General features: G+C 73.3%; 50 protein-coding genes (2 of these 50 running past the window's edge). 16 read left to right on the plus strand and 34 right to left on the minus strand.

The annotated features are described in order from the left end of the window. The 3 genes in view from GRQ65_RS22920 to GRQ65_RS17000 are tightly spaced (each overlapping or abutting the next) and all read right to left on the minus strand, a layout consistent with a single transcriptional unit that may run on beyond the window. Positions 1–749, minus strand: the beginning of a protein-coding gene (locus tag GRQ65_RS22920; RefSeq protein ID WP_160879188.1) for an FtsX-like permease family protein. The gene continues 1,888 nt to the left of window position 1, outside the view; 749 of the gene's 2,637 nt are visible here — the first part of the coding sequence; it begins with the start codon at positions 747–749; the stop codon falls past the left edge of the window. Further along, a complete protein-coding gene (locus tag GRQ65_RS16995) occupies positions 746–1,483 on the minus strand; it encodes an ABC transporter ATP-binding protein (RefSeq protein WP_160879189.1) in 738 nt (245 codons plus the stop codon). Before GRQ65_RS16995 ends, GRQ65_RS22920 begins: the two co-directional genes overlap by 4 nt. Further along, positions 1,480–2,076: a helix-turn-helix transcriptional regulator gene (locus GRQ65_RS17000; RefSeq protein ID WP_160879190.1), complete on the minus strand. Its 597-nt coding sequence runs from the start codon at positions 2,074–2,076 to the stop codon at positions 1,480–1,482. Before GRQ65_RS17000 ends, GRQ65_RS16995 begins: the two co-directional genes overlap by 4 nt. A 75-nt stretch (positions 2,077–2,151) precedes the next feature. Here GRQ65_RS17000 and GRQ65_RS17005 point away from each other — a divergent pair, with 75 nt between their 5' ends. Continuing rightward, positions 2,152–2,898 carry an SDR family oxidoreductase gene (locus GRQ65_RS17005; RefSeq protein ID WP_337191813.1) on the plus strand — a complete coding sequence of 249 codons (747 nt, stop codon included), beginning with the start codon at positions 2,152–2,154 and terminating at the stop codon, positions 2,896–2,898. Here the strand turns inward: GRQ65_RS17005 and GRQ65_RS17010 are convergent. The 6 genes from GRQ65_RS17010 to GRQ65_RS17035 form a co-directional block, all read right to left on the minus strand. After that, on the minus strand, positions 2,855–3,931 hold the full coding sequence (locus GRQ65_RS17010) for a VanZ family protein (protein ID WP_160879192.1): 1,077 nt from the start codon (positions 3,929–3,931) through the stop codon (positions 2,855–2,857). The genes GRQ65_RS17005 and GRQ65_RS17010 overlap by 44 nt on opposite strands. Before the next feature lie 11 nt (positions 3,932–3,942). Beyond that, the gene (locus tag GRQ65_RS17015) at positions 3,943–4,569 is read right to left on the minus strand and encodes a histidine phosphatase family protein (protein ID WP_160879193.1); all 627 of its coding nucleotides are present in this window, start codon (positions 4,567–4,569) and stop codon (positions 3,943–3,945) included. 13 nt (positions 4,570–4,582) lie between these two features. Then, positions 4,583–6,109, minus strand: a complete 1,527-nt coding sequence (locus GRQ65_RS17020; protein ID WP_160879194.1) for a hypothetical protein — start codon at positions 6,107–6,109, stop codon at positions 4,583–4,585. Continuing rightward, on the minus strand, positions 6,084–6,794 hold the full coding sequence (locus GRQ65_RS17025) for an ATP-binding cassette domain-containing protein (protein WP_160879195.1): 711 nt from the start codon (positions 6,792–6,794) through the stop codon (positions 6,084–6,086). Before GRQ65_RS17025 ends, GRQ65_RS17020 begins: the two co-directional genes overlap by 26 nt. Before the next feature lie 196 nt (positions 6,795–6,990). Next, a complete protein-coding gene (locus tag GRQ65_RS17030; protein ID WP_160879196.1) occupies positions 6,991–9,204 on the minus strand; it encodes a 3-hydroxyacyl-CoA dehydrogenase NAD-binding domain-containing protein in 2,214 nt (737 codons plus the stop codon). Between the two features lie 141 nt (positions 9,205–9,345). Continuing rightward, entirely contained in the window at positions 9,346–10,572 is a 1,227-nt protein-coding gene (locus tag GRQ65_RS17035) for an acetyl-CoA C-acetyltransferase (RefSeq protein WP_160879197.1), read from the minus strand. 26 nt (positions 10,573–10,598) lie between these two features. On the opposite strand from GRQ65_RS17035, the gene GRQ65_RS17040 reads away from it, so the two are divergent. Together GRQ65_RS17040 and GRQ65_RS17045 are read left to right on the plus strand one after the other, a co-directional pair. After that, positions 10,599–11,339 (plus strand): MerR family transcriptional regulator, encoded by a 741-nt coding sequence (locus tag GRQ65_RS17040; protein WP_160879198.1) that lies wholly within the window; start codon positions 10,599–10,601, stop codon positions 11,337–11,339. A gap of 60 nt (positions 11,340–11,399) precedes the next feature. Then, a complete protein-coding gene (locus GRQ65_RS17045) occupies positions 11,400–12,320 on the plus strand; it encodes an NAD(P)H-binding protein (protein WP_160879199.1) in 921 nt (306 codons plus the stop codon). Positions 12,321–12,332: 12 nt separating this feature from the next. Here the strand turns inward: GRQ65_RS17045 and GRQ65_RS17050 are convergent, their stop codons facing one another. The 5 genes from GRQ65_RS17050 to GRQ65_RS17070 all read right to left on the minus strand — a co-directional run bounded on the left by GRQ65_RS17050 (position 12,333) and on the right by GRQ65_RS17070 (position 16,862). After that, positions 12,333–13,121 carry a CPBP family intramembrane glutamic endopeptidase gene (locus GRQ65_RS17050; protein ID WP_337191814.1) on the minus strand — a complete coding sequence of 263 codons (789 nt, stop codon included), beginning with the start codon at positions 13,119–13,121 and terminating at the stop codon, positions 12,333–12,335. Between the two features lie 15 nt (positions 13,122–13,136). Next, positions 13,137–14,558, minus strand: coding sequence for a DEAD/DEAH box helicase (locus tag GRQ65_RS17055; protein WP_160879200.1), 1,422 nt, complete (start codon positions 14,556–14,558; stop codon positions 13,137–13,139). Positions 14,559–14,717: 159 nt separating this feature from the next. Next, positions 14,718–14,912 carry a CsbD family protein gene (locus tag GRQ65_RS17060; RefSeq protein WP_160879201.1) on the minus strand — a complete coding sequence of 65 codons (195 nt, stop codon included), beginning with the start codon at positions 14,910–14,912 and terminating at the stop codon, positions 14,718–14,720. A 61-nt stretch (positions 14,913–14,973) separates the two neighbouring features. Then, positions 14,974–15,708, minus strand: coding sequence for a glutamine amidotransferase (locus GRQ65_RS17065; RefSeq protein ID WP_160879202.1), 735 nt, complete (start codon positions 15,706–15,708; stop codon positions 14,974–14,976). Beyond that, positions 15,705–16,862, minus strand: coding sequence for a CaiB/BaiF CoA transferase family protein (locus GRQ65_RS17070; RefSeq protein WP_160879203.1), 1,158 nt, complete (start codon positions 16,860–16,862; stop codon positions 15,705–15,707). Before GRQ65_RS17070 ends, GRQ65_RS17065 begins: the two co-directional genes overlap by 4 nt. A gap of 224 nt (positions 16,863–17,086) precedes the next feature. On the opposite strand from GRQ65_RS17070, the gene GRQ65_RS17075 reads away from it, so the two are divergent. Continuing rightward, positions 17,087–18,247, plus strand: coding sequence for an aminotransferase class I/II-fold pyridoxal phosphate-dependent enzyme (locus tag GRQ65_RS17075; RefSeq protein ID WP_160879204.1), 1,161 nt, complete (start codon positions 17,087–17,089; stop codon positions 18,245–18,247). Positions 18,248–18,310: 63 nt separating this feature from the next. On the opposite strand, the gene GRQ65_RS17080 is transcribed toward GRQ65_RS17075, so the two are convergent. Together GRQ65_RS17080 and GRQ65_RS17085 are read right to left on the minus strand one after the other, a co-directional pair. Beyond that, positions 18,311–22,834 (minus strand): 3-keto-alpha-glucoside-1,2-lyase-like domain-containing protein, encoded by a 4,524-nt coding sequence (locus GRQ65_RS17080; RefSeq protein WP_160879205.1) that lies wholly within the window; start codon positions 22,832–22,834, stop codon positions 18,311–18,313. A 94-nt stretch (positions 22,835–22,928) separates the two neighbouring features. Beyond that, the gene (locus tag GRQ65_RS17085) at positions 22,929–25,088 is read right to left on the minus strand and encodes an MMPL family transporter (RefSeq protein ID WP_160879206.1); all 2,160 of its coding nucleotides are present in this window, start codon (positions 25,086–25,088) and stop codon (positions 22,929–22,931) included. A gap of 151 nt (positions 25,089–25,239) precedes the next feature. Here GRQ65_RS17085 and GRQ65_RS17090 point away from each other — a divergent pair, with 151 nt between their 5' ends. Continuing rightward, positions 25,240–26,508 (plus strand): ROK family protein, encoded by a 1,269-nt coding sequence (locus GRQ65_RS17090; RefSeq protein ID WP_337191815.1) that lies wholly within the window; start codon positions 25,240–25,242, stop codon positions 26,506–26,508. Here the strand turns inward: GRQ65_RS17090 and GRQ65_RS17095 are convergent. The 7 genes from GRQ65_RS17095 to GRQ65_RS17125 all read right to left on the minus strand — a co-directional run bounded on the left by GRQ65_RS17095 (position 26,480) and on the right by GRQ65_RS17125 (position 34,194). Next, positions 26,480–27,238, minus strand: a complete 759-nt coding sequence (locus GRQ65_RS17095; RefSeq protein ID WP_160879207.1) for an amino acid ABC transporter ATP-binding protein — start codon at positions 27,236–27,238, stop codon at positions 26,480–26,482. The two genes, GRQ65_RS17090 and GRQ65_RS17095, sit on opposite strands and share 29 nt — an antisense overlap. After that, positions 27,238–28,110 carry an ABC transporter permease subunit gene (locus tag GRQ65_RS17100; RefSeq protein ID WP_160879208.1) on the minus strand — a complete coding sequence of 291 codons (873 nt, stop codon included), beginning with the start codon at positions 28,108–28,110 and terminating at the stop codon, positions 27,238–27,240. Before GRQ65_RS17100 ends, GRQ65_RS17095 begins: the two co-directional genes overlap by 1 nt. Further along, entirely contained in the window at positions 28,107–29,036 is a 930-nt protein-coding gene (locus GRQ65_RS17105) for an ABC transporter substrate-binding protein (RefSeq protein WP_160879209.1), read from the minus strand. Before GRQ65_RS17105 ends, GRQ65_RS17100 begins: the two co-directional genes overlap by 4 nt. A gap of 77 nt (positions 29,037–29,113) precedes the next feature. Further along, entirely contained in the window at positions 29,114–30,688 is a 1,575-nt protein-coding gene (locus GRQ65_RS17110) for a glycosyltransferase (protein ID WP_160879210.1), read from the minus strand. Beyond that, positions 30,688–31,599: a hypothetical protein gene (locus GRQ65_RS17115; RefSeq protein ID WP_160879211.1), complete on the minus strand. Its 912-nt coding sequence runs from the start codon at positions 31,597–31,599 to the stop codon at positions 30,688–30,690. The genes GRQ65_RS17110 and GRQ65_RS17115 overlap by 1 nt, the downstream gene beginning before the upstream one ends. Next, positions 31,596–32,633 carry a sulfotransferase family protein gene (locus GRQ65_RS17120; RefSeq protein WP_337191816.1) on the minus strand — a complete coding sequence of 346 codons (1,038 nt, stop codon included), beginning with the start codon at positions 32,631–32,633 and terminating at the stop codon, positions 31,596–31,598. The genes GRQ65_RS17115 and GRQ65_RS17120 overlap by 4 nt, the downstream gene beginning before the upstream one ends. A gap of 193 nt (positions 32,634–32,826) precedes the next feature. After that, positions 32,827–34,194, minus strand: coding sequence for a GH1 family beta-glucosidase (locus GRQ65_RS17125; protein WP_337191817.1), 1,368 nt, complete (start codon positions 34,192–34,194; stop codon positions 32,827–32,829). A gap of 16 nt (positions 34,195–34,210) precedes the next feature. Between GRQ65_RS17125 and GRQ65_RS17130 the strand changes: the two genes are divergently transcribed. Then, positions 34,211–34,861, plus strand: coding sequence for a pirin family protein (locus tag GRQ65_RS17130; protein ID WP_160879212.1), 651 nt, complete (start codon positions 34,211–34,213; stop codon positions 34,859–34,861). Between the two features lie 15 nt (positions 34,862–34,876). Here GRQ65_RS17130 and GRQ65_RS17135 read toward each other — a convergent pair whose 3' ends face one another. After that, positions 34,877–36,457: an FAD-binding oxidoreductase gene (locus tag GRQ65_RS17135; RefSeq protein WP_337191818.1), complete on the minus strand. Its 1,581-nt coding sequence runs from the start codon at positions 36,455–36,457 to the stop codon at positions 34,877–34,879. A gap of 17 nt (positions 36,458–36,474) precedes the next feature. Here GRQ65_RS17135 and GRQ65_RS17140 point away from each other — a divergent pair, with 17 nt between their 5' ends. From GRQ65_RS17140 to GRQ65_RS17160, 5 genes are read left to right on the plus strand one after another with little or no spacing between them, the layout of a single operon-like run. Next, positions 36,475–37,071, plus strand: a complete 597-nt coding sequence (locus GRQ65_RS17140) for a TetR/AcrR family transcriptional regulator (RefSeq protein ID WP_160879213.1) — start codon at positions 36,475–36,477, stop codon at positions 37,069–37,071. Beyond that, on the plus strand, positions 37,068–38,630 hold the full coding sequence (locus GRQ65_RS17145) for an FAD-dependent oxidoreductase (protein ID WP_160879214.1): 1,563 nt from the start codon (positions 37,068–37,070) through the stop codon (positions 38,628–38,630). Before GRQ65_RS17140 ends, GRQ65_RS17145 begins: the two co-directional genes overlap by 4 nt. A gap of 19 nt (positions 38,631–38,649) precedes the next feature. After that, positions 38,650–39,684 (plus strand): sigma-70 family RNA polymerase sigma factor, encoded by a 1,035-nt coding sequence (locus GRQ65_RS17150; RefSeq protein WP_337191819.1) that lies wholly within the window; start codon positions 38,650–38,652, stop codon positions 39,682–39,684. After that, a complete protein-coding gene (locus GRQ65_RS17155) occupies positions 39,681–40,304 on the plus strand; it encodes a TIGR03086 family metal-binding protein (RefSeq protein WP_160879215.1) in 624 nt (207 codons plus the stop codon). The genes GRQ65_RS17150 and GRQ65_RS17155 overlap by 4 nt, the downstream gene beginning before the upstream one ends. Before the next feature lie 10 nt (positions 40,305–40,314). Then, positions 40,315–41,286 (plus strand): LuxR C-terminal-related transcriptional regulator, encoded by a 972-nt coding sequence (locus GRQ65_RS17160; RefSeq protein WP_160879216.1) that lies wholly within the window; start codon positions 40,315–40,317, stop codon positions 41,284–41,286. Here the strand turns inward: GRQ65_RS17160 and GRQ65_RS17165 are convergent. Together GRQ65_RS17165 and GRQ65_RS17170 are read right to left on the minus strand one after the other, a co-directional pair. Then, positions 41,283–42,617 (minus strand): MFS transporter, encoded by a 1,335-nt coding sequence (locus tag GRQ65_RS17165; protein WP_160879217.1) that lies wholly within the window; start codon positions 42,615–42,617, stop codon positions 41,283–41,285. The genes GRQ65_RS17160 and GRQ65_RS17165 overlap by 4 nt on opposite strands. A 76-nt stretch (positions 42,618–42,693) precedes the next feature. Continuing rightward, entirely contained in the window at positions 42,694–43,668 is a 975-nt protein-coding gene (locus tag GRQ65_RS17170) for a DUF2332 family protein (protein WP_160879218.1), read from the minus strand. Positions 43,669–43,728: 60 nt separating this feature from the next. Here GRQ65_RS17170 and GRQ65_RS17175 point away from each other — a divergent pair, with 60 nt between their 5' ends. Both GRQ65_RS17175 and GRQ65_RS17180 read left to right on the plus strand, forming a co-directional pair. Then, entirely contained in the window at positions 43,729–44,256 is a 528-nt protein-coding gene (locus GRQ65_RS17175) for an NfeD family protein (protein ID WP_160879219.1), read from the plus strand. Between the two features lie 21 nt (positions 44,257–44,277). Beyond that, positions 44,278–45,813, plus strand: a complete 1,536-nt coding sequence (locus tag GRQ65_RS17180) for a flotillin family protein (protein WP_160879220.1) — start codon at positions 44,278–44,280, stop codon at positions 45,811–45,813. Here GRQ65_RS17180 and GRQ65_RS17185 read toward each other — a convergent pair. The 3 genes from GRQ65_RS17185 to GRQ65_RS17195 all read right to left on the minus strand — a co-directional run bounded on the left by GRQ65_RS17185 (position 45,786) and on the right by GRQ65_RS17195 (position 49,911). Then, positions 45,786–47,246: an NAD-dependent succinate-semialdehyde dehydrogenase gene (locus GRQ65_RS17185; RefSeq protein ID WP_160879221.1), complete on the minus strand. Its 1,461-nt coding sequence runs from the start codon at positions 47,244–47,246 to the stop codon at positions 45,786–45,788. The genes GRQ65_RS17180 and GRQ65_RS17185 overlap by 28 nt on opposite strands. Before the next feature lie 142 nt (positions 47,247–47,388). Then, entirely contained in the window at positions 47,389–49,296 is a 1,908-nt protein-coding gene (locus tag GRQ65_RS17190; protein WP_160879222.1) for a penicillin-binding transpeptidase domain-containing protein, read from the minus strand. 171 nt (positions 49,297–49,467) lie between these two features. Then, the gene (locus GRQ65_RS17195; RefSeq protein WP_160879223.1) at positions 49,468–49,911 is read right to left on the minus strand and encodes a MerR family transcriptional regulator; all 444 of its coding nucleotides are present in this window, start codon (positions 49,909–49,911) and stop codon (positions 49,468–49,470) included. A gap of 59 nt (positions 49,912–49,970) precedes the next feature. Between GRQ65_RS17195 and GRQ65_RS17200 the strand changes: the two genes are divergently transcribed. Next, entirely contained in the window at positions 49,971–50,906 is a 936-nt protein-coding gene (locus GRQ65_RS17200) for an FAD-dependent oxidoreductase (protein ID WP_160879224.1), read from the plus strand. Between the two features lie 10 nt (positions 50,907–50,916). Here GRQ65_RS17200 and GRQ65_RS17205 read toward each other — a convergent pair whose 3' ends face one another. Both GRQ65_RS17205 and GRQ65_RS17210 read right to left on the minus strand, forming a co-directional pair. Then, positions 50,917–52,614, minus strand: coding sequence for a DEAD/DEAH box helicase (locus GRQ65_RS17205; RefSeq protein WP_160879225.1), 1,698 nt, complete (start codon positions 52,612–52,614; stop codon positions 50,917–50,919). 26 nt (positions 52,615–52,640) lie between these two features. Beyond that, on the minus strand, positions 52,641–54,143 hold the full coding sequence (locus tag GRQ65_RS17210; RefSeq protein WP_160879226.1) for an amino acid permease: 1,503 nt from the start codon (positions 54,141–54,143) through the stop codon (positions 52,641–52,643). Positions 54,144–54,264: 121 nt separating this feature from the next. Between GRQ65_RS17210 and GRQ65_RS17215 the strand changes: the two genes are divergently transcribed. Together GRQ65_RS17215 and GRQ65_RS17220 are read left to right on the plus strand one after the other, a co-directional pair. Then, positions 54,265–54,405 carry a hypothetical protein gene (locus GRQ65_RS17215; protein ID WP_160879227.1) on the plus strand — a complete coding sequence of 47 codons (141 nt, stop codon included), beginning with the start codon at positions 54,265–54,267 and terminating at the stop codon, positions 54,403–54,405. Positions 54,406–54,605: 200 nt separating this feature from the next. Continuing rightward, positions 54,606–55,172: a YceI family protein gene (locus tag GRQ65_RS17220; RefSeq protein WP_160879228.1), complete on the plus strand. Its 567-nt coding sequence runs from the start codon at positions 54,606–54,608 to the stop codon at positions 55,170–55,172. A 127-nt stretch (positions 55,173–55,299) separates the two neighbouring features. Here GRQ65_RS17220 and GRQ65_RS17225 read toward each other — a convergent pair whose 3' ends face one another. The 3 genes in view from GRQ65_RS17225 to GRQ65_RS17235 are tightly spaced (at most 20 nt apart) and all read right to left on the minus strand, a layout consistent with a single transcriptional unit that may run on beyond the window. Next, positions 55,300–55,920: a hypothetical protein gene (locus GRQ65_RS17225; protein ID WP_160879229.1), complete on the minus strand. Its 621-nt coding sequence runs from the start codon at positions 55,918–55,920 to the stop codon at positions 55,300–55,302. Further along, complete coding sequence (locus tag GRQ65_RS22925; protein ID WP_202388274.1) at positions 55,917–56,399, minus strand: MarR family transcriptional regulator; 483 nt, start codon at positions 56,397–56,399, stop codon at positions 55,917–55,919. The genes GRQ65_RS17225 and GRQ65_RS22925 overlap by 4 nt, the downstream gene beginning before the upstream one ends. A gap of 20 nt (positions 56,400–56,419) precedes the next feature. Further along, positions 56,420–57,061 carry the 3' portion of an acyl-CoA dehydrogenase family protein gene (locus GRQ65_RS17235; protein ID WP_337191821.1) on the minus strand. It continues 600 nt past the right edge of the window, so the window shows 642 of its 1,242 coding nt (coding positions 601–1,242); its start codon lies beyond the right edge, outside the window — the gene reads right to left on this strand; its stop codon occupies positions 56,420–56,422.

Consider the following 57,061-nt stretch of genomic DNA (forward strand, 5'->3'; position numbering starts at 1 on the left):
AGGGCGCCGAGCTCGTTGAGCCGCTGCACGCTCGGCCAGGTCACCGGACCGCCGTCGACGAGCCACTGCGTCTGCTCGTCCGAGTCGAGGCCGAGCGAACCGAGAGGTCCCGCCACGAACGGCAGGTCGCGGTACGTCGTGGACTCGGCGGTCCCGACGACGACCGGTTCGGTGGCGCCACCGGCCACCTCGGAGCCCACCTCGAAGCCCAACCGGTCGCCGACGCGGAACCCGTCGGCGACGAGAGCATCGTTGACCACGACCTCACCGTCGGAGCGCGGCAGACGACCCGAGGTGAGGCGGACGAGCCCGTCCGCCACCGGGTCCGCGAGGTCCACCTCGAGGGCCTGGGCCCCCACCCGCCCGGCCTCGGTCACGACCTGGCCCACGGTGCGGCGCAGCTCGACCAGCCGCGCCCCGTCGAGCAGCGACGAGACCTGCTCGGCGGAGGGCGCGGTCAGGGTCGTGTCACCGCTGAAGACCGGGTAGCCGACGTCGGGGTCCGGGGCCTGCTGCAGCGGGTTGGTCTCGGCGCTGACGCTGACGAGCGCCTGGCTCGCCCCCATCCGCCGGTCGACCGACTCGGGGCCGGACACCGTGGCGGTCTGGATGAGCACGTCGGCCGTCGTGACCGCCAGCACCGGCAGCGCGATCATCGCGACGACGAGCAGCGCCCGGGCGCGGTGGCGCATCGCGTCGCGCCGCGCCAGGCGCAGCGGGAGCCGCCACGCCGTCAGGAGCCTGCTCACCGCTGGGCCGTGGCGTCGGCGAGCGACTCCACGTGGTCGGCGCCGGTCTCGTCGACGACCACGCCGTCGCGCAGGAAGACGACCCGGTCGGCCCAGGCGGCGTGGCGCGCCTCGTGGGTCACCATCACCCCCGCCGCACCCGCGTCGCAGCGGGCCCGCAGCAACCGCAGGACGTCCTCGCCGGTCTCGGTGTCGAGCGCGCCGGTCGGCTCGTCGGCGAGCACCAGCCGTCGCTCGCCGACCACCGCACGGGCGATCGCGACCCGCTGCTGCTGCCCGCCGGACATGTGGTCGGGGAAGCGGTCGGCCAGCTCGGTGATGCCGACCTCGGCCAGCGCCTCGCGCGCCAGCGCACGCGCCTCGCGGCCGCTGCGCCCGTCGAGCTCGAGCGGGAGGGCGACGTTCTCGGCCGCGGTGAGGGCCGGGATGAGGTTGAAGTCCTGGAAGACGTAGCCGAGCGAGGTGCGCCGCATCCGCGCCCGGCCGACGGCGCCGGCCCCGGCGAGGTCGACGCCCTCGACGCTGACCACGCCCGAGGTCGGGGTGTCTAGCCCGCCGGCGAGGGTGAGCAGCGTCGACTTGCCGGAGCCCGACGGGCCCATGACCGCGACCAGCTCGCCGGCGTACGCCGCGAACGAGACCCCGCGCAGCGCCTGCACCGCCGCCTCCCCCTCGCCGTGGACCCGGGTCACGTCGCGCAGCTCCAGGACGGGACTGCTCGCCGGGCCGCTCATCGGACGGTCTCCTCGCTGGCCGTGGCGGGGGACGCGGCCGGGGACGGGGCGGGGCGCTCGAGCTGGGCGCGCCGCAGCCGGGTCTCGCAGTGGTCGAGCCAGCGCACCTCGGCCTCGGCGGCGAAGACCAGGGAGTCGAGCACCAGGCTCCAGGCCAGGTCGTGGGGCTCCTGCGTCGACGCCGGGTCCGGGCCGCGGCGCTTGAGGCGGGTGTAGTCCTGCAGGGCGGCCATCGTGGCGCTGCGCTGCTGCTGGATGACGCTGCCGACGTCGACGCCGGGCACGGTGACCGCCAGCGCCAGCTTGATCGCGAGCTCGTCGCGGGGCGGCTGGGTGCGCGCGACCGGCGTGGTGAACCACGCGGCGACCTCGTCGCGACCGGCGTCGGTGACGCGGTAGACGACGTGCCCCTCGGTGTCGGCGCCGTCCTCCGCGACGAGGCCGTCGCGCTCCAGACGGGTCAGCGTCGTGTAGACCTGCCCGACGTTGAGCGGCCAGGTCGCCCCGGTGCGTCGTTCGAACTCCGTGCGCAGCTGGTAGCCGTACATCGGACCCTGCTCGAGCAGCGCCAGCAGCGCGTTCTTGACCGTCACGGGCAGATGTATACCAGGTATGCATACCGGGTATCCACCCGCGCTGCTCGATTACCGCTGGGTAGGGTCGGGCGGGTGACCACCACCCTCATCACCGGTGCGAGCGGCGGCCTGGGCGCCGAGATGGCCCGCCAGTTCGCCGCCCTCGGCCACGACCTCGCGCTCTGCGCGCGCCGCGTCGAGCGGCTCGAGGAGCTGCGCGACGAGATCGGCACCGCCCACCCCGGGGTGCGCGTCGAGGTGCGGGCGCTGGACGTGACCGACGACGACCAGGTCTTCGAGGTGGTCCGCGGGTTCCGCGACGACCTCGGCGGCCTCGACCGCGTCGTGGTCAACGCCGGGCTCGGCAAGGGGGCGCCGATCGGCACCGGGCGCTACGACGCCAACCGCGAGACCGCGATGACCAACGTCGTGGCCGCGCTCTGCCAGACCGAGGCGGCGATGGAGGTCTTCCGCGACCAGGGCGCGGGCCACCTCGTGCTCGTCTCGTCGATGTCGGCGCTGCGCGGGATGCCGAAGTCGATGACCGTCTACGCCGCCTCCAAGGCCGCGCTCTCCCACCTCGGCGAGGGGCTGCGCAGCGAGCTGCTGCACTCCCCCATCGACGTGACCGTCCTGCACTGCGGCTACATCGCCTCGGAGATGAACGAGCAGGTGGCTCAGCAGGTGCGGTTCATGGCGTCCACCGAGGACGGCGTGCGGGCGATGGTCGAGGCGATCGAGAAGCGCAGGCCCGAGGCGTGCGTGCCGGCCCTGCCGTGGTCGGTGCTGGCGCCGGTCATGCGTCACGCCCCGCTGGGGATCCTGCGGCGCCTCGTCTGACGCCCCGCTCGACGTCCACCTCGAGGTCGAGCCCACCGAGGGCGTTGGCCAGCCCGCGGTGCCCGCGGCTGCGCCAGGCCACCAGCACGCTCACCACGGCCCACGCGGCCAGCACCGCCACGCCGTACGGCGGCACGGCGAGCAGGCCCAGCGACCCGACCCCGGTCACGAGCTTGACCACGCGGCCGGGCAGCACGAGCGCCGGACGACGGGCGACGGTGCGCAGGTCGGCGGTGAGCTCGCCGACGGTGACCCCGCGGGTCAGCACCAGGAGCGCCTCGAGCCCGAGCGGCACGCCCCACTGCAGCGCGGCCTGAACGCCGCGGTCGACGGGCACCTCGCGGACGTAGAGCTCGTAACCGCGCCAGGCCAGTACGGCCGCCGCGCCCGCGAGCGCGACGAACACCACGTCGCAGACCATCGCCACGAGCCGGCGTCCCAGCGTCACCGCGGTCGGCAGGACGACCGCACCGCGGCGGCGGCGTACGACGAGGAGCGAGAGCAGCGACCCGATCGTCGCGCCGAGCGTGTTGACGAGCAGGTCGTCGACGTCGAAGAGGCGGTAGGCGCAGTCGTAGAGCCCCCAGACGCCGGTGCGCTGGGTCAGCTCGACCAGCAGCGAGACCGCCGCTCCGCCGACGGTCGCGACGACGACCCCGCGCCGGGCGACCACCCGCACGAACCACCCGAGCGGCACGAAGAGCAGCACGTTGAGCACGACCTGCAGCAGCGCCGGGTCACGCAGCAGCGCCAGCGGGCCGCCGCCCGGCGGCAGCCGGATCTCGCCGATCGTGCCGAACAGCCGCGTCTGCGCCCCGAGGCAGGTGTAGCTGTCCTCGGCGGGCAGGGGCAGCAGCGTGTAGGTCCAGATCGCGAAGGCGTAGACCGCCGCGCCGACCAGCACCGCCAGGTCGCGAGGGCCGAGGCGCCCGTCGAGGCGGTACTGCACCGCCGCCGTCGGGATCAGCAGCAGCACCGCCAGCACCAGGCCGAGCGCGGTCGCGACCAGTGCGTTGGTCGCCTGGTCGCTCACAGCCTCGCAACCTAGCGGTAGGTGACCTGGGCCCGGGCGAGGTGCTCGTGCTCGTTGAAGGTGAGGAGCCGGGTGCCGGTGGAGCCGACGATGACGCGGGTGACGGAGGTGTTGACGACGACCGCGTTGAGCCGCTGCCAGACGGCGGGCACGGCCTCGGGCGGGGTGCCGAGCAGGGCGGCGCCGACCGCGCCGACGACGCCACCGGAGGTGACGACGACCTGGGTGCCGCCGCGGGCGGCGACGGCCTCGAGCGCGGTGCGGGTGCGCTCCAGGAACGCCGGCCAGTCGGGCGAGCTCTGCTGCCAGTGGGCGGTGGCGCGCTCGAAGAGCTCCTGGAACGCGCGGCGGTCGAGTCCCGCCGGGTCCTCGCCGTACGCCGCGAGCACGGCGAGGTGGTCGAACTCGTCCCAGCCGGGCTCGAGCTCGGGTGTCAGGTCCCAGCCGGCGGCCCCCGCCATCGAGGCGGCGGTCGCGACCTGGCGGCGCAGGCTCCCGTGGGTGAGGCCGTCGGGGGCGAGCCCGGCGAGCGCGGCGCCGAGGGTGCGCGCCTGCTCGTGGCCGAGGTCGGAGAGCCGGTCGTAGTCGGCGGCGCCGAACGACGCCTGCCCGTGCCGGACCAGCAGGAGGATGCCCACGGGGTCAGTCTGGCTATCCGGCGACGGTCGTGACGACGCGGGCCCGGACCACGGGGTCGACCCACCGGTCACGCGCGTGCAGCAGCCGCACCAGCGACCAGACCACGAAAGGCGCGGCGACCAGCAGCGACACCTCGGCGTGCGGCACCCGCGCGAGGCCGGAGAAGACCAGGCCGGTCAGCGTGGTGACGACGGCGAGCTCGACCGAGCAGGCGACCATCACGACCGGTGGGGCGGGGGTCGCGCGCGCCGAGCGCAGGTCGACGGCGAACGGCCGCTTCCAGCTCCACCGCATCGCCGCCGAGACGACCTGCAGCACCACGACGAGCCAGGTGCACAGCAGGGCGGTCAGCTCGGCGGGTCCCGGGGCGCCGGCGCGCAGGGCGGCGAGCGCGAGGGTGATCGCCGAGGCGATCAGCAGGAACTCCGCCAGCACCCAGGCGCGCGCCGCGAACACCGTGCCCGCACCCACCGGCAGGCTCTCGCGCCACAGCCCGCCGCGCTCGTCGAGGCACCACGCGTTGACGCCGAAGAGCAGAGCCCCGCCCGAGGCGACCAACCCCGGCAGGATCGTCAGCTGCGCCCAGTCGAGGTCGCCGGCCAGGGCGACCAGGCCGGGCCCGACCGCGAGCACCGCAATGCCCCGCCGCATGGGCACGGCCCGCCAGACCGAGCCGCGGTCGGTGCGCACGAGGACGCCGAGGGCGGTGCGCGGGAGCCGCCGCGCCGGGTGCCGGCCGCTCTCGACGCGCAGCTCGTCGCGCGCCGCGCGCCGGGCCGCGAGGTGCGCCGGCAGCGCTCCGAGGGCCACCGCGGCGACCAGGAGCGTCAGCTCGAGCGCCATCGCGCCGAGCCACCGCAGACCGAACCCGTCGACGTACGACACCACGAGCCAGCGGGTCGCCCCGAGCTCGTCGAGCAGCGTGCCGATCCGCCCGCTGACCTGCAGCACGACCGCGGCGAGCGCGACCACGGCACCGGCGAGCCGGACGACGGCGACGCCGTGGCGCGTGCGCCGCACCGCCTCGACGCTCCAGGCCACGAGCTGACCGACGGCGGTCGCGACCGCCACCCAGACCAGCAGCCCGAGCTGGGCGGGGGCGAGCTGACCGCGCGGGACGCCGTACGCCGCGGCGGCGAGCAGCACCCAGGTCTGCAGCACCCAGGCGATGTTGAGCGGTGCGAGCAGGAGCGCGCCGAGGTGGTCGGTGGTCGGGCTGACCGGGAAGGCGACGGCGTGCTCGCGGGCCAGCAGCTCGCGTCCGCCTCCGGAGGCGACCGCCGAGGCGACGGCGAGCACGAGCAGCCCCAGCATCGCGGTGGGCAGCAGCAGCAGCGCGTCGAGCGCGTAGCCGCTGCCGGAGCCCGCGCCCGGCAGCAGCGCCGGCAGGGTCGCGGCCGCGGCGGTGAGCACCACGAACGCGAGCGCCGCGAGGCGGAACGCCGACGGCCGGCGTACGGCGGAGGCACGGAAGGCCAGCAGCGCGCCGACGTCGTCGACCGAGCGGCGCAGCTCAGTCCAGGAGGCTGCGGTAGGCACGCGCGCCCTCCTCGCCGGCCATCTCACGGGCCGTGGCACTGGCGACCTGAGCGCCGCCGCGCAGCACCAGCACCGAGGTGCACACCTCGACGGCGAGCTCGCGCAGGTGGGTCGAGACCAGCACGCAGGCGCCCCGCGACCGGGCGTCGCTGATGACCTCGAACGTCGCCTCGACCCCGATCGGGTCGACGCCGTCGAACGGCTCGTCGAGCAGCAGCACCTCCGGCTCGTGCAGCGCAGCGAGCACCACCGAGAGCCGGCGGCCCATGCCGTGGCTGAAGCCGGTGGTGACCCGGTGGGCGACGTCGCCGAGCTCGAAGCGCTCGAGCAGGTCGCGCGCCCGCGGCTCCCAGCCGCGCAGGCGGCGCAACCGCGCGGCGAGCTGCAGGTGCTCCCAGGGGGTGGCCCGCGGCACGAGGCCGCCGACGTCGGGGCAGTAGCCGACCGCCCGCTTCACCTCGAGCGCGCGCGTGCGCACGTCGTGGCCCGCCACCACCACCGTGCCGGCCGTCGGCGGCACGACACCGGCCAGCACGCGCATGGTCGTCGACTTGCCGGCGCCGTTGCGGCCCAGCAGCCCCGTCGCCTGCCCGGCGTAGGCCGCGAGGTCGACCCCCGCGACCGCCTCGACCTCGCCGAAGCGCACGTGCAGGCTGCGGACGTCGACGACGGGCCCGGCACTCACGCCCCCGATCCTCCCCGCAGCCCCCCTCGTCGCGCTGGGGAACGGGTCAACCCGGGGGTGGGCGGGGGGTGGGTGGGGGGCGAGCGGTAGTCACCGACGTTCCGGGGCCTGAGAGGTGTCTCAGTGCCCCGAAACGTCGGTGACTACCGACCGAACGTCGGTGACTACCGCCCGGGTCAAGGAAGACCCGACAGCCTCAGGCCGGGAACGACCCGCCCTCGGCGGCGAGCTGGCGCAGCCAGGGGGTGGGGGTGAAGCGGTCGCCGTAGGCCGCGGCGAGCTCGTCGGCGCGGTCGACGAAGGCCTGGAGGCCGATCGGTGCGGAGGCGTCGGTCGGGTCCTGGTAGCCGGTCATGAACTGCGCGGCACCGCCGGTGTTGGGCGGGAAGCCGATGCCCATGATCGAGCCGATGTTGGCCGCGGCGGCCGATGTGATGACGCCCTCCTCGAAGCACTTGGCGGTCTCGAGGGCCTCGGCGAAGAGCATCCGGTCCTTGATGTCGCGCAGCGGGATCTGCTCCTCGGCGACCGGGAACAGCTCGCCGAGCCCCGACCACAGCGAGCCGCGCTTGCCCGACTCGTCGTAGTCGTAGAAGCCGGCGCCGCGCAGGCGACCGGCACGACCGGCCTCGAGCATCCGGTCGACGACGGCGGAGCCCGGGTGCTCGACGTACGACGGGCCCGCGGCTTCTCGGGTGGCCTTGGCGATCTTGGCCATCAGCTCGAGGTTGAGCTCGTCGGAGAGCTGCAGCACCGGGGCGGGGTAGCCCGCCTGGGAGGTGGCGCGCTCGATCGACCACGGGTGGACGCCCTCGGCGAGCATCGCCATGCCCTCGTTGACCATGAAGCCGATGACGCGCGAGGTGTAGAAGCCGCGGCTGTCGTTGACGACGATCGGGGTCTTCTTGATCTGCTGCACGACGTCGTAGGCCTTGGCGAGCGCCTCGTCGGAGGTCCTCTCGCCCTTGATGATCTCGACGAGCGGCATCTTGTCGACGGGGCTGAAGAAGTGCAGCCCGATGAAGTCGGCGGGGCGGTCGACGCCCTCGGCGAGCTCGGTGATCGGCAGGGTGCTGGTGTTGGAGCAGAGCAGCGCGTCGGGGTTCACGTGCTCGGCGATCTCGGCGAACACCTTGTGCTTGAGCGATGGGTCCTCGAAGACCGCCTCGATCACGAGGTCGCACCCGGCCAGGTCGGCCGCGTCGGCGGTCGCGGTGATGCGGCCGAGCAGCTCGGCCTTCTTCTCCTCGGTGGAGCGACCCCGCGAGATCGCCTTGTCGGGCAGCTTCTCGGAGTACGACTTGCCGCGCTCGGCGGCGTCGGCGGCGACGTCCTTGAGCACGACCTCCATGCCGGCGCGGGCGCAGACGTAGGCGATGCCGGCGCCCATCATCCCGGCGCCGAGCACGCCGACCTTGGTGGCCTTGAACGGCTCGATGCCCTGCGGGCGCAGCGAGCCGGAGTTGATGGCCTGCAGGTCGAAGAAGAACGCCTGGATCATGTTCTTCGAGCCCTGGTTGACGATCAGGTGCGTGAGGTAGCGCGACTCGATGCGCGAGGCCGTGTCGAAGTCGACCTGCGCGCCCTCGACGGCCGCGGACAGGATCGCCTCCTGGGCGGGGTACTTCGCGCCCTTGAGCTGCTTGCGCAGCAGCGCGGGGAACGCCGGGAGGAACGCCGCGAGCGCGGGCGAGGTCGGCTTGCCGCCGGGCATCTTGTAGCCGGGCGCGTCCCACGGGTTGAGGGCGGCCTCGGGGTTGGCCTGGATCCACGCCTTGGCGGCGGGGACCAGCTCGTCGAGGGAGCCGACGAGCTCGTCGACCAGACCCTTGTCCTTGGCCTGCGCGGGCTTGAAGCGCGGGCCCTGCAGCAGCACGTCCATCAGCGCGGACTGCAGCCCGAGCATCCGCACGGTGCGGGTCACGCCGCCGCCCCCGGGCAGCAGCCCGAGGGAGGCCTCCGGCAGGCCGATCTGCACCGCGGCGTGGTCCCACGCGATGCGGTGGTTGCAGGCCAGCGCGATCTCGAGACCACCGCCGAGCGCAGCACCGTTGATCGCGGCGACGACCGGGCGGGGGAACTTCTCCAGACGACGCAGCGAGGCCTTCATCCGCTCGACCATCGCGAACGTCGCGCCCGCGTCGGCCGGGGTCGCGGTGACCATGCCCTTGAGGTTGCCGCCGGCGAAGAAGGTCTTCTTCGCGCTGGCCACGACGACGCCCGTGATGCTGTCGCCGTCGGCCTCGAGCTCGGAGTGGAGCCGGTCGACGACGGCCGCCATCGACTCGACGTACAGGTCGTTCATGGTGTTGGCGCTGGCCGTCGGGTCGTCGAGGGTCAGCGTGACGATGCCGTCGGCGTCCTTGTCGTAGCGGACGGCGGTCTGGGTCTCGGTGGTGCTGGAGGTCATGCGAGGTTCCTGTCTGAGTCGAGGGGCAGGCTCGGCGCGCGGCGTCGTCTGGACTGACGAGCGGAGGGAGCGCCAGCGAGCGAGCGAGGAGGGAAGACGACGCCTAGCAGCGCGCCGAGCACGCCGAGCGGAGCGAGGCCATCAGCACAGCTCGACGATCGTCGCGATGCCCATCCCGCCGCCGACGCAGAGCGTGGCGAGGCCGCGGCGCAGCTCGCGGCGCTCGAGCTCGTCCACGAGGGTGCCGAGGATGATCGCGCCGGTGGCGCCGAGCGGGTGGCCCATGGCGATGGCGCCGCCGTTGACGTTGGTGATCTCGGGGGTGATGTCCATGTCGCGCATGAACCGCATGGCGACGGCGGCGAAGGCCTCGTTGATCTCGAACAGGTCGATGTCACCGACCTCGAGCCCGGCCTTGGCCAGCGCCTTGCGCGCCGCCGGCGCGGGGCCGGTGAGCATGATCGTCGGGTCGGCACCGGAGACGGCGGCGGAGATGATCCGCGCCCGCGGGGTGAGGCCGAGGTCCTGGCCGACCTGCTCGTTGCCGATCAGCACCAGCGCGGAGCCGTCGACGATGCCCGAGGAGTTGCCGGCGTGGTGGACGTGGTCGATGCGCTCGACCCAGTGGTACTTCTCCAGGGCGACGTCGTCGAAGCCGGCGTCCTGACCCATCTGCGCGAACGACGGCTTGAGGCCCGCGAGGCCCTCGGGGGTCGTGTCGGGGCGGATCAGCTCGTCGTGGTCGAGCACGGTGAGGCCGTTGAGGTCGGTGACCGGCACGACCGAGCGGTCGAAGTAGCCGTTGGCCCAGGCCTTGGCCGCGCGGTGGTTGGACTCGGCGGCGAACGTGTCGACGTCGTGGCGGGTCCAGCCGCCGAGGGTGGCGATCAGGTCGGCACCGATGCCCTGGGGCACGAAGCCGGTGGTGAGCGCCGTACGCGGGTCCATCGCCCAGGCGCCGCCGTCGGAGCCCATCGGCACGCGGCTCATCGACTCGACGCCACCGGCGATGATGAGGTCCTCGAAGCCGCCGCGCACGCGGGAGGCGGCCTGGTTGACCGCCTCGAGACCGGAGGCGCAGAAGCGGTTGAGCTGGACGCCGGCGGTGGTGTCCGGGAGACCGGCGGCGAGGGCCGCGGTCTTGGCGATGTCGCCGCCCTGGTCGCCGATCGGGGAGACGACGCCGAGCACGACGTCGTCGATGCGCTGGGTGTCGAGGGTCGGGTTGCGCTTCTCGAGCTCCTCGATCAGCCCGACGACCAGGTCGACGGGCTTGACCTCGTGCAGCGAGCCGACGGCCTTGCCCTTGCCACGGGGGGTGCGGAGGTGGTCGTAGATGAACGCCTCGGGCCCGGAAGAAGATGACATGACCTGATTGTGACACCATCACTGTCATGGTCAACCCACCTCGTGACGATGTGGAACTCCTCACGTTGGACGAGCTCTGCGAGCGGGTCGGCATGAGCGTGCGCAATGTCCGCTTCTACACCTCGCGCAACCTCGTCCCCCCGCCGATCCGCCGCGGTCGGTCCGGCTACTACTCCCCCGACCACGTCGCCCGCCTCGAGCTCGTGCAGGAGCTGCAGTCGCACGGGTTCACGCTGTCGGCGATCGAGAAGTACGTCGCCGGGCTGCCCGACGACGCGACACCCGAGGACATCGCGCTCGCCCGCACCCTCCTCGCCCCGTGGGACGTCGAGCGGCCGATCGAGATGACGCGCGCCGAGCTGTCGACCCGCGCGGGGCGCGACCTGTCCGACGAGGACCTGCGCACGCTCGCCGCGCTGGGCGTCGTCTTCCCGCTCAAGCGCAGCGCCCGCGGGGTCGAGCGCTACCAGGTCGCGGTCTCCCAGCTCACCGTCGGCCTCGGGATGCTGGACCTCGGCTTCCCGACCGAGGCCGCGCTCGCCGCGGCCGACATGTACGCCCGCCACGGCCGCGAGATCGCCTCCGAGCTCTACGAGCTGTTCCGCACGATGGTCTGGCCCGTCTACCGCGACCAGGGCGCCACGCCCGAGACGGTCCGCCAGGTCGTCGAGAAGATCAAGCCGCTCTCGATCGCCAGCCTCGTGTCGGCGTACGAGGCGGCGATGGACGAGACCAAGCGCGAGGGCATCGCCCGCCGCTCCCGCTGAGCCCCAGGTGCGAGGCCGGGACGGAGGGGTACCGAGAGGTGTGTCCCTAGGATCAGGCCGATGAACGACGACCGCGCGAGCGAGAGCCTCTGCGTGCTGGTGACCGGCGCGACCGGGTTCATCGGCAGCCGGCTGGTGCCGGCGCTGATCGAGCAGGGCCACCGGGTGAAGGCGATGACCCGCAACCCCGACGGCTACGACGGCCCGGGCGAGCCCGTGGGCGCCGACGTGTTCGACCCGGAGACCCTCGGCGAGCCGATGCAGGGCGTCGACGTCGCGGTCTACCTCGTGCACTCCCTCGACGACGACGACTTCGAGCGCAAGGACGCGGAGGCGGCCGAGGCCTTCGGTCGCGCGGCGGCCGACGCCGGTGTCCGGCAGATCGTCTACATGGGCGGCCTCGGCAAGGACGGCGAGGACCTCTCGCCTCACCTGCGCTCGCGCCGCGAGGTCGAGCAGCTGCTCGGCACCGGAGGGGTGCCGGTCACCGTGCTCCGGGCGGCGATCGTGGTCGGCGCGGGCGGCATCTCGTGGGAGATGACGCGCCAGCTCATCAAGAACCTGCCCGCCATGGTGGTGCCCAAGTGGGCCGACACCCGCACGCAGCCGATCGCGCTCGACGACGTCATCCGCTACCTCGTCGGCGTGACCGGCACCGAGAAGGCGTTCGGCCAGGTCTACGAGATCGGCGGGGCCGACCAGCTGACCTACGTCCAGATGCTGCAGGACGCCGCGGAGGTCATCAACGGCCGCCGGGTGCCGATCGTGACCGTGCCGGTGCTGAGCCCGCGGCTCTCCTCGCACTGGATCGGTCTGGTCACCGACGTCGACTCGACGACGGCCAGCAACCTCATCGACTCGATGAGCACCGAGGTGCTGCAGACCGACTACTCCATCCGCGACGTCGTCCCCGGCGAGCCGATGACCTACCGCGACGCGGTGAAGAAGGCCGTCATGGAGAGCGACGCGAAGAAGGGCTGAGCCTCCGCCCGCTCAGAAGAAGATCAGCGGGAGCGCGACCAGCATCGTCAGGCTCCACGTGCAGTGCGTGAGGATCGGCGCGAGGATGCCGCCGGAGGCCCGGCGCTGGAGCCCGACGACGACGCCGAGCAGCACCGCGGCGAACGACAGCATGACGTTGCCGGTCGCCAGCGTCGCGACGGCGTAGGCCAACGTCGTCCACGCGACCGGGTGCCGCGTGATCGCGGCGTACGCCGCCCCGCGGAAGAACAGCTCCTCCGCGATCCCGTTGATCGCGGTGATGAAGACCAGGATCGGCAGCGAGCCCTGGTCGGCGTAGCCGATGACCTTGACGACCTGTCCCTCCAGCGGCTGCAGGAAGGACAGGCTGTGCACGAGCAGCGCGCCGGCGACGAAGACCCCGGCGAGCCCGAGGCCGAGGAGCACGGGCGGGAGGACCGGTCGCACCAGGTCGGAGGCCGACCCGCGGGCGATGCGACCGAGGTGGAGCGGACCCGAGGCGAAGGCGCCGACGGTCCACACCCCGGCCAGCAGCAGGGCCGCGGGGTAGAACCACGGGCTGCCGGGCTCGAGGCGCAGCGAGATGCCGAGGACGATGCCGCCGAGCACCACGAACCCGACCGTCACGAGCTGGCGGCGACGCAGGTCGCGCGGCTGCTGGCGGTGGTCGCGGGGCACGACGTCCCACAGCGAACGCCGGGCCCAGGCGCGCCACGGCGACACCAGCGGCAGCCCGTGCTCCGACTGCTCGCCCTGCTCGTGCTGGACGCCCTCGCGGGCGGTGCCTCGCTGCTCGCTCACCTCAGTCCTCTCGTGTCAGTGACTCTCGGAGACCCGCGCCCCACCGGAGCGACCGCCCGGCCGGCCGCCGGAGCGACCCCCGCGGCGTCGGCCGCCACCGGCCTTCGCCGCGCCGGAGCCACCGGCGCCGTTGCCTGCCGAACCGGAGCCCGAACCGCCGCGACGGCGACGCGGCGGGCGCGAGCCGCCGGTCTTCGCACCGTTCCCGGCACCGGCCTTGCCGCTGCCCTGCGCGGGAGCGGCGGGAGCCTCGACGAGGCCACCGGCGACGAGCGTGCGCTCGCCGGGGGCCAGGTCGGCCAGCACCGGGTGGCGGGGCCCGTCGACGCGCGTGATCGTGGGCTTGATGCCCGCGGCGCGGGTCAGCGAGCGGACGTCGCCGACCTGGTCCTCGGTCATCAGCGTGATGACGGTGCCGGCCGCGCCGGCGCGGGCGGTGCGCCCCGAGCGGTGCAGGTAGGCCTTGTGCTCGGCCGGCGGGTCGGCGTGCACGACGAGCGCGACGTCGTCGACGTGGATGCCCCGCGCCGCGATGTCGGTCGCGACCAGGGTCGTGGCCCGGCCGCTGTGGAAGGCGTCCATGTTGCGGGTGCGCGCACCCTGGCTGAGGTTGCCGTGCAGCTCGACCGCGGGCACGCCGTGCCGGTTGAGCTGACGCGCGAGCGCCTTGGCGCCGTACTTGGTGCGGGTGAAGACGACCGTGCGGCCCGGCGCGCTGGCGAGGTCGACGAGCACCGGCACGCGCTGCTCACGAGCCAGGTGCAGGACGTGGTGGTCCATGGCCGCGACGGGCGACTGGGCCGAGTCGGCCTGGTGCGTGGCGGGGTCCTGCAGGAAGCGGCGCACCAGCACGTCGATGCCGTTGTCCAGGGTGGCCGAGAAGAGCAGCCGCTGACCGCCCCTGGGCGTGGCGTCGAGCAGACGGCGCACCGCCGGCAGGAAGCCGAGGTCGGCCATGTGGTCGGCCTCGTCGAGCACGGTCACCTCGACGGCGCCGAGGTCGCAGTGGCCCTGGGCGATGAGGTCCTCGAGGCGGCCGGGGCAGGCGAGGACGATGTCGACGCCGCGCTGCAGGCCCTGGACCTGCGGGCCCTGGCCGACGCCGCCGAAGACGGTGCGCGAGGTCAGGCCGGCGGCCGCGGCGAGCGGGGCGAGCGACTCCTCGATCTGACCGACCAGCTCGCGGGTCGGAGCCAGGATCAGCGCACGGGGGCGGCCGGCGCGGCGGGGGCGGCCCGAGGCCTGCAGCCGCGCGACGAGGGGGAGGAGGAAGGCGTAGGTCTTGCCCGAACCGGTGCGACCGCGGCCGAGGACGTCGCGTCCGGCCAGCGAGTCGGGCAGCGTCGCTGCCTGGATCGGGGTGGGGTCGGTGATGCCGCGCGTCTCGAGGACGGCGGCGAGGTGGGCGGGGACGCCGAGGTCGGCGAAGGAAGGCACAGGTTGACGCTCTCGGTGGAGGTGTCTCACCAGACGGTGGCCACGAGGTGGCCGGCCGCGCGGGTCACCGCGCGGGAGCAGGTCCGAGGCAAGACTGGACGGACCGCTCTCCTATTCTAGGAGCGCAGTCCGTCCGATCCCGCATCGTGACGGTGGGTGCTACTTCTTGAACGCGTCCTTGATGTCCGAGACGGCGTCCTTGACCTTGTCGCCCGCGCTCTTGGCCTTGGCCTCGGTCTGGTCGGCACGGCCCTCGTTCTTGAGGTCGTCGTTGCCGGTCAGCGAGCCCGCGGCCTCCTTGGCGCGGCCGCCGAGGTCCTGGGTCTTGTGCTCTGCCTTGTCGTCGATAGCCATGTCCAGACGGTTGCCGCGCCGACTGCGGGCAAACCTGGTCGGGCCCGGTCTCAGCGAGGAATCAGGGGCGGGCCGCGAGCTCCACGAACCTCGACAGCACCCGCGGCGGCTCGGTCACGACGGCCGCGCGGGCGGCGGCGACGAGCGAGGCGCCCTCCTCGGGGCGGTAGTAGCCGAAGTCGCGGTAGATCTCGATGCGCCCGACGATGCCGTCGACGTCGAGCTCGGGGTGGAACTGCGTCGCCCAGACCCGGGTGCCGATCCGGAACGCCTGGACCGGGCAGGTCGGCGACCCGGCGAGGCGTACGCCGCCCCGCGGGAGCCGCGCCACGGCCTCCTTGTGGCCGACGAACGCGCTGAACGTCTCCGGCAGGACGCCGAGCAGCGGGTCGGCGCGCCCCTCCTCGGTGAGCGTCACCTCGACCGCACCGATCGGCTCGGGGTGGCTGCGGTCGACCACGCCGCCGTCGAGCTGGCCGAGCGTGCCGACGCCGTAGCAGGCACCGAGGAACGGGGAGTCGGCGTCGACGACCTGGCGCGCCAGGTCGCGCAGCCGGGCCTCACCGCGCAGCTGCGCCGGTGTCTTGAGCGCCTCGGGGTCGCTGACGTTCCACGGACCACCGCCGACGACGATCCCCGACCAGTCGTCGAGGTCGAGCGGGCCCAGCTCCTCGCGCTCGAGGCGCACCCGGCGCAGGTCGCGCTCGTCGAGCCCGGCGCAGCGCAGGACCGCGGCGTACTCGTCGTCGGCCGCGGCGTCCTCGGCCCGGATCGCGAGGAAGAGGAACGGCCTCACGACTGCACGGCGACGCCGCGCTCGATCAGCCCGTCGACGTCGTCGACGCCCCACGCGGCGAGGGCCTCACGGGTCTGCGCGCCGGCCTCCGCGGGCGGCGTGGTGAGGCTCGGCTGCGTGCGGGAGAAGCGCGGCGCCGGCGCGGGCTGCACCAGGCCGTCGCGCTCGACGAAGGTCTCGCGGGCGACGAGGTGGGGGTGCTCGGCGGCCTCGCTGAGCGTGACGATGCCCGCGACGCAGGCGTCGGTGCCCTCGAAGACGGCGACCCACTCGGCCATCGTGCGCTGGGCGAAGGTCTCGGCGAGCAGCGAGCGGAGCTCGTCGTAGCGGTCGAGGTCGGCCTGGCCCGGCGCCGTCCCCTCCAGGCCGAGCGTGCGCATCAGGGCCGCGAAGAACTGCGGCTCGAGCGCCCCGACGGACACGTGCCGGCCGTCGGAGGTCTCGTAGACGTCGTAGAACGGCACCCCGCCGTCCAGGAGGTTGACCCCGCGCCGCTCCTGCAGCGAGCCGCCGGCGAGGAACGCCGAGGTCATGGCGTTGAGGTGCGCCGTGCCGTCGACGATCGCGGCGTCGACGACCTGACCCCGTCCCGACGTCCTCGCCTCGAGCAGGGCGGCGAGGACGCCGACGACGAGGTAGGTCGAGCCGCCTCCGAAGTCGCCGACGAGGTTGGTCGGGAAGTGCGGCCGGGCGGGGTCCTGCCCGAGGCCGAACAGCGCGCCGGCGACCGAGACGTAGTTGATGTCGTGCCCGGCCGCGTGGGCCAGCGGCCCGTCCTGGCCCCAGCCGGTCATCCGGCCGTAGACGAGCCGCTCGTTGACGGCGTGGCACTGCTCGGGGCCGATGCCCAGGCGCTCGGCGACACCCGGGCGCATCCCCTCGACGAGCACGTCCGCGCCGCGGACCAGCTCGAGGACGACCGCCGCGGCCTCCGGCTGCTTCAGGTCGAGGGCGACGCTCGGGCGACCGCGGTTGAGCAGCATCGCCGGACCGCCGGCGAGCGGCGTACCGCCGCCGGGGCGCTCGACCCGGATCACGTCGGCGCCGAGGTCGGCGAGCAGCATGCACGCGTGCGGACCCGGCCCCAGTCCGGCGATCTCGACGACCCGGACCCCGCGCAGCGGACCGGTGCCCTGTCCCAGCTCGACAGCCATGCGCGGCAGCATCGCAGACGGCCGGTGCGGAAGGTTCCTCTCACCCCTGCGGATGCAGGTGTGGCCCGTGAGTGGACGGGTATGCTCCGACCATGATTCTCGGGGGGATCAAGCCTGCCAGTGCCCACGCGTCGAGGCCTCGCCCGCGTCCCAGCGTGCCTCAGGCCGCGGAGACCGCGTCCCGTCAGTAGGCCCCCAGCACACGTCGGTGCTGCAATGACCGGGTGAGCAGCGACCGGGCGAGCCTGATCCGAGACCTGAGCGACGAGGAGGCCCGCGCGGCCCTCGTGCTGAAGTGGGGCGACACCGAGCCCGGCACCATCCCGGCCTGGGTGGCCGAGATGGACTACGAGGTCGCGCCGGTCGTGCGCGAGGCGGTCGCCGCCGCGGTCGAGCGCGGCGTCCTCGGCTACCCGCCGCTGGACCGGGCGGGCGGGACCGTCGCCGAGGCGTACGCCGGCTTCGCGCAGCGGCGGTACGGCGCCACGGTCGACCCCGCGCACGTGCTGCTGACCGCCGACGTCACGGTCGGGGTGCGGGTCGCGCTGGAGGTCCTGAGCGAGCGGGCGCCGATGGTGCTGCCCGTTCCGGCGTACGACCCGCAGCACGGGCTGGGGAAGGTCACCGGTCTCGAGCAGTGGTCGCTGCCGGTCGACCTCGACGGCGACGACTACGCCCTCGACCTCGACGAGCTCGACCGGCTGCTGGCCCGCGGCGCCCGGACCCTGCTGCTCACCCAGCCGCACAACCCGGCCGGCCACGTGCACACCCGGGCCGAGCTCGAGGGCATCCGCGACGTGGTCACGAAGCACGGCGCGCGGGTGGTCAGCGACGAGATCCACGCGCCGCTCGTGCTGCCGGGTGCCGAGCACGTGCCCTACCTCTCGCTGGAGGGCACCGCCGACCACGCCGTCGCGGTGGTCTCGTCGTCGAAGGCGTTCGGCGTCCCCGGGCTCAAGTGCGCGCAGATCGTCACCGGCGACGACGCCACCCGCGACAGGCTGGTCGACACGCCGTTGGCGCACAACGACTCGTGGGGCTCGCTCGGCGTGGTGGCCGCCGAGGCGGCGTACGCCCACGGCGACGCGTGGCTCGACGCCCTCGTCGAGCGCCTCGACCAGCAGCGCTCGCTGCTGCGCAGCCTCCTCGCCGAGCACCTGCCCGAGGCCCGGACGTGGCCGCTGGAGGCGACCTACCTGGCCTGGGTCGACCTGCGGGCCTACGGCCACGACGATCCGGCCGCGCCGATCCGCGCCGGCGGGGTGCGGGTGACCCCCGGTGCGGCGTACTGGCCGGGGCTGGCGGGGTTCGTGCGGCTCAACATCGCGACCTCGCCCGAGCGGCTCACCGAGATCGTGCGCCGGATGGGCGCAGCGCTGGACTGATCCCCGAACGCGCCTGCGCGCGCCGTGCCGGAGCACGACGCGCGCAGGTGGTGGGGCGAGAGGTCAGCGGGTGAGCCGGACCTTCGTCGTGGTGGTGCTCCCGTCGGCGAGGGTGATCACCAGCGAGCCCTTGACCCTGGGCTTCTTCGCCAGCAGGGTGCGGGCGCGCTTCTTCAGCTTCACCTTGACCATCGCGGAGTCACCGGCCGCGACCGAGAAGGACCCGGTGCCGACGACCTTGCCGCCCACCTTCAGCGCCACCGTGCCGGTGCACGCGGCACCGCCCGGCGGGCAGACGACCTCCATCTTCGCGGCGCGCCGCTTCTTGACCGCGTCGACCTTCGTCGAGCCCAGGACCGGCTGGGCCAGTGGCGGGGTCGTCGTGACCGGCGGGACCACCGGGGTCACGGGCTGGGTCGTCGGCGGCGTCTCGCCCGGGGTCTCGACCGGAGCGTCGAGGTTCTTGATCCGGACGTTGCGGAAGAAGACGTCGTCACCGCTGCCGTGGGTCTGCAGACCGATGTACGACGGCTCCGTCATCCGCTTCGGGTCGGTGTTGGTGAAGTCGTTGACCAGCGTGCCGTTGAGGTAGACCCGGATCCGGTTGCCCTCGACCCTGATCTCGTAGGCGTTCCACTCGCCGTCCGGCTTCAGCGCCGCGTCGCGCGCCGCCAGGTCGGCCGACTGGAAGTTGTAGATCGCCCCCGTCGTCTTCGAGTCCGCGTCGGTCGAGTCGATCTGGATCTCGTGGCCCAGGTCGATCGGGGTCTGCGAGGAGCCCTTCGGGTCCGGGAACCCGACGAAGATCCCCGAGTTGTCGTCGCCCGGCTTCATCCAGTCGAGCTTGAGCGAGTAGGCGTAGTCGATCGGGTCGTTGTGGACCATGAGCCCGAAGTCGCCCACCGACTTGATGGAGCAGTCGGCCTGGCCCGCGAAGCGACCACCACCGGCGTGCGTCCAGTTCGCCAGGCTGGCCCGGGTGCCGTCGAAGAGCGCCTTGTAGCCCGCCTCCGGGGTGACCGGCTGGCAGCTCGCGAGCGGGTCCGGGGTCGCCGGGGGCTCGCTGAGCGTGAAGGAGTCGAAGGACGCCCTCTCCTTGCCCGTGCCGTTGTACGCCGCCAGCCCGACGAGCGGGTTGGACAGCCCGGCGACGCCGAGCCCGTCGCCGATCGGCACCCAGGTGGTCCCGTCGTCGACGGAGTAGGCGCCGCGCAGCAGCTCACCGTCCGACCACATCCGCAGCGTGATCGCCTGCTGCTGACCGTCGACGAGCTTCGCGTTCTGGTAGGCGAGGTTGCCGTTGGTGACCCGGCCGAGCTCGGTGACCCACCCGTTCTGCGGGTGACGCATCACGACGACCTTGCCGTAGTTGCCGTTGTCGCCCCAGACCAGCAGGCCCGCCTGGAGGTAGTCGTCGCTGCCGTCGACCGAGAGGGTCGTCTCGGTCATCCAGGTGCTGGTGTCGCCGCCGACGACGGGCTGCAGCACGAGGTTCTTCGCGTCGGTCTGCGCCCCGCTGAGGTCACCGGACTTGGCGTCGATCTCGAGCTTGCCACCGCTGACCCGGTAGCCGGACGCGTCCTCGTTGAGGACGTTGGTCCAGCGGCAGGTGTCGAGCGCGGTGCCGTCGAAGGTGTCGTTCGGCGAGGCCACCGGCGTGCAGGCGACCGGGGCGGGCGCCTTCACGTCGAGGGCGTCGAGGTTGACGTTGCCGTCGTCCGAGGTGCCGTAGCGGAGCGTGACCGCGTTGGCCCCCACCTTCAGCGGGACGGTCCCGGTCCAGGTGCCCCACGTCTTCCAGCTGCCGGTCGGCGGGAGCTGGATCGTGCGGGCGGTGCCGTTGACCTCGAGCGTCATCCTCTTGGTCTGGTCGGGCTGCGGGTTGGGACCGTTGGCGTAGCGCAGCGTCACCGCGTGGTCGCCGGCGACGGTCGCGTTCACCGACACCGTGGTGCTGGCGCCGGCCTTCTCGATGCCGGCCACGAAGCCCGTGCCGGAGAAGCCCGCGTGCTCGGTGTCGACCTTCGCGCCGCCGGCGAGCGTGCCCTCCTCGAGCTCGTAGCGGGTGCCGCCCTGCGGGGTGACGTCCATCCGGTCGAGGTTGACGTTGCCCTGGTCGCCCTCGTCGTAGCGCAGCGCGACCGTGTTGGCGCCCGCCTTCAGCTCGACGGTGGTGCGGAAGGTCCCGTAGGTCTTCCAGGTGCCCGTGCTGGGCAGCGTGATCTGCTGCTTCACGTCGTTGACCACGAGCGAGACCGTCTTCGGGCCCTGGAACGGGTTGGGGCCGTTGGCGTAGCGCAGCGACAGGTCGTAGGTGCCGGCCGCGTCGGTCGTGACGGCGGAGACGACGCCCGCGCCGGCCTTCTCGAAGCCGCCGACGTAGCCCCCGCCGCTGAAGCCCTCGTGCTCGGTCTGCACGTTGGCGGTGCCGAGCAGCTGCTGGTCCTCCTGCTCGTAGACGCCCTTGGCCGCCGGCGGTGCGACGTAGCCGGGGTAGGAGTTGAGCGTGTACCAGGCCTCGGTGGAGTAGAGCGAGTCACCGTCGGCCGAGGTGAACGGGCGCGGCGAACGGATGTGCACGACGCGGTCGGGGCGCAGGCCGTCGATCGCGAGGGTCACGGACCGGCCGTCGGCCGAGGCCGTCGCCGAGGTGACGGTCAGGGTCTGCTCGTCGACCTTCGGGCCGCCGTACTGCGCGGTCGGGCGGTAGCCCCACTGCTTGACGGTGTACTTCGTCGCGAGGCTCGCGAGCGTGGCCGCGCTGACCGGCTCGGTGTAGGTGACCCGGAAGCCGCCGGGGACGACCTCCACCGACTTCATCTCGAACGGCGCAACGCCGGTGGGCGTGAGCTTCTGCAGGCCGTAGGTGAGCTTGCCGGCCTGCTCCCAGTTGCCGCCACCGCCGATGCCGCCGGTGATGAGCATGCCGCCGTCGCCGAGGAGCACCTCGTTGACGCCGGCCTCGAGGCCCTGGGTGCCGCGGAAGACCGCGCCCTGGTACTCGCCGTCGACCTTCTCGAGGAAGGCGCGCTGCAGACCGCCGTAGGTGACGTCGCCGATCATCATCTGGCCCGCGAAGGGCTGACCCTCCGGGATGAGCACCGGGGTGCTCGGCGAGTTGGCGATCTCGTTCTGCGGCAGCCACAGGACCGGCTTGCTGACCGGGTTGGACTGGAACGGGCCCGCCGGGGTGGTCATGTGGTTGAAGAAGCGGTCCTGCTTGATCTGGACCAGCTTGTTGGCCGGGAGCCAGCCGCCCTGGTTGTCGGTGACGAAGGTGCCGCCCTCGGGGCCGAAGCCGATGCCGTTGGGGGTGCGCAGGCCGCCCGCGACGATCTTCATCTCCTTGGTCTTGGCGTCCACGGTGATGCTGTCGCCGCGCAGCTGCTTGCCGTCGACCAGCGGAGCCGGCTGAGGCGTGGTCGTGGCACCGCCGTAGTCGATCGCGACCGACAGGTTCAGGTGGAACTTGCCGTCCTTGTAGAGCAGGCCGAAGGCGAACTCGTGGAAGTTGCCGCTGGTCGGCACCTTCCAGAAGGTGGCCTTGGGTCCGTCGAAGGTGCCGTCCGTGTTCTCGTCGACGAAGGTGCTGATCTGGTCCTTCTCGGCGACGTAGTACTCCGGGCGGCCGTTGCCGTCCACGTCGACGACCGCGACGCCCTGCGGCTCGCGGAGCTTGCCGGCGAGCTCCTTCACCGTGACGCCGCTGGGGCCGGTGGCGGTCTTGACCCCGGTCAGGCGGTAGAGCTTGCCCTCCGACGTCTGGTTGACCGGGTCGCCGGTGCCGCCCCAGGTGGTGAGGATCAGGTCGTCACCGTCCCAGGCCATGCCGGTGACCTTGGGCTGGAAGCCGTCGGGGCGCAGGTTCGTCACCTCGTAGGCCGGGTTGACGCCGTCGAGCTGCAGGCCGTCGCCGGGCGAGTCCTGCGCGCCCTCGCACTCCTTGTTGCCGGGAGCGACGACGCGGGTGACCTTGTCGGGGGTCGAGAGCACGGAGGAGGGGACGACCGAGAACGCCGTGTCGCCGGGCTTCTTCCAGCTGAGGGTCAGGCGCTCGCCGCCACCCGCCTCGAAGTGCTCGACGAGGAGCGAGTGGGCTCCCGCGGTCAGCGCCTTGCTGGCGGTCTTGGGCTCGTCACCGTGCAGTCCGTCGTGGTCGAGCACGACCTGGTCGTCGATCGACATCCGCGAGCCGTCGTCGCTGCGCAGCTCGAACTGGTAGGTCCCGGCCGTCTCGACCGTGAGCGTCGCGATGGCCTGGGTGATGAACCTGTCCGGGAAGGTGTCGGCGCCGAAGTCGGCCGGGCTCTTCCAGTCGATCGTCTGCTTGAGCTGGTCGACGCTCGGCGTCTGGCCGCTCTTGAGGGTGCACAGGTTCGTCAGCGAGTAGGGCACCTGGTAGACGCGCATCGTCACGCCGGGCACGTGGCCGGTCGGGACGGCGGCGGGGACGACCGCCGCGGCGACGGCCGCGGTGGCCGGGGCCGCGGTCGCGGCCAGGACGCCGGCGCCGAGGGCGGCGGCGAGTCCGCCCGCGAGGAGCCGTCGGGCTCCCCGCGCGGGCGGGTGGTGAGGAGTGGGCGACACGGAGGGGTCCTTCCGGAGATATGACAGCCATCACACGGAGTGCGTTCGAATTATGGCGGCCGTCACAGGACTTTTGTCTAGCCCTCGGTCGAAACTATTTCTGTCGTTCTTGGCCTGACGCCTGTCGCGGAGTGGTACGGCGGCTCACCGCACCACCCCCGGGGGTGGTGACCGCGCCCGCGGACCGCCCGGGCCACCAGTTGTGCCGCCCGAGCAGGCTCATCGAGGCGGGCAGGAGCAGGCCCCGCACGACCGTCACGTCGAGCAGCAGAGCGACGGTCATGCCGATGCCGATCTCCTTGACCGCGACGAGCTCGCCCAGTGCGAAGCCGAGGAAGACGATGCCGATGCAGACCGCCGCGGCGGTCACGACCGGGCCGGTCGCCGTGAGGCCCGCCAGCACGGCGCGGTCGTTGGCGGCGCGGGAGTCGTCGCGCCGGCGGTCCCACTCCTCGCGGATCCTCGAGAGCAGGAACACCTCGTAGTCCATCGACAGACCGAAGACGAAGACCGAGAGCAGCAGCGGCGAGGTCAGGTCGACCGCACCCCACGGCTCGAAGCCCAGCACACCCGAGCCCCAGCCCCACTGGAAGACCGCGGTCATCACGCCGAACGTCGCCGCCAGCGTCAGCAGGTTGAGCAGCACCGCCTTGAGCGGCACGACGACCGACCCGGTGAGCAGGAGCAGCAGCACGAACGTCGGCAGGAGGACGAGCAGCACGGCGAGCGGCAGGCGGTCGAGGGTCTCCCTCTTGGCGTCGACCAGCTCCGCGGCGGGTCCGCCCACCCGCAGCGTGAGCCCGCCCTCCCCGAGCGCGCGCACGTCGCGCACCAGCTGCTGCGCGACCGGACCCGCCTGCGCGCCCCGCGGCACCACCTCGACGCGGGTCACCCCCTCCAGGTCGTCGCGGAGGAACACCTCGTCGGTCCCGGGCAAGCCCTTCAGCTGCGTGAAGAGCCGCTGCAGCCGGGTGTCGGTGGCGTCCTGGTCGACGAGGACCGTCAACGGCAGCACCGCCTCGTCGAAGCCCGCCTCGACCACCTCCGCCGTACGCCGCTCCTCGCTGCCGGGCGGGAGCGCCGAGGCGTCGGAGTTCGCGAGCCGCAGCTGCAGCGCCGGCGCGGCCAGCACGAGGAGGCCGACCCCGCACAGCGAGGCCACCACCGCGGGGCGGCGCTGCGCGGTGGCGGCGAGGCGGGCGAGCAGGCCCGGCGTGCCCCGACGACGGGGCCACCGCGGGCGCGCGCGCAGGTGCCGGTGGGTGACGGCGATGAGCGCGGGCACCAGGGTCAGCCCGACGACGGTGGCGACCAGCACGACGATCGCCCCGCCCAGCGCCATCGCGGCGAGCAGCGGGTCGGCGAAGGCGTGCAGGCCGACCATCGCGGTGACCACGGCCAGCCCCGACACCAGCACGGCCGTGCCGGCCGAGGCGGTGGTGCGGGCCAGCAGCGTCTCGAGGTCGGCCTTCCGGTCCCGCGCCGCCTCCTCGCGGAAGCGGAAGACCATGAGCAGGGAGTAGTCGACCGCCAAGCCGATGCCGAGCAGCGTGACGATGTTGACGGCGAACTCACTGACGTCGACGACGCGGGTCAGCGCGACCAGCGCGACCAGCGTCGTCGCGATCACGGCCACGGCCGCGGCCAGCGGCAGCGCGGCGGCGCGCACGCCGCCGAGGACCATCACCAGCGCGACGCACAGGAAGCCCAGGGCGACGACCTCGCCGCGCACGGTGTCGGCGATCGCCTGCTCGGCGAAGCTGCGCTGCGCCAGCAGCTCGCCGCCGACCAGCACCTGCGGGACCTCGACCGTGCGCAGCAGGTCGGCCACCTCGTCCGCCACGCGGAGCGCCTCGTCCTCGTCGAGACCCAGGTCGAGCTCGACGACCACCAGCGAGCTGCGGCCGTCGTCACCGATGACCCCGCCCGCCGTGTAGGCGTCGCGCACCTCGGCGACGCCGTCGATCTCGCGCACCGCGAACATCACCCGGCTCGCCTGACTCACCAGGTCGGTGGCGCCGAACTCTCGGCCGGACAGGACCGCGACGACCGTCTCGCCCTCCGGGTCGAGGCGGTCGACCGCGGCGGCGACCTCGCTCGACTCGACCCCAGGGCGCTCGTTGTCGAGCGTGGTCGTCCGGTCGTAGATCGCGCCGCCGGCCACGCCGCCGACCAGGGTCAGCAGCACCCAGACCGCGAGCACCAGGTGGCGCCACCGGGTGATCCAGGCTCCCCACGCGTGTCCGAGCCGCACGCGGGCGAGTGTCGCACGGGTCACACGACATCTTCAGAAGTGGTGCTCTGGCGAGGTGCTCCCGGGCCCACTTCCGCCGGTCATCCGACAGAACGGCGGCGCCGCGCTCGACCGGGGGCGGAGCGAGGCCACCGTGCGAGAATGCCGCCATGTGGAAGCCCGGCCCGTCGGCGGCACAGTCCTCGGCGCGGAGGCCGTGACGCTCCCGCCGGCCGCGGGTCCCCCGGGTGCCGGGGACCTGCTCACGCTGATGCTCGACGGCCAGCCGCGCACCCGCGCGGAGCTCATCGAGCTCTCCGGGCTCGCCCGCTCGACCGTCGCGGGGCGCATGGACGCGCTGCTGGGTGCCGACCTGCTGCAGCCCGGGGGCCAGAGCCGCTCGACGGGTGGACGGCCGCCCACGACGTTCGTCTTCAACCCTCTGGCCCGCCTCGTGCTGGCCGCCGACTTCGGGGTCAGCCACGGACGGGCCGCGCTCACCGACCTCCACGCCAGGGTCCTGCACGAGGAGGTCGCCGAGCTCGACATCGCCGACGGGCCCGAGGCCACCCTGGGGTGGCTCCTCGAGGCGGCCGACCGGCTGCTCGCCTCGGCGGGCCGCGAGCGCGCCGACCTCGCGGGGGTCGGCATCGGCCTGCCGGGCCCGGTCGAGCACGAGACCGGGCGCGCGGTGAAGCCGCCGATCATGCCGGGCTGGGACGGGTTCCCCGTCGGCGACTGGGTGCGCGAGCGCATCGGGGCGCCCGTGCTCGTCGACAACGACGTCAACCTGATGGCGCTCGGCGAGCACTCGGTGGTCTACCCCCACGTCGAGCACCTGGTCTTCGTCAAGATCTCCACCGGCATCGGAGCCGGGATCATCAGCGGCCGGCAGTTGCATCGCGGCGCCCAGGGCTCGGCCGGCGACCTCGGTCACGTGCAGAGCCCGCGAGGCGGCGACGTCCAGTGCAGCTGCGGCAACACCGGCTGCCTCGAGGCGATCGCCGGGGCGCGCGCGATCGCGCACGAGCTCGACCGCACCCAGCTCCGCGGCGCCGACGCGAGCCGGTTCGTCCGCGAGCAGCTCGTGCGCGGCGACCGGCAGGCCGTCGCCGCGATCCGGCGCGCGGGCCGCGACATCGGCGAGGTGCTCGCCTCCTGCGTCAACCTGCTCAACCCGTCGGTGGTCGTGCTGGGCGGTGCCCTGGCTCTCAGCGGCGACGCCAGCCTGCTGGTCGGCGTGCGCGAGGTGATCTACGCCCGCTCGCTGCCCCTGGCGACCGGCGAGCTGAGCGTCGTACCGTCCCAGACCGGCGAGCACGCCGGTGTGATCGGGGCGGCGACCATGGCGGTGCAGCAGTTCCTGCACCCGCGCTCGGTCGACGCGCTGCTCCAGCAGACCGCGCAGCAGGTCAGCCCTGCGGGGGCAGGACGCGCCTGAGGAACTGCCGGGTGCGCTCCTCGCGCGGCTCGACGAGCAGCTGGGCCGGCGGGCCCTGCTCGAGGATGCGACCGCCGTCGAGGAAGCACACCGTCGAGGCGACCTCGCGGGCGAAGCCCATCTCGTGGGTCGCCAGCACCATCGTGGTCCCGCGCTCGGCGAGGTCGCGCACGATCGTCAGCACGTCGCCCACGAGCTCGGGGTCGAGCGCCGCGGTGATCTCGTCGAGGAGCAGCAGCTCCGGCTGGGTGCACAGCGCGCGCACCAGGGCGACGCGCTGCTGCTGGCCCCCGGAGAGCCGGTCGGGATGCTTGTCGACGTGCTCCTCGAGACCGAACTGGGCGAGCAGCTCGCGGGCACGCTGCTCCGCCTCGGCCCGCGGGGTGCCGTGCACCCGGACCGGGGCGAGGGTGCAGTTGGCGAGCACCGACAGGTGCGGGAAGAGGTTGTAGGCCTGGAAGACCATACCGACGCGCTTGCGCACCTCGCCCGGGTCGATGCCCGGGTCGGTGATCTCCTCGCCGTCGAGGCGGATCACGCCGTCGTCGACCTGCTCGAGCAGGTTGAGGCAGCGCAGCAGCGTCGACTTGCCCGAGCCCGAGGAGCCGATCAGGCACACCACGTCGTGGCGCTGCACCGTGAGCGAGATGTCGTCGAGCACCACGCGCTCGCCGTAGGTCTTGCGGAGGTCGGTGACCTCGAGGAGAGGACTGGTCCCCGGCTCGGACATCACAGGGCCCCCGCCCGCTCGCGCTCCATCCAGCGCCGCTGCAGCCAGTCGCACCAGCGGGCCAGCGGGATGGTGATGACGACGAAGAACGCCGCCACGACGACGATCGGGGTGTAGTTGAAGTTGAAGTTGGCGTAGTTGCGCGCCGCGAAGAGCGCGTCGAGGGCACCGGCCGCCGAGACGAGGGCGGTGTCCTTCTGCAGCGAGACGAAGTCGTTGAGCAGCGGCGGCACCACGCGGCGCACGGCCTGCGGCACGACGACGAACCGCATCGCCTGGCCGCGGCTGAGCCCCAGCGCGGCCGCGCTCTGCACCTGGGAGGGGTGGATCGAGTCGATGCCGGCGCGGAAGACCTCCGCGACGTAGGCGCTGTAGGAGACCACCAGCGCCACCCCGCACCAGAAGAGCGGGTCGATCGGCAGACCCTGCAGGTCCAGCGCGGGCATGCCGAAGGCGAACAGCACGATCAGCAGGATCGTCGGCACCCCGCGCACGACGTCGGTGTAGAGCACCGCCAGCGCTCGCACCGGCACCAGCCACGGCGAGCGGGCCTTGCGGGCCAGCGCGATGGCCAGCCCCGCGACCAGGATGAGCGGCTGGCAGATGAGGAACAGCTTCACGTTGATCCAGAAGCCGTGCAGGATCGCGTCGAAGGACTCCCGGGCGTGGAAGGAGTCGAAGAACGTCTCGCGCACCCGCGGCCAGCCCGGGGTGCTGCGGATGCCGACGACGAGCACCACGAAGACCAGCGCGGTCAGCCCGGAGGCGAGCAGGATGCGCCGCGTGCGCTGGCGCCGGCGTACGTCGCGCCGCTGGAGCTCGCGCTCGCTCGGGGTCCAGCCGTCGGTGCGAGGGGTGGTCTGCCCGCTCACTGCAGGACCGGGACGTCCACCTCGTCGGAGAGCCACTCCTGCTCGATCTGGTCGAGCTGGCCGCTGCTGCGCAGGGCGTCGAGCGCCGCGTCGACGCAGGGCACGAGCGGGCTGTCCTTGGCGAAGAGCATGCCGAACTGCTCCTCCGAGCCCGCCGCGGGCTGGAACTGCCCGACGATCGTCGAGCCCTTGATCTCGGCGGCGGTGATGTAGAACGCCGTCGGCAGGTCGGCGACGATCGCGTCGACCTGGCCGTTGAGCAGTGCCTGCTTGGCGGCGTTGGTGTCCTCGAAGACGGCCGGCTGCTCGTCGGCGCCGATCACGTCGGTGATCGCGCTCAGCGAGGTGGTGCCGGTCTGCGCGCCGAGCTTGTAGCCCTTGAGGTCGGCGAGGCTGGTCGCGCCGGCGACCGGGCTGTCGTCGAGCGCGATGATCGCCTGGGCGGCGGAGTAGTAGCCCTCGGAGAAGGAGACGACCTTCTCGCGCGCCGGCGTGATCGAGATCTGGTTGATGTCGAAGTCGAAGTCCTTGGCGCCCGGCTTGTAGGAGGTGTTGAACGGCACCGTCACCCACGAGACCTGGTCGGGCGTGAAGCCCATCTGCTCGGCCACCGCGTAGGTCACCGCCGACTCGAAGCCCTTGCCGTTGGTCGGGTCGTCGTCGACGAACCACGGCTCGTAGGCCGGCTTGTCGGTGCCGACGGTGAGCGTGCCGGCGTTGAGCAGCGGCAGCTGGTCGACGGCGCAGTCGTCGGCCGCGGCGCTCTCGCTCGACCCGGCGCTCGCACTGCCGCTCGTCTCCGGGGTGCTGCTCGTGGAGCTGCTGCCCGAGGCGCTCTCGCCGTCGTCGGCCGGGGCGCAGCCGGCCAGGGGCAGCAGGGCGAGGGGGACGAGGGGGAGCAGTCGCAGACCGGTACGCACGCGCATGGGCCTGATCGTAGAACGGTCAAGCACCGCCGCCCGCTTCGCCGCAGTGCGGCGGACAGGGCAGCCCCGGCGCGCGCTCAGAGCTCGAGCAGCCGCGAGGGCACGAAGCCGGGCTCGCGCTCGGCGGCGCGGGAGCGCAGGTCGTCGAGGTCGGCCTGCCAGGTGTGGCCGGAGTCGGTGCGGCGCAGGACGTAGCCGAGGCCGTGGGTGCGGTACGTCGTGGCGCCGGCGGCGCGCACCGCGGCGATCAGCTCGGCGTCGACGTGGCGGCGCACCGAGCGGAACCCGCCGACCGAGCGGAGCAGGCCGCGCTCGAGCATCAGGGTGCCGCCCGCGACGAACTGGCGGTAGACCTCGCTGGGCTGTCCGAGCCGCAGGGTCTCGTCGGTGGGCTCGAGGTAGTAGGCGTCGTCGGGCATGCCGACGAGCTCGGCGCCCGAGAACGCGCGGGCCAGCAGCAGGTCGGCGACCGCGTCGGGGGCGTACCAGTCGTCGTCGTCCATCTTCATCACGACGTCGCCGCTCGCGGCGGTCACCGCGGCGTGGAGCACGTCGCCGAAGAGCGCCTCGGACGGCTGGGGCAGCACCTGCACGCAGTGGGGTCCGACCAGCTCGCGCACCCGCTCGACGTCGGGCTCGAAGCCGTGCGGGGCGAGCACCAGCTCGAGCTGCTCGACGCAGCGCTGGCGCGCGACCTGGCCGACCGCGTGCTCGAGCAGGTCGGGGCGGCGCGTCGCCATCACGACCGAGACGGCCGGCTGCGCGGCCACCCGCACCCCGGCGGTCGCGGCGACCCGGGTGCGCCAGGCGGCGGCGGCGTACGTCGACAGCGCGGCGCGGCGCAGCACCACGCTGTGCTCCTCGCGGGCCCGGTCGTCCTCGAGGTCGACGGGCGCGGTCATCGCGCGCACGACGTCGGGACCGAGGTGGGCCTCGACCCGCGGGCGCAGCGTCTCGGCGACCAGCGGCACGCCGGCCATCGCCAGCCCGGCCATCACGCGGGCGGCGAGCAGGGCGCTGGCCTGAGGCAGGTCGGCGCGCACCCCGCGGGCGGCGCGGCAGCGGCGCACGAGGGCCTCGGTGGGGCCGCGGCCCCAGTCGAGCGCGGCGAGGTCGAGCACCGGTTCGGGGGCCTCGCGGACGAAGCCGACAGGGTTGAGCACCCGCTCGTCGAGGGGACCGAGCTCGAGGAGCGGGTCGGGGTCGGTGACGGTGCCGGCGATGTGGACCGGATCGGCGGCGACCTTCTCGCTCGCCTCCCCCGGCAGCACGACCCCGTGGCGACCGGCGTGGTCGGGCCACACCGACTGGCGACCCAGCTCGTCGACCACGCGCTGCACCGAGACCGCGGCGGCGAAGCGGAGCACGACCAGCCAGCCGCCGTCGACCGCGCGCGAGCGCACCATCGTGAGGGCGGGCCACTCGGGCCGCGGGGTGAGCGAGAGCGCCGAGGTGCCCTCGTCGAGCCAGACCGCGAGCGCCGCCGTCCGGGCGCCGGAGGCGACCCGCATCGCGCGCAGCTCGCCGCGGTCGCGCACGGCCACCGCCACCCGGTCGTAGCGCCCCGGGGCGACCTCGCCGTCGGGGCCGATCACGACCTGGGTGTGGGGCGCCTCGGCGAGGAACGCGTCGACCGCTGCTCCGGGCCCCATCAGGCGCGCTGCGCTTTCCTCGGGCGCACGTCCTCGGGCAGCTCGAGGCGGTGGGTCAGCGGCCGCGGCTCGAGCTGCATCCAGGTGCGGGTGACGTAGTCGACGACGTGCACCCCGGGCGGCGCCTCGATGCGCTCGAGCCCCTCGACCTCGTGGCCGCGACCCTCGGCCAGCGCGCGGTGCACCTCGAGCTCGCGGGCCTTGCGCGGGGCGCGGGCCGGGTCGAAGTCGGTGTCGCTCCAGTGGGCGAACTCGTCCTGGTCGAGCCACTTCAGCTCGACGCACATGCCCTCGGGGGCGACGATCCGCTCGCTGGTCGGCGGGAACTCGCGCACCTCCCACTCGAACGCCTTCACGAACGTGTAGTCGGGCCCCATCGGGTAGACCCACGGCTCGAGGAACCGGTAGCCGAGGTCGAGCCAGGCCACCGACTCGCTCTCCACCGACATCGGGTGGCGCGGGATCGCGACGACGGCGTCGGAGTCCTCGAGCTGCCAGGTCAGGTCGCGCAGCAGCTCGACGCCCTCGGCGCTGAGCACCATGTCGCCGTCCCACTTCATGGAGTACGCCGTGCGCACGTGGCTGAACGACCAGTTGTAGAAGTGAGCCAGCGAGTGGACCGAGTCCGGCGGCTCGGCGAGGTGCTCGCGCCCGGCGCGGGCGACGCGGTGGGGGTAGCTCTCGACGGTGAGCCGGTCGCCCGCCCCGTGCCGCTCGGCGACCTGGCGGGCCACGTCGGCGGTGCCGTCGGTGGAGAGGTTGTCGACCACGACGACGTGCGTGACCGCGTCGAGCATCGGCGGCAGCACCCAGGGCAGGTTGCGCGCCTCGTCCTTGACCCGCAGCACCGCGGTCAGGCCCGGCTCGAGCGGGCCGTCCTCCCAGGCCCAGCGGACCGAGTAGTCCCTCACTTGCCCATCACCCGGCGGATGCGCTGCTTCGCCCCGTCCGGCACCATCGCGCGGAGCCCGGTCTGCGGCGCCGGAGCCGGGCGGGCCTGCTCGCGCCCCTCGGCCCGACCCTCGCGGCGCGCGGCCACGACGCTCGACTGGGCGACGGCCTCGGCCTCGTCGTAGAAGTCGGTGTAGGCCGCACGGACCTGGTCGAGCTGCGCGTGCACCGCGGTGGTGTCACCGTCGGGCCTCGCGATGGCGGCGAGCCCGTCCCAGGTCTCGTCGGCCAGCTCGCGCAGCCGGGCCGGGACCGGCACGTCGTCCCACGTGGTCTGCACCCGGCGCAGCCCCGGGTCGATGAACTGGTGCACCGCGCGGATGGAGTTGGCGCTGGCCTCGCGCACCGCCCGCAGGTCGAGGCGCTGGCCGAGCTCGAAGACGGGGACCGTCCAGTCGGAGAGCAGGTCGTCGTAGTGCACGAACGCCCGCGTCGAGCCGCGGGTCGCCCGCTCGGTGTGGAGCATCATGTTGACCCACGCCGCGGTGCGCTGGACGTGGCTGAAGTCCTGGGTGGCCTGGGAGTAGTAGCGCGCCTTGCTCCCCACCACCTCGGTGACCGGGCGCAGCATGGTGACGTACGACGCCTGGGCGTCGCAGCGCAGCGCCGCGGCCTTCCAGAGTCCGACGAACCAGGCGAGCCGCGGGTCCTTGACCACCAGCTCCTCGACGGCCGGCTCGTCGCCGACGGCGGGGCGGAAGTGGGGCTCGAGCCACTCGGTCAGCCGAGCGCGGGTGATGCCCGACGTGCTGGCCTTGCTGGTCTCGTACCACGCCGAGGGGCGGGCGTCGGAGACCTGCACGTGGTGGCGCTGCAGCAGCTCGTGGTGGAAGTCGACGACCCACTGCGTCTCCGCGAACCCCTTGGGGTTGGTGTCGTCGGCGCGCACCTCCGGCTGCGGCACGTGCGCCCCGAGCGCCTTCAGCGCCCCGGCCATGGTGCTGGTGCCGCTGCGACCGCTGCCCACCACGAAGACCACGCGTCGCTGAGTCACGTCGGCAGCCTAGGTGCGGGTGAGGCGGAAGGCCCACCCGGTGGTTGAGGAAGGACGAAGTCCTGTCTCGAAACCACTCTCGCAGGTCGGAGTGGTTTCGAGACGGTCGCTAGCGCGACCTCCTCAACCACCGGGGTGGCGCGACCTCCTCAAGCACCGGGGTGGCGCGACCTCCTCGACCAGCGGTGATGCGTCAGTCGACGCGCTCGCCCTGGGCGGCGATGAGCTGGCGGTACCACTCGTAGCTGCGCTTCGGCGTACGCCGCTGGGTCTCGAAGTCGGTGTGCACGAGGCCGAAGCGCTGGGTGTAGCCCTCGGCCCACTCGAAGTTGTCGAGCAGCGACCAGGTGTAGTAGCCGCGGACGTCGACGCCGCGCTCGATGGCCGAAGCCAGGGCGCGCAGGTGCGAGTCGAGGTAGTCGATGCGATCCTGGTCGTCGACGACACCGTGCTCGTCGGGACCGGTGTCGTAGGCGCAGCCGGACTCGGTGATCATCACCGGCGGCAGCGCGGCGCGGTAGCGCGCCCGGGTCATGACGAGCAGCTCGCGCAGCGCGTCGGGGACGACGGGCCAGCCGAAGTCGGTGAGCGGGTAGCCGAGGACCGGGACCAGCTCGAACGGCATCTCGGCGTCCTCGTCGGTGGCCGCGACGCGCATCGGGTTGTAGTAGTTGATGCCGTAGAAGTCGAGGGGCTGACGGATCGTCGTCATGTCGCCCTCCTGGACGACGTCCTCCAGCAGCGGGGCGATGTCGACGGGGTAGCGCCCGAGCAGCATCGGCTCGATGAACATGCCGTTCCACAGCGCGTCGAAGAGCTTGGTGGCACCCACGTCGGCCTCGTCGTCGCTGGCCGGCCACATCGGGGCGTGGTTGTTGGCGCAGCCGATGCTGGGGATCCGACCGCGCACGCTCTCGCGCAGCGCGATCGCGGCGCGACCGTGGGCGAGCAGCAGGTGGTGGGCGACGGGGATGCCGTCGAACATCATCGCCCGGCCCGGCGCGTGGTTGCCGATGCAGTAGCCGAACAGGGTGGCGACGTTGGGCTCGTTGACCGGCACCCAGTGCTCGACGCGGTCGCCGTAGCGGTCGCCGACGATCGCGGCGTACTCCGCGAAGCGGTCGATGGTCGCGCGGTTGAGCCAGCCGCCGTCGTCCTCGAGCGCCTGCGGGAGGTCCCAGTGGTAGAGCGTGACCATCGGGTTGATGCCATGCTCGAGCAGCTCGTCGATGAGCCGGTCGTAGAAGGCCAGCCCCTTGGGCGAGGGACGGCCCTGCCCGCTCGGCTGGATCCGGGTCCACGCGAGCGAGAAGCGGTAGGCGTCGACCCCCAGACCCGCCATGAGTGCGACGTCCTCGGAGTGTCGGTGGTAGTGGTCGCACGCCTGCGAGCCACTGGAGCCGTCGACGACGGCGCCCGGCTTGGCCGTGAAGGTGTCCCAGATGCTCGGCCCCTTGCCGTCGCTCGAGACGGCGCCCTCGATCTGGTAGGCCGCCGTGCTCGTTCCGAACCTGAAGCCGGCTGGGAACCGGGGCAGGGCGGATGGGTGTGTGTCCCCCACGGGCACAATCTGTCACGTGGCTGTGGAGATCCGCCGAGGTTCAGACCGATTCGCGGAGCGCGAGGTCGGACGGCGCACGCTGCACGCGTTCTCGTTCGGTGCGCGCTACGACGCCGACCACGTGCGGTTCGGTCCGATGGTGTGCCACGACGAGCACCTGCTCGGCCGCGGGCGCGGCTTCGAGCCGCACGAGCACGCCGGTCTGGTCATCGTGTCGCACGTCCTCAGCGGGGCGCTCGAGCACACCGGACCCGACGGCTCCGGCGGCTCCGTCGTGCTCGAGGCGGGCCAGACCGGTCTGTTCCGGACCGGCTCGTCGGTGACCCACGCCGAGGTGGCGGCGGCACCGCAGACGCGGTTCGTGCAGGTGTGGCTGGCGCCCGACGACCCGGCCGCCCTGCCCGGCGAGCCGTCGTACGACGTGGTCGCGACGCCGGTCGAGCCGCTGCCCGGCGCGCGGTTCGAGGTCGTGACGCTCGACGACGGCGACACCTTCCGCACCCCGGTCGCGCCGCGGGTGCACGTCTTCGTCGGCCGCGGCGCCCTGCTGCGCTCCTCGCTCGCCGAGCCGCTGCACGACGGCGACGCGTTCCTCTTCACCGACGAGCCCGCCCACGACCTGGTCGCGGGCGTCCCCACCACCCTGCTGGTGTGGACCTTCATCTGACGGCCGGCCTGAGCCTCAGGGCACCAGCACCCCGGGGTTGAGCACGCCGGTCGGGTCGAGGTCGGCCTTGACCGCGCGCAGCACCGAGACGCCCACGTCGCCGATCTCGTGGTGCAGCCACGGGCGGTGGTCGCTGCCGACCGCGTGGTGGTGGGTGATGGTCGCGCCGCTGGCCACGATGGCGTCGTTGGCGGCGGCCTTGGCGGCCCGCCAGCGCTCGAGCGGGGCGTCGCCCGCCGGCGCTGCGACGGTGAAGTAGAGCGAGCAGCCGGTCTCGTAGACGTGCGAGAGGTGGCACAGCACCAGCGCGCCCGGCAGCGCGGTCTCCAGTGCCGCCCTCACCGCGGCGTACGTCGCGCCGCGGCGCGACCAGAACGTCGCCGTCTCGAGGGTCTCGACCAGGACGCCGACGTCGAGCATCGCATCGCGGAGGTACGGCGCGTCGTACCGTCCCCGGCGCCACGCCTCGCCGGGCTCCTCGCCGGCGGGCTCGCCGCCGAGGGCGGTGAGCAGCGCGCCGACGGCGGTGCGGCGGGCGGCCACCGCCTCGGCGGTGCCCTCGAAGCCGGCGACCATGAGGCAGCCGGACGCGCTCTGCCCACCGATCTCGTCGGGGCGGGCGAGGCCGATCGCCGTCTCGGTCTCGTCGGACAGGCGCAGCACGGTGGGCAGCAGCCCGGCCTGGGCGAGGGTGCGCACCGCCTCGGCCCCGGCGTCGAACGACGGCCAGCGCCACCCCTCGTCGTGGACGACCTCGGGCAGCGGCCGCACCCGCACGGTGACCTCGGTGATGACGCCGAAGGCGCCCTCGGAGCCCAGGAAGAGCTGGCGCAGGTCGGGCCCGGCGGCGCTGGCCGGCGCTGCTCCGAGGCGTACGTCGCCGCGCGGGGTGGCGACCCGCAGCCCGACCACGAGGCTGTCGAAGCGGCCGTAGCCGGCACTGGCCTGGCCGCTCGAGCGGGTGGCGGCGAAGCCGCCGATCGTCGCGAACTCGAAGGACTGCGGGTGGTGGCCGAGCGTGAGGCCCTGAGCGGCCAGCAGCGCCTCGGCCTCGGGGCCGCGCAGGCCGGGCTCGAGCACCGCGGTCATCGAGGTGTGGTCGACGGCCAGCAGCCGGCGCAGGCGGGCGAGGTCGAGCGAGACGACGCCGGCGTACCCCTCCCGGCGCGCGACGAGTCCGCCGGTGACGCTGGTGCCGCCGCCGAACGGCACCACGGCCACGTGGTGCTCGACCGCCCAGGCCAGCACCGCGGCGACCTCGTCGTGGGAGCCGGGGCGCACCACCGCGTCGGGGGCGTCGGTCAGGTCGCCGCCACGGGCCCGGAGCAGGTCCGGGGTGGACTTGCCGCGGGTGCGCAGACGGCGGGTCTCGTCGTCGGTGAGCACGTGCGCAGCGCCGAGCCGTGCACGCAGCTCGTCGAGGAGGGTGACGTCGATGCCGGGAGCGGGCGGGGACGCGGGCGGGGCCGCCGGGGAGTCGACCAACCCGAAGGCGAGCTCGACCAGGCCCCGGGCGCCCTCGGGCAGGGCCTCGGCGCGCGCCGGGTCTCCCCAGCGCTGCGGGTGCATCTCGACCTTCCACGTTCCGTCGTTCACGCGTTACACTGTGACACATGACGTCACTTCGTCACAACGACCCGCAGGAGTCCCCGGCCGACGCCTACCTCGACGCCGCCCGCGCCTGCATCCTCGACGTGGGCTGGAAGCGGACGACCCTCACCGAGGTCGCCAAGCGGGCCGGGGTCTCCCGGATGACCATCTACCGCACCTGGGCCGACATGCCGACGCTGCTGAGCGACCTGATGACCCGCGAGTGGGGCCGGGTCGTGAGCACCCGGGTCGCTTCGCGCGAGGGCGCGGACGCCGTCGAGCAGGTGGTCGAGGGCGTGGTGGCCGCGGTGCGGTCCCTGCGCGAGGACGAGCTGTTCGTGCGCATCGTCGAGATCGACCCCGAGCTGGTCCTGCCCTACCTCTTCGCCCGTCGCGGCCGCTCGCAGGACCTGCTGCTCGACCTGCTGGTGCCGGCGCTCGAGGCCGGCCAGCGCACAGGTGAGGTCAGGCAGGCGCCACCGGTCGCCCTGGCCCGTGCCCTGCTGCTCGCCGTGCACGGGTTCGTGCTCTCCCTGCACACGATGGTCGACGAGCAGGTCGACGAGGCCGCCCTGCTGCACGAGCTCGCCCACGTCGTCCGAGCGGCGCTGCGGCCGTGAACCGCCCAGGCATCGCCCCGGGCCTCACCGACGCCCCTGCCGAGGTCGACCTGGTCGTCGTCGGGCTGGGCGTCACCGGCGCCGGCGTCGCCCTCGACGCCGCCAGCCGCGGGCTGAGCGTGCTGGCCGTCGACGCCCACGACCTGGCGTTCGGCACGTCGCGGTGGTCCTCCAAGCTCGTGCACGGCGGGCTGCGCTACCTCGCCTCCGGCCAGCTCGGCGTCGCCCACGAGAGTGCCGTCGAGCGCGGCGTCCTCATGGAGGTCACCGCGCCCCACCTCACGCACGCGCTCCCCACACTCGTGCCGCTGGCCGAGGGCGTCGGTCGGCTGCAGGCGGCGGTGGTCCACGGCGGGCTGCTCGGTGGCGACCTGCTGCGCCGCACCGCCCGCACCCACCCCGACGTGCTCCCCCGCCCCCGGCGCCTGCGCACCGTCGAGGCGCTGGCGCTCGCACCCTCGCTGCGCCTGGCCGGGCTGCGCGGCGCCCTGCTCGGCTGGGACGGTCAGCTCGAGGACGACGCCCGGCTGGTCACGACCATCGCGCGCACCGCGGCGTCGTACGGCGCTCAGGTCCGCACCCGTGCCCGGGTGCTGAGCGCGAGCGCCACGTCGGTGCGGCTGCGCGACGAGCTGACCGGCGCCCACCGCGAGGTGCGGTGCCGCGCCGTCGTCAACGCGACCGGCGTGTGGGCCGGCAGCGTGGTCGACGGGCTGAGGCTGCGCCCGAGCCGCGGCACCCACCTCGTGCTGCGCGAGGCCTCCGTGCCGGGGCTGCGGGCCGCGGTGTTCGCGCCCGTGCCCGGCTCGGTCGACCGGTTCGTCCTGGTGCTGCCGCAGCCCGACGGCACGGCGTACGTCGGGCTGACCGACGAGCCCGTCGAGGGGCCCGTGCCGGACGTGCCGGTGCCGACCGAGCGGGAGATGGAGTTCCTGCTCGGCGCGGTGTCCGCGTCGTTCGACCGACCGCTCGGCCGCGACGACGTCGTCGGGGCGTTCGCCGGGTTGCGACCGCTGGTGGACGGGGACGACGGCGACACCGGGAGCACGGCCGACCTGTCGCGGCGCCACGCCACCGTCGTCTCGCCCTCGGGTGTGGTGACGAGCGTGGGCGGCAAGCTCACGACGTACCGCCGGATGGCCGAGGACGCCGTCGACGCGGTGCTGGCGCGCACCCCCGCGCTGGCCGCCGGGGCCGACCCGTGCCGCACCCGCACCCTGCCGCTGCTGGGAGCCGCCGACCGGGTGACGCTCGCGGGCCTCGCGCAGCCCCCCAGGCTGGTGCGTCGCTTCGGCACCGACGCTGGGCTCGTGCTCGCCACCGCCCGCGAGCGCACCGGTCTCGGTCACGACGAGCTGCTCGAGCCCGGCCCCGCCGGCGTCACCCTCGCCGAGCTCGTCTTCGCGCTCACCCACGAGGGCGCGCACGACGTCGACGACCTCCTCGACCGGCGTACGCGCGTGGGGCTGGTGCCCGCCGACCGCGCGCTCGCCGAGCCACTCGCCGAGCGGGCGATGAGTCTGGTCCTCGACCGGAGTCGGTGGTCGACGGCACACTGACGAGGCGGAGGAGCGACCGGTGACGACCGTGCAGGAGCGAGTGGTGACGCAGGACCTCAGGCAGCAGGCGAGCGAGCTCGACGACTTCCCGGCGCTGACCGAGCGCTACCAGCGCGAGCTGCTCGCGCACTGCTACCGGATGAGCGGCTCGGTCCACGAGGCCGAGGACTTGGTGCAGGAGACCTTCCTGCGGGCGTGGAAGGCCTCCGCCGGCTTCCAGGGCCGCAGCTCGGTGCGCACCTGGCTCTACCGGATCGCCACCAACGTCTGCCTCACCAACCTCGAGGGCCGGCCCAAGCGGCCCCTGCCCGCCGGGCTCGGCACCCCCGACCAGCTGGCCGGCGACGCCCTCGAGGCCGACCACGAGGTCGCCTGGCTCGAACCGGTGCCCGACGCCGCCGTGACCGTCGCCGAGCGCGACTCGATCCGGCTGGCCTTCGTCGCGGCCCTGCAGCACCTGCCCGCGCGCCAGCGGGCCGTGCTGATCCTGCGCGACGTCCTGCGCTGGTCGGCCGCCGAGACGGCCGAGGCGATCGACACCACCGTGGCCGCGGTCAACTCCGCCCTCCAGCGCGCCCACGCCCAGCTCGCCGAGCGCGGTCTGACCGAGGACAGCGTGCGCCCCGAGCTCGACGAGCAGCAGCGCGACCTGCTCGACGCCTACGTCGCGGCGTTCTGGGCCAAGGACGTCGACGCGATCGTCGCGCTGCTCAAGGCCGAGGCCGTCTGGGAGATGCCACCGTTCCGCGGGTGGTACCGCGGCGACCGCACCATCGGCGAGCTGATCGACACCCAGTGCCCGGGCGGTCACCACGACATGCCGATGCTCGAGACCCGCGCCAACGGTCAGCCGGCGTTCGGGCTCTACATGCGCACCCCGGCGGGTGACTTCGAGCCGTTCCACCTGCAGGTGCTCGACGTCGAGGGCACCGGCACCGCCGCCCGGGTGCGCCACGTCGGGGCCTTCTTCTCCCCCGAGCTGTTCACGGCGTTCGGACTGCCGGACCGGCTGCCCGTCGGCTTCGAGCCCGGCGACCCCGTCCCCGGGTCGTGACGGCAGAGCTGCTGGACCGGTCCCTGGCCTGGACCCGAGTCGTCCTCGCCGAGGTGCGACCGGCGCAGCTCGCCCGCTCCACCCCCTGCCCGTCGTGGCGCCTCGGCGACCTGCTCGTGCACCTCGCCGACGGCCTCGACGCGTTCACCGAGGCGGCGGGCGGCCGGGTGGCGCTCACCCCCGCCCCTCGCCCGCTCGACCCGCTCGGTGCCGACCTGGCCGATGCCGTGCGCGAGCGCGCCTCGGCGCTGCTCGGCGCGTGGGCAGCGCAGCCGCCGCCCGGTGGGCGCGTCGGTGTCGGCGACGGCGTCCTGCCGGGGTCCTCCCTCGTCGTGATCGCCGCCCTGGAGCTGACCGTCCACGCCTGCGACGTCGCCCGGGCCATCGGACAGCCCACCGCGCCGCCCGAGCCGCTCGCGGCCGACCTGCTGGCCGTGGCGCAGGCGGTGATCGACCCCGCCGACCGGGGGGTGCGGTTCGCGGCGGTGCGTCCCGTCCCGCCCGGTGCGTCGTACGCCGACCGGCTGCTCGCGTGGACAGGTCGCGCGTGTCCCGAGATGACTGGTCCAGGGGGGTCTGTTCACCGCGAACCGCGGACAGGGCGCGCGCGGCGTTCCTAGGCTTCCGGCCATGTCAGGGATCTCGGCGCTGAGCGGTGCCGTCGCGCGCGTGCGTGCCGGCGACCTGAGCGTCGGCCTGGAGGAGCTGGACACGCTCCACGACGCCCACGGTCCCGACTCGGCCGACCCGCTGCCCGAGGAGTCGTGGGCCGAGCTGCTCTCGGCCCTGGTCGAGGTGCGCCTCGCCCGCGGGGACCTATCGACCGCCATGACCCTCGGCGAGGAGCTCGAGCCGCTCCTCGCCGGCTCCGGACCGGCCGCTGCGCACGCGCACCTGGCCACGGGCGAGCTGGCCTCGGCCCTCGGCGACCCGGAAGCGGCCGCAGGCCACTTCGCCGAGGCCGGCCGGCTCGTTCCGGACGCCGGACCCGACGTGCTGCCGTGGCGCGACGGGGCCGCTCTCGCGCACCTGCGCAACGGTGACGCCCGCGCCGCGGCCGAGCTGGCCCGGGAGAACGTCGAGCTCGCCCAGCGCTGCGGCTCGCCGTACGCCATGGCGAGCGCGCTGCGCACCCTCGCCGCCGTCGACACCGGCCCCGACCGGGTCCAGCACCTGCTGCGCGCCCGGGCGGTGCTCGCCTCGACCACGGCCGACCGGCTCTCCGCCCAGATCGACACCGACCTGGCCGGACTGCTGCTGCTCAGCGCCGAGCCCGACGAGGAGCGCGCCCTGACGCTGCTGCGCGGCGCCGAGGACCACGCCGGTCGCCAGGAGCTGTGGCCCCTGCAGGCCCGCGTGCGGCGCCTGCTCGACCGGCTCGGCGAGGCCCCGCGCCGGGTGCAGACCGAGGCGATGGCGGCGCTGACCGCCTCCGAGCAGCGCGTCGCCCGCCTCGCCGCCGACGGCCTCACCAACCGTCAGATCGCGGCCGAGCTCGTCGTGACCGTCAAGGCCGTCGAGTGGCACCTCTCCCACGTCTACCGCAAGCTCGGCATCTCCTCGCGCACCGCCCTCGGCTCGACCCTGGGCGTCTCGGCTTAGACGCTCACGGCCTCGGCGGGCTCGTCGCGCAGCGGGTGCGCGAGCTCGTCCTCGGGGAGCCGCGCCCACACGATGGCCACGACGGCGACGACGCCGGGCACGATCCCGGCGATGGCGAACGTCGCGCGCAGCCCGATCGCCTCGGAGACCGGGCCGGCGAGGGCCATCGACACCGGCATCAGGCTCACCGACACGAAGAAGTCGAGCGAGGAGACCCGTCCGAGCATGTGCGGCGGCACCCGGCGCTGCAGCAGCGTGCCCCAGATGACCATCGGTGCGGAGAACGTCGCCCCGAGCACGAACGCCGCCGCCACCAGCTGCCACACCGCCGAGGCGAACCCCATCGCGAGGAACGGCAGACAGCCCACGCCCCACGTCAGGTTCATCCAGGTCAGGTAGCGCCGCGGCATCGACAGCGACGCCATCGCGAACGACCCGACCGCGCCACCGATGCCGAACGCCGCCAGCACCCACGCGTGGTCGCCCGCGTCACCGCCGAGCCCGTCCTTGACCAGGAACGGCACCAGCACCTCGAGCGGGCCCATCATCACCAGCACGAGAAGGGAGGCGAACAGCAGCGTGGCGAGCAGCCACGGCGTGCGCAGCATGTAGCCGAACCCCTCGCGCACGTCGGCGTACGCCGAGGCGAAGGGCCCGCGCGGCTCGCCGTCCGTCTCTCCCCCGAGGTCGCGGCGCACGGGGGTCAGCGGCACCAGCGTCAGCGCCGCGATGCCGAGCAGCGAGGCGACCGCCGCGATGGCGACGGCGGCACCGGGTGACGCGACGCCGACGGCCACCCCGGCGACCCCGGGCCCGACCGCCTGGCCGACGGTCGGGCGCACCATGCCCTCGAAGCCGTTGACGGCCATCAGGTCCTGCTCGGGCACGAGGGCGGGCAGCCACGCGGAGTAGGCGGGGTAGTAGAACGCCATCCCGGCGCCGGTCACGAAGGACACGACGCCGAGCTGCCACAGCGCAGTGGTGCCGGTGAGCGAGAGGACGGCGACGGCCGTCATGCCGCAGAGCTCGACGGCCGCCACCGTGAGCAGGATCAGCTTCTGCGGGACCCGGTCGGCCACCACCCCACCGAGCAGCGCGGGCAGCAGCACCCCGACCGCGCTCGCCGTCGAGACCGCCGACAGCTGGGCCGGGCCGCCGTCGATGCGGATCACCTCCCACACGAGCCCGACGATCCACACCCCCGACGCGAACGTCGAGAGCGTGAGCGCCACCGCCAGCCGGCGGTAGGCCGCGTGCCTGAACGGCGTGAGCGCCTTGGGCAGGCGGCGCCCGGTCGGTGTCGAGGGGTCGGTCGGGTCCTGCGAGCTCATCGGTCCTCCAGGTGCCGAGTCTGCCCGTGAGGACCGACACCGTCACCCGGATTCATCGCCGCGCGCGGCAGCTCGCTCAGCGCAGCCAGTGCAAGGAGCGCCCGTGCCCGTGGGTGCGCGCGACGGGTCGTCCGTCGATCGCGAGGACGAACAGGTCGGGCGGGCCGGGCTCGCTGGGGGCGAGCCGCGGCAGGACCCGCACGCCCTCGTTGCTGACCCAGTGGCAGGCACCGGAGGCGACCAGGTCGGTCATCAGTGACCAGAACCGCTCGCGACCCGCGTCGTCGAGGTAGGCGATGACCGCGGTGTGGAACACCACGACCGGGCCGTGCTCGGCTGCCTCCTCGACCAGGCCCGGCAGGGCGTCGAGCAGGTCACCACGCACGATCCGGGGCGGAACCGTGCGGGCCACGGCGACGGCCTGACGCAGCCGCTCCCGGCGCTCGTCCTGCTCGGGCCAGACGAGGTTCTCCAGCCACGCCGTCGCATCGGGGTCGGTGACGTCGAGGGGGTCGAGGTCGATGCCGCCGCGCCACGCCACCTGCGGCTGGGATCCCGGGAGAGGCGCCGGCCCGGTGACCGCGCACGGCAGCCGCGGCTCGGAGCCGAGCTCGACCATCCCGTCGGACGTCGTCCAGGCACAGCCCCACCGATCGGGGAACAGGTTGAGCCCGGCCGACGCACCCACCTCGATCAGGGCCATCGGACGGGCGCCAGCGACCCGCGCGAACGCCGGCACGAGGGTCGCGAGCCGTCCTACCTCGTTGGTCTGCGTGGACCGCGCCAGCACGGTCTCGCGGATCGACCCGTCGTCGTCGAGCAGCGCCCGGCGCAGGGCGGCGTACGGCCCGGGGGCGGGCACGCCGTGCCAGCGGGCCGCGGCGAAGACCAGGTTGGGCTGCTTCTTCAGCCCGGGCAGCGTGGCGATCCAGGCGACGACCTCGGGGTCGGCGGCGACCCCGAGCGACCACTCCTCGAAGCACGGAGACTCGCCGTGGCAGTGGCGGGCGAAGGCGGTGTACTGCTCCACCACGTCGGCGTACGGGTCCACCGGCGCAGCGTCCCACGATCTCGGTAGGCTGCGCCCGAGCCCGGCGACGGAAGGACCACCATGACGACCTTCGTCGTGATCGGGGTGCTCGGACTGGCGCTGCTGCTGGTCTCGCTCGTCCTCGGCGACCTGCTCGACAGCGTCTTCGACGCCCTCACCGGCGACATCTTCTCGAGCGCGGTCATCGGTGGCTTCCTGGCGGCGTTCGGCTTCGGAGCGGCACTGGTCGAGGGCCTCACCGACAGCACGCTGGTGGCGGGGCTCGTCGGCATCGGCGCGGGTGTGCTCGCGGGCGCGTTCACCGTCGCGCTCACCCGGCTCGTGCGCGACGGGGGCAGCGACGCCACCCCGACCGCCGACGACGCGCTCGGTCGCGCCGGCCGCGTCGTCACGGCGGTCCCGAGCGACGGTCTCGGCACGGTGCGGCTCGCCATCGGCGGCCACACCGTGCAGCTCAACGCGCGGGCCGACCAGGCGATCGAGCCCGGCACCGAGGTGCACGTGACCGAGATCCTCTCGCCCACCGCGGTTCGGGTCGCGCCGGTGTGGAACGCACTGCCCGACCTCGACGTCCCAGACCAGCCCTAGCCCGACCGGAAAGGTCCCCCCATGCTCGACTCCCTCATCCCGATCGCCGGCCTCGTCGTCGCCCTGGTGCTCCTCGTCCTGCTCGTCACGAGCCGCTACAAGGTCGCCGGGCCCAACCAGGCGTTCATCGTCACCGGCCGCAAGGGCAAGGCCGTGCTCAACCCGGAGACGGGCCAGCTCAGCACCGACCTGTCGGGTCAGAAGGTCGTGCTCGGCGGCGGGGTGTTCGTGATCCCGTTCGTGCAGAAGCTCGCGACGATGGACCTCTCCAGCCGCCGCATCTCGGTGCAGATCCGCGGCGCGGTCTCCGGCCAGGGCATCAAGCTCAACGTCGAGGGCGTCGCGATCGTCAAGGTCGGCGGCAACGCCGACCAGATCCGGCTGGCCGCGCAGCGCTTCCTGTCGCAGCAGGAGGACGTCGAGCCGTTCACCCAGGAGGTGCTCGCCGGCGCGCTGCGCTCCATCGTCGGCGGCCTGACCGTCGAGCAGATCATCCGCGACCGGGCGGCGTTCGCCCAGCGCGTCGCGGACGAGTCGGAGAACTCCCTGACCGGTCAGGGCCTCATCCTCGACACCTTCCAGATCCAGGACGTCACCGACGACGGCAGCTACCTCGCCGACCTCGGTCGCCCCGAGGCCGCTCGGGTCAACCAGCAGGCGCGCATCGCCGAGGCCAACGCCCGCCAGGCCGCCGAGCAGGCCACGATCATCGCCGAGCAGGAGATCGCGGTGGCCCAGCGCACGCTGGCGCTGAAGCAGGCCGAGATCAAGGCCGAGACCGACGCGGCGACCGCCCAGGCGGCGGCCGCCGGCCCGCTCGCCCAGGCCGACCGCGACCAGGCGATCCTCACCGAGCAGGAGAAGGTCGCCGTGCGCCAGGCGGCGCTCACCGAGCGCAAGCTCGAGACCGAGGTGCGCAAGCCCGCCGACGCCGAGCGCTACCGCGTCGAGACCGCTGCGGCGGCCGCGCGTACGGCGGAGATCGCCGCCGCCGACGCCCGCAAGGCCGCCACGATCGCCGCCGCCGAGGCCTCTGCCGAGCAGGCGCGGCTGTCCGGTGAGGCCGAGAAGGCCAAGCGCTCCGCCCTGGCCGAGGCCGAGGCGATCGAGGGCGCCAAGCGCGGTGAGGCGGAGCGCGCGCGGCGTACGGCGGAGGCCGAGGCGACCCGCGCCGAGGGTGAGGCCACCGCGGCGGCGACCCTGGCCGTCGGCCAGGCGGAGGCCGAGGCGATGGACAAGCGCGCCGAGGCGTTCGCCCACTACAACGACGCCGCCGTGCTCCAGATGCTCATCGAGGTGCTGCCGCAGATCGCCAAGGAGGTCGCGGCCCCCATCGGCGCCATCGACAACCTCACGGTGCTCTCCACCGACGGCGCCGGGGCCCTGCCCCGCCAGGTCAACGACAACGTCGCCCAGACGCTCCAGATGCTCAAGGCCTCGACCGGCATCGACATCGAGTCGATGCTGAAGAGCGCCACCGCCCGCGCCACGGTCGGTGCCGACGGCGCGGACGGTGCAGCGACTCAGCCTCAGTCGGTGACGGCCAAGGCGACGTAGGTCGTGTCGAGGTACTCCTCGATGCCCTCGAAGCCGCCCTCGCGGCCGTAGCCGCTCGCCTTCACCCCACCGAACGGCGCGGCGACGTTGGACACCAGCCCGGTGTTGACGCCGACCATGCCGAAGGCGAGCGACTCGGCCAGGCGGATGGTGCGGGCCAGGTCGCGGGTGAAGACGTAGGACGAGAGGCCGTACTCGGTGTCGTTGGCCTGGGCGACCGCCTCCGCCTCGGTCTCGAACGTCGTGATCGGGGCGACCGGGCCGAAGATCTCCTGACGGTTGATCGCCGCGTCCTGCGGCACGCCGGTGAGCACGGTCGGCTGGTAGAAGTAGCCCGGACCCTCACCGGCGGAGCCGCCGACGACGACGGTGGCCCCACCCGCGACCGCCTCGTCGACCAGCTTGGTCACGGAGTCGACCGCCTTGTCGTCGATGAGCGGGCCGACGTCGGTGCCCTCGGTCTGGCCGCGGCCCACCGTGAGCGCCCCCATCCGCTCGCCGAGGCGGCGGCCGAACTCCTCGGCGACCGAGCTCTGCACGAGGAAGCGGTTGGCCGCGGTGCAGGCCTCGCCCATGTTGCGCATCTTGGCGAGCATCGCGCCCTCGACCGCCGCGTCGAGGTCGGCGTCCTCGAAGACGAGGAACGGCGCGTTGCCACCGAGCTCCATGCTCATCCGCTGCAGCTGGTCGGCGGCCTGCTTGACCAGGTGCTTGCCGACCGCGGTCGAGCCGGTGAAGCTCACCTTGCGCAGTCGCGGGTCGCTCATCAGGGTCTCGCTCATCGTCGGAGCGTCCTTCGTCGTGACGATGTTGAGCACGCCGTCGGGCAGCCCGGCCTCGGCGAGGATGCCCGCCAGCGCGAGCATGGTCAGCGGGGTCTGGTCGGCGGGCTTGACCACCATCGTGCAGCCCGCGGCGACCGCGGGACCGATCTTGCGGGTGCCCATCGCGAGCGGGAAGTTCCACGGCGTCACGAACAGACACGGCCCGACCGGCTTCTTGATCGTCAGCAGCCGGCTGCCGCCCGCGGGGGCGTTCATCCAGCGGCCGTGGATGCGCACGGCCTCCTCGGAGAACCAGCGGAAGAACTCGTTGCCGTATGCCACCTCGCCGGCGGCCTCCTTGACGGGCTTGCCCATCTCGAGGCTCATCAGCTCGGCGAGGTCGTCGGTGCGCGAGCGGATCAGCTCGAACGCCGAGCGCAGGATCTCGCCGCGCTCGCGCGGCGCGGTGCGGGCCCAGTCGTCCTGTGCGGCCACGGCGGCGTCGAGGGCGCGGCGGGCGTCCGCCGCCGTGCCGTCGGCGACCGTCGCCAGCACCGAGGCGTCGGCCGGGTCGAGCACGTCGAACGTCGCGCCGTTCTCGGCGTCGGTCCAGGACCCGCCGATGAACAGGCGTCGGCGGTGGTCGGGCAGCAGGTCGAGTCCACTCATGCCTCCATCCTGCACCCGCCGCCACACCCGTCTCCGTCGTGACAGCCCAGACCCCGATGTGGTGTGCTGGTCGTGTCGACTTCGGAGGGAGCACTGCGAAATCGGCACCGACCCCTCGCCGACCCCATGCGGCGGGGGGTCTTCACCCTCCTTGCGCTGCGCGCAGGAACGCCTCCACGATCGGCCCCGCGGTCTGCGAGCCGGAAGCCCCGATGTCGACGTAGACGCAGACGGCCAGGTCGCCCTGCGCGGCGATCATCCACGCGTGGGTCTGCAGGTCCGCGCCCGTGCCGAACTCCGCGGTGCCCGTCTTGGCGATCACCGGCGGGCCCGGCACGTCGGCGAGCCCGCGGCCGCTGCCGTCGGTGACGACCGAGCGCAGCATCTGACGCAGCGCCCCCGCCTCCGCCTCGGTGAGCGGCGCCGCGCCGTCGGGCGGGGTCGAGGTCACGCCGGACACGAGGTTCGGGATGACGAGCGAGCCCTGCTGGATCGAGGCGATGACGGTGGCCATCACCATGGGCGAGGCGAGGATCGTGCCCTGCCCGATCAGCTGCGCCGCCGCTCCGGTCTGGCTGGCGGTGTCGGGGTCGGTCTTCCCGAAGTACGCCGGGAAGCCGAGGTCGTGGTCGAGCCCGATGCCGAGCGAGACGCCGGCGTCGAACAGCGCGGTGCCCTGCAGCGTCGCGGCCTGCGAGATGAAGGCGGTGTTGCAGGAGTTGGCCACGGCCCGCTGCAGCGAGATGTCGCCGATCGCGCTCGAGGGGTAGTCGCTGTAGTTGGTGAACCGCTTGCCGTCGACGGTGATCTCGCGCGTGCACGGCACCGTCGAGTCGGGGGTGAGTCCGGCGCGCAGCAGCGCGAGGCTGGTGACGGCCTTGAACGTCGAGCCGGGGGCCGCCTGGCCGAACGTCGCGAGGTTGGTGCCGCCCGTGCCGGGCCCGTTGGCCGCCGCGAGCAGCTCGCCGGTGCTCGGGCGGATCGCCACCAGCGCGGAGGCCGGGCCGACGTCCGCGAGCAGCTGCTCGGCGGTCGTCTCCAGACCCACGTCGAGGGAGAGCTGCAGCGGCGTGCCGGGGGTCGCCTCGGTGCGGAACAGCACGCGCTGGGTGCCGGCCCCGGCGCCGTCGGTCTTCACCGCCACGACCTCGACCCCGGGCGTGCCGCGCAGCTGGTCGTCGTAGCGCTCCTGCAGCCCGGACAGCCCCGCGGTGTCGCCGGGGTGGTACTCCGGCTTCTCCGCGATGATCTCGGCCGTCACCTCGCCGACGCGGCCGAGCAGCGGTGCGGCGAAGTCGCGGGTGGGCGCCAGCGGCACCGAGCCCGCGATGGCCCGGGCCCCAGCGATCGCCGGCAGCCCGGCCGTGACCTCGGCGGGCGTCTCCCCGTCGCGGAACACGATCGCCTCGACGTACGCCGAGGCACCGGCGGCACCCACCGCCTGCACGTAGGGCTTGACGTCGATGCCGACCAGGCGGGCCAGGGCCCGCGCGGAGGCCTGCGGGTCGGCGCCCGCGAGCTGGGTCTTGTCGATGCCGATGCGCGAGACCACCCGCTCGGTGACGATCGGCTCGCCGCCGGCGCCCAGGACGTCGCCGCGGTCGGCCAGCACGGAGGAGACGTCGAGCGCCTCACCCTCCACCAGCGACGGCTCGACGACGGCCGGCGTCCAGGCCACCTGCCACCCGTCGTCGGCGTACTGCAGCTGCGCCGTCGACTCGTAGTCCCAGGTCGCCGAGGTGAGGTCCCAGCTCCAGCGCAGGGTCGCGGTCGCGGTCGACCCGGTGCGCTCCACGTCGCCCACCTCGACCTGGACGGGCGTGTCGGCCAGCTGGTCGGTGACCGCGTCGTACGACGCCTGTGCGGTCGTCGCGGTGTCGGGGGTCAGCGCGACCTTCGACAGGTCGCGGGCGTTGAGCCCCGAGGCGAGCGCCGTCGCGGTGTCCTCGGGCTGCGGCTGCTGCGTCTGCGCCTCCGGCTCGTCGTCACCCGTGCAGCCGCTCGCGACGAGCGCGAGCAGCAGAGCGGAGGCCAGCACCCGAGACTTCATGGCCCTCAGGGTAGGCGGGGTGCTGCCGGTGGTTGAGGAGGTTGCGCCGCACGGTGGTTGAGGAGGCGCGCCAGCGCCGTCTCGAAAGCACGTGCCTGTAGAAAGTGGTTTCGAGACAGGACTTCGTCCTTCCTCAACCAGCGTGTGGCCAGGTCCAGCGGCCTTCCTTGCTCAGCCATCGTCAGGGCCGGGCAGCCCCACCCGACTGCCGTCGATCAGGTCGGAGACCGCCTCCTTGAACCGCGGGCAGGTCGCGATGTCGTGGGCGCGGCAGCGCAGGGCGTGCTCGGTCATCGCCCGCGAGATCGCCATCTCGCTCATCTGCCGGTCGAGGTCGGCGAGGTGGGCCTCGAGGACGCGGTGGCGGTCCGGGGCCTCGGAGTCGAGCAGGACCGCGACCTGCTCGAGGCTCATCCCGGCCGCCTTGCTGCGGATCACGACGGCGATCCGGTAGACGTCGGCGGTGCCGTAGCGGCGGCGTCCGGCGCCGTCGCGAGCCGGGCGGAGCAGCCCGACGTCCTCCCAGTGACGCAGCACGTGGGTCTCCATCGCGAACCGTTCGGCGACCTCCCCGATCGAGAGGTCCAGCTCACCCGCAGCCGCGCTTGACTTCATGTCGACATGAAGTCAGATGCTCGTCGCACAGGCAAGTCCGAGAGCGACGAGGAGCAGAAGTGACGACACAGCACACGAGTGAGCAGGGCTACGACGTGGTCGTGCTGGGCGGCGGCCCGGCGGGGCTGCAGGCCGCCCTCACGCTGGGCCGGATGCACCGCCCGACCCTGGTGCTGGACGCCGGCACCTACCGCAACGACCCGGCCGACGCGATGCACAACGTCGTCGGCTTCGACGGCGCGACCCCGGCGGAGTTCCGTGCGGCCGCCCATCGCGACCTGGCGGCGTACGACGACGTGACGGTCCACCGCACCGCCGCGACGAGCGTGAAGGGCGACCTCGAGGAGGGGTTCCGCGTCGACCTCGCCGATGGCACCACCGCCTGGGCCCGGCGCGTGCTGCTGGCGACCGGGGTGCGCGACACCCTGCCGGAGATCGAGGGGCTCGACGCGCTCTGGGGCAGCGTTGCGGCGCACTGCCCGTTCTGCCACGGCCACGAGTACGCCGGCACGCACGTCGGGCTCGTCGGCCCGCACGCACCGATGCTCTCGCTCATGGTCGACCGGATCGCGGCGCAGCGCACCGTGCTGACCAACGGCGCCGAGGTGCCGGACGGGACCGCCGAGCTCGCCGAGCGCACCGGGCTGGGCGTGCGCACCGAGCCGATCACCCGCCTGGAGCGCACCGCCACCGGGGCGCGGGCGCACTTCGCGTCCGGCCCGCCGGAGGAGCTGGGCGGGATCCTCGTCGGCACGACCTTCGCCCAGACGGCGCCGTTCGCCGAGCAGCTCGGGCTCACGCTGCTCGAGTCGGGGTGCGTCGAGGTCGACGCGTTCGGCCACACCTCGCTGCCCGGCGTCTCGGCGGCCGGCGACATGGCCCACACGCGCGAGCTCCCGATGCCCGCGGCCGCGGTGCTCGCGGCCGCGTCGTCCGGCCTGATGGCCGCGACCGCGCTGGTGCGCGAGCTGGCCTTCGAGGACGGCGGGCTGTGAGGGGGGCCGGTCAGGCCTTCTTGTGGCGCGGCTTGCGCTGAGCCCCGGGGCGCGAGGACGGCGGGCCCTCGTCGCGCTTGAGGTTGATCAGCTTGCCGCTGATGCGCGTCGCGCGCAGCGCGTCCCAGGTCGCCTCGCCGAGGTCGGCGGGCAGCTCGACCAGCGAGTGGTCGGGCCGGATCTGGATCGAGCCGAAGTCCTGACGGCGCAGGCCGCCCTCGTTGGCGATGGCACCGACGATCTGGCGGGGCTCGACGCGGTGCCGCTTGCCGACGTCGATGCGGTACGTCGCGAGCGGGTTGCCCTCGCGGTCCACGCGGGGGCCGCGGTGCTCCGAGCGCTCCGGGCGGTCCCGCTCGGGACGCTCGGGGCGCTCGCGCCGCGGCGGACGCTCCGGCTCGGGGTCGAGCAGCAGCGGCTCGTCGCCCTGCACGACGATCGCGAGCGCGGCGGCGACGTCGACCTCGGGCACGTCGTGGTGGCGCACGTAGTGGGCGACGACGTCGCGGAAGAAGTCGACGCGCTCGGTCTGGCCCAGCGCCGCGGTGATGGCGTCGTCGAAGCGGGTGAGCCGGGTGCTGTTGACGTCGTCGACGCTCGGCAGGCTCATCTGCTCGAGTGCGGTGCCGTTGGCCTTCTCGAGGTGACGCAGCAGGTAGCGCTCGCGCGGGGTGACGAACGAGATCGCGTCGCCGCTGCGCCCGGCGCGGCCGGTGCGCCCGATGCGGTGGACGTAGGACTCGGTGTCGGTCGGGATGTCGTAGTTGACGACGTGGCTGATCCGCTCGACGTCGAGGCCGCGGGCCGCGACGTCGGTGGCGACGAGCACGTCGAGCTCGGCGTTCTTGAGCGCGGTGACGGTGCGCTCGCGCTGCTGCTGGGCGATGTCGCCGTTGATGGCCTGGGCGGAGAAGCCGCGGGCCCGGAGCTTCTCGGCGAGCGTCTCGGTCTCGTGCTTGGTGCGGACGAAGACGATCATCCCGTCGAAGTTCTCGACCTCGAGGATGCGCGTCAGGGCGTCGACCTTCTGCGGGTACGACACGAGCAGGTAGCGCTGGCGGATGTTGGACGCCGTCGCGGTCTTGCTCTCGACCTTGATCTCGACCGGGTCGGTCAGGTACTTCTGCGACAGGCTGCGGATCTGGCGTGGCATGGTCGCCGAGAACAGCGCGACCTGCTTGTCCTCGGGGGTGTCGGCGAGGATCGTCTCGACGTCCTCGGCGAAGCCCATGTTGAGCATCTCGTCGGCCTCGTCGAGCACGAGGTGGCGCAGCTTCGACAGGTCGAGGGTGCCCTTGTCGAGGTGGTCCATGATGCGGCCGGGGGTTCCGACGACGACGTGGACGCCGCGGCGCAGCGCGGACAGCTGCACGCCGTAGCCCTGACCTCCGTAGATCGGCAGCACCTTGAGCCCGGGCGTGCCGACGGCGTACTTCTCGAACGCCTCGGCGACCTGCACCGCGAGCTCGCGCGTCGGTGCGAGCACCAGCGCCTGCGGCTCCTTCTGGCTCAGGTCGAGCCGGGACAGGATCGGCAGCGCGAACGCCGCGGTCTTGCCGGTGCCGGTCTGCGCGAGGCCCACGAGGTCGCGGCCCTCGAGCAGCGGCGGGATCGTGGCGGCCTGGATGGGCGAGGGCGTTTCGTAGCCGACACCGGCGACGGCGTCGAGGACGGCGTCGGTGAGCCCGAGTTCGGCGAAGCTGTGCATGGTACGACGGTAGTGCGTCGCGCCGGTCAGTCCACCTTCTCCGCAGCGGTGCGCTGGGCCACACCGACCCGGCTGTGCCGGCGGCCGTAGGCGAAGTAGACGACGATGCCGAGCGCCATCCAGATCAGGAACCGCTCCCAGGTCTCGCCCTTGAGGTTGAGCATGAGGTAGAGGCACATGATCGTCGACAGGGTCGCGACGACCGGGGCGATCGGCGTGCGGAACGCCCGCGGCAGGTCGGGGCGGGTGCGGCGCAGCACCACGACGCCGATGCTCACGAGGATGAAGGCGAACAGCGTGCCGATGTTGACCAGGTCGGCCAGCGTCGTGAGGTCGACGAACCCGGCGATGGCGGCGACGGCCACGCCGGTCATCAGCGTGATGCGGTACGGCGTGCCCCAGGTCGGGTGCACCTTGGAGATCGAGCGGGGCAGCAGGCCGTCGCGGCCCATCGCGAAGGCGATGCGCGACTGACCGAGCATCAGGATCATCGCGACGACGACGAGACCGATGCAGGCGCCGACCGAGATCAGGTCGCCCATCCAGTCCACCCCGGCCGCCGAGAACGCCGTGGCCAGGGGGGCAGCGTCGTCGGGGTCGATGTCCTTATAGCTCTGCACCCCGGTGACGATCAGGCTCACCGCGGCGTAGAGGACCGTGACGATGGCGAGCGAGCCGAGGATGCCGATCGGGATGTCCTTCTGCGGGTTCTTCGCCTCCTCGGCGGTGGTGGCGACGACGTCGAAGCCGATGAAGGCGAAGAACACGATCGCGGCGCCGGCGATGACGCCGCCGATGCCGTAGACCGCCGGGTCGAGACCGAACAGGCTCGTGATCAGCGGGGTCTGCGCGAAGCTCGAGCCGCTGTCGGGAGCCGGCTCCGACGGCGGGATGAACGGCGTCCAGTTGCTCGGGCTGACGTAGACGACGCCGACCACGATCACGGCGGCGACCACCGCGAGCTTGATGGCGACGACGACCTGGTTGACCCGGCTGGAGAGCTTGGTGCCGCGGATGAGCAGCAGCATGGTGAGCAGGGCGATGACCACGGCGGGCAGGTCGATGAACCCGCCCGACGCGCTGGCGATCTGGGCCGGCACCTCGAACGGCGTGCCCTCGAGCAGCTTCTGCAGGTAGCCGGAGAAGCTCACCGACAGCGCCGAGGCCCCGATCGTGAACTCCAGGACCAGGTCCCAGCCGATGATCCAGGCGACGAGCTCACCCAGCGTGGCGTAGCTGAAGGTGTAGGCACTGCCCGCCACCGGCACGGTCGAGGCGAACTCGGCGTAGCAGAGGGCGGCCAGGCCGCAGGCGATCGCGGCGATCACGAAGCTCAGCGCCAGCGCCGGCCCCGAGTTGGACGCCGCGACGGTGCCCGTCAGCACGAAGATGCCGGCGCCGATGGTGACGCCGACACCGAAGACCGTCAGGTCGAGCGCACCGAGGTCCTTCTTGAGCTTGTGCTCCGGATCGTCGGTGTCCTCCATCGACTGCTCGATCGACTTCGTGCGGAACACGCTGCTGGCCATGGGACCGATGTACCCCAAAGCAGGAGACGCCGTCCAGCGACCCGCTCAGCGCGATCGCGCATGCCAAGTGGACGACGGTGGTACCTTAGGTGAACAGAAGGTGAACGGAAGGTTGATCAACATGAACACCACCCCCGCCGAGCGGCTCGAGATGCGCTGGCTGCCCGTCGTCGACGCCGCAGGACGGACCCGCATGGAGGCGACCTGGGTCGCCGTTCCCACGGCCGCCGCGGCTGCGTACGCCGTGCCGCACGCAGCCTGAGAGCAGTACCCGCACTCGACACTTGCTCCACCCCCAGACACAGCGCCCCCGGCCTCCCGGCCGGGGGCGCTTCGTCGTCTGCGACGACGTCGGGGGTCAAGTCATTCGAAAACAGTGGTCGCTCCTGGAATGAAAGTGCGCTAGCCTCCGTTCCACCGTCACGTTCGTTGAACGTTCAACATATCCAGGAGGAGAGCACCATGACCGCTGACACCGACACCAGCAACGCCCTGACCGACATCACCGGCGACTACACCATCGACCCCTCGCACAGCCGCCTCGGCTTCTCGGCCCGCCACGCGATGGTCACCACCGTCCGCGGCTCGTTCGGCGAGTTCTCCGGCACCGCGCACGTCGACGCCGCGAACCCGGCCAACTCCTCGACCACCGTCGAGATCAAGACCGCCAGCATCGACACCGGGTCCAAGGACCGCGACGGCCACCTGGTCTCCGCCGACTTCTTCGAGGCCGAGACCCACCCCGACATCACCTTCCGCTCGACCTCCGTCGAGCGCGACGGCGAGGACTGGACCATCACCGGCGACCTCACCATCAAGGGCGTCACCCACTCCATCGCCGTCCCCTTCGAGTACACCGGCTCGGCGCAGGACCCGTTCGGCAACGTCCGTATCGGCTTCGAGGGCAAGGCCACCCTCTCCCGCAAGGACTGGGGCCTGACCTGGAACGCCGCGCTCGAGACCGGCGGCGTGCTCGTCTCCGACAAGATCAAGCTCGAGTTCGACATCTCGGCGATCAAGAACGCCTGAGGACCTCCCGCCGGTCGAGGAGGGGAAGTCCTGTCCTTTCCGGTGGTTGAGGAAGGACGGAGTCCTGTCTCGAAACCACTTCTCCACCTCGAGAAGTGGTTTCGAGAGGGTCGCCAGCGCGACCTCCTCAACCACCGGAACCGATCACCGTCGTGACGACGCTCGTCACCGACGGGGTGCGCGGGGTGGAGGAGAAGCCGAACCGCGCGGGCGGGTCGACGTCGGCGAGCGCGCCGAGGGCGCGACCGTCGAAGGACCCGCTCAGCGCGGTGACCCGCCGGGTGTCGGTGGCGCCGTAGAACTCGCGGCGCTCGCCGCCGGCCGTGCCGCGGGTGCGCACCCCGCGCAGGACGACCCGGGCCACCGGGTCGGTGAGCGTGCACCAGGCCGGCGACTCCGCCAGGCGGCGGGGCACCGCGCGCAGCGCCCAGCCGAGCGGCGTACGCCGGCCGAGGGTGAGGTCGAGGCGGAGCGAGGCCGAGCGGACCTGCCAGCCGCCGCGGAGGTCGGCGACCCGGAACGGCTCGAGGCGCACCTCGTCGAAGGTGTAGGTCGCGGCGATGAAGTCGCGGGCGGCCTCGTGCGGGGCGAGCAGCACCCGGTGACCGTCGGCGGTCTCGACCATCGCGTCGGCGAACTCGCCCAGCGGCGTGAGGCGCCAGCGGCCCACCACGACCCGGGTGCCCGAGGTGCTGCCGACCCCGGCGATGGCGCCGCGGAAGACGTGCCTGGAGGGCCGGGTGCTCACGCCGGCCACCGCCCGTCGGGGTCGGCGGCCGCGAGCACGCGGGCGGCGACGCGACCCAGCGTGTCGAGCTCGTCCTCGCTGAGCCGGTCGACGAGCAGGTCGCGCACGGTGGCGACGTGGCCCGGTGCGGCCTCGACGACCTTGGCGTGCCCGGCGTCGGTCAGCGTCGCCGCCGTACGACGACCGGGGCCCGGCAGCCGCGAGCGGGTCAGCCACCCGCGCTGCTCGAGCCGTCCGACGACGTGGGAGAGCCGCGACAGCGAGGAGGTCGAGAGCTGGGCGATCTCGCTGAGCTGCATCGTGCGGTCGTCACGCTCGGAGAGCAGCGACAGCACGGCGTACTCGAAGTGGCTGAGGCCCTGGTCGCGCTGGAGCTGCGCGTCGAGCGCGGCCGGCAGCCGGATCAGCATCCCGGCCGTGGCCCGCCAGGCCCGCTGCTGCCGCTCGTCGAGCCACGGGGTCTCGGCAGGCTGGGTCACACAGCGAGCCTAGGAGAGCGTCAGCGGATCTGCCGCCCGGAGATCGCCCGGGCGATGACGAGCCGCTGGATCTCAGAGGTCCCCTCGAAGATCGTGTAGATCCGGGCGTCGCGGGCCATCCGCTCGACGGGGTACTCCCGGGTGAAGCCGTTGCCGCCGAGGATCTGCATCGCCTGGCCGGTGACGGCGACCGCGGTCTCGCCCGCGTGCAGCTTGGACATCGAGCCCTCCGCGGCCTCGAAGGGCTGGCCGTTGCGGGCCATCCACGCCGCCCGCCACACCAGCAGGCGGCTCGCGTCGATCGAGGTCTTCATGTCGGCGAGGGCGAAGGCGATGGCCTGGTTGTCGATGATCGGGCGCCCGAACTGCTCGCGCGTCTTCGCGTAGTCGAGCGCCACCTCGTACGCCGCCCGCGCGATGCCGAGCGCCTGCGCGCCGACCGCCGGCCGGGTGCGCTCGAACGTCGCCATGCTGGCGTTGGTGGCGCCGCCGCTCTTCGCGCCCTCGCGGGCCCGGGCGAGTCGGGCGTCGAGCTTCTCCTTGCCGCCGAGCAGGCAGCGGCCCGGCACGCGCACCTGGTCGAGCACGACCTCGGCGGTGTGGGAGGCGCGGATGCCGTGCTTGGCGAACTTCTGGCCCTGGCTCAGCCCCTTCGTGCCCGG

Origin of the sequence: Nocardioides flavescens (assembly GCF_009823805.1) — a bacterium.
Classification (GTDB): Bacteria; Actinomycetota; Actinomycetes; order Propionibacteriales; family Nocardioidaceae; genus Nocardioides; species Nocardioides flavescens.

What these genes read in the sequence shown, in the direction of transcription:
- GRQ65_RS17030 (WP_160879196.1), bottom strand. Translation starts at nt 9,204, where the DNA reads ATGACCTCCAGCACCACCGAGACCCAGACCGCCGTCCGCTACGACAAG.
- GRQ65_RS17195 (WP_160879223.1), bottom strand. Translation starts at nt 49,911, where the DNA reads ATGAAGTCAAGCGCGGCTGCGGGTGAGCTGGACCTCTCGATCGGGGAG.
- GRQ65_RS17060 (WP_160879201.1), bottom strand. Translation starts at nt 14,912, where the DNA reads ATGGCTATCGACGACAAGGCAGAGCACAAGACCCAGGACCTCGGCGGC.
- GRQ65_RS17045 (WP_160879199.1), top strand. Translation starts at nt 11,400, where the DNA reads ATGAACGACGACCGCGCGAGCGAGAGCCTCTGCGTGCTGGTGACCGGC.
- GRQ65_RS17190 (WP_160879222.1), bottom strand. Translation starts at nt 49,296, where the DNA reads ATGAAGTCTCGGGTGCTGGCCTCCGCTCTGCTGCTCGCGCTCGTCGCG.
- GRQ65_RS17110 (WP_160879210.1), bottom strand. Translation starts at nt 30,688, where the DNA reads ATGGGGCCCGGAGCAGCGGTCGACGCGTTCCTCGCCGAGGCGCCCCAC.
- GRQ65_RS17180 (WP_160879220.1), top strand. Translation starts at nt 44,278, where the DNA reads ATGCTCGACTCCCTCATCCCGATCGCCGGCCTCGTCGTCGCCCTGGTG.
- GRQ65_RS17165 (WP_160879217.1), bottom strand. Translation starts at nt 42,617, where the DNA reads ATGAGCTCGCAGGACCCGACCGACCCCTCGACACCGACCGGGCGCCGC.
- GRQ65_RS17175 (WP_160879219.1), top strand. Translation starts at nt 43,729, where the DNA reads ATGACGACCTTCGTCGTGATCGGGGTGCTCGGACTGGCGCTGCTGCTG.
- GRQ65_RS17210 (WP_160879226.1), bottom strand. Translation starts at nt 54,143, where the DNA reads ATGGCCAGCAGCGTGTTCCGCACGAAGTCGATCGAGCAGTCGATGGAG.
- GRQ65_RS17040 (WP_160879198.1), top strand. Translation starts at nt 10,599, where the DNA reads ATGGTCAACCCACCTCGTGACGATGTGGAACTCCTCACGTTGGACGAG.
- GRQ65_RS17220 (WP_160879228.1), top strand. Translation starts at nt 54,606, where the DNA reads ATGACCGCTGACACCGACACCAGCAACGCCCTGACCGACATCACCGGC.
- GRQ65_RS17105 (WP_160879209.1), bottom strand. Translation starts at nt 29,036, where the DNA reads ATGCGCGTGCGTACCGGTCTGCGACTGCTCCCCCTCGTCCCCCTCGCC.
- GRQ65_RS16995 (WP_160879189.1), bottom strand. Translation starts at nt 1,483, where the DNA reads ATGAGCGGCCCGGCGAGCAGTCCCGTCCTGGAGCTGCGCGACGTGACC.
- GRQ65_RS17160 (WP_160879216.1), top strand. Translation starts at nt 40,315, where the DNA reads ATGTCAGGGATCTCGGCGCTGAGCGGTGCCGTCGCGCGCGTGCGTGCC.
- GRQ65_RS17140 (WP_160879213.1), top strand. Translation starts at nt 36,475, where the DNA reads ATGACGTCACTTCGTCACAACGACCCGCAGGAGTCCCCGGCCGACGCC.
- GRQ65_RS17185 (WP_160879221.1), bottom strand. Translation starts at nt 47,246, where the DNA reads ATGAGTGGACTCGACCTGCTGCCCGACCACCGCCGACGCCTGTTCATC.
- GRQ65_RS17070 (WP_160879203.1), bottom strand. Translation starts at nt 16,862, where the DNA reads ATGGCTGTCGAGCTGGGACAGGGCACCGGTCCGCTGCGCGGGGTCCGG.
- GRQ65_RS17205 (WP_160879225.1), bottom strand. Translation starts at nt 52,614, where the DNA reads ATGCACAGCTTCGCCGAACTCGGGCTCACCGACGCCGTCCTCGACGCC.
- GRQ65_RS17215 (WP_160879227.1), top strand. Translation starts at nt 54,265, where the DNA reads ATGAACACCACCCCCGCCGAGCGGCTCGAGATGCGCTGGCTGCCCGTC.
- GRQ65_RS17095 (WP_160879207.1), bottom strand. Translation starts at nt 27,238, where the DNA reads ATGTCCGAGCCGGGGACCAGTCCTCTCCTCGAGGTCACCGACCTCCGC.
- GRQ65_RS17035 (WP_160879197.1), bottom strand. Translation starts at nt 10,572, where the DNA reads ATGTCATCTTCTTCCGGGCCCGAGGCGTTCATCTACGACCACCTCCGC.